This is a genomic window from Streptomyces sp. NPDC003456 (assembly GCF_042878735.1).
Taxonomy (GTDB): domain Bacteria; phylum Actinomycetota; class Actinomycetes; order Streptomycetales; family Streptomycetaceae; genus Streptomyces.
Genome location: NZ_JBIAOK010000008.1, coordinates 306039 through 361352, shown reverse-complemented (window position 1 = coordinate 361352; position 55314 = coordinate 306039). Strand labels below are relative to the sequence as shown.

At 73.7% G+C, this 55314-nt stretch carries 53 protein-coding genes and 1 tRNA gene (1 of these 54 cut by a window edge); 30 read left to right on the top strand and 24 right to left on the bottom strand.

The window, feature by feature from the left end; translation table 11 throughout:
- The 4 genes from ACFYWG_RS31195 to ACFYWG_RS31180 form a co-directional block, all read right to left on the bottom strand.
- Window positions 1-699, bottom strand: partial view of a serine/threonine-protein kinase gene (locus ACFYWG_RS31195; protein WP_385420642.1) — the 5' portion only. 930 nt of this gene lie to the left of the window's left edge; 699 of the gene's 1629 nt are visible here — the first part of the coding sequence; its start codon is at window positions 697-699; the stop codon falls past the left edge of the window.
- Window positions 700-777: 78 nt separating this feature from the next.
- Window positions 778-2418: a nickel transporter gene (locus ACFYWG_RS31190; RefSeq protein ID WP_389204313.1), complete on the bottom strand. Its 1641-nt coding sequence runs from the start codon at window positions 2416-2418 to the stop codon at window positions 778-780.
- On the bottom strand, window positions 2415-4091 hold the full coding sequence (locus ACFYWG_RS31185) for a tetratricopeptide repeat protein (protein WP_389204312.1): 1677 nt from the start codon (window positions 4089-4091) through the stop codon (window positions 2415-2417). The genes ACFYWG_RS31190 and ACFYWG_RS31185 overlap by 4 nt, the downstream gene beginning before the upstream one ends.
- A gap of 99 nt (window positions 4092-4190) precedes the next feature.
- The gene (locus ACFYWG_RS31180) at window positions 4191-5723 is read right to left on the bottom strand and encodes a DUF4331 domain-containing protein (RefSeq protein ID WP_383503621.1); all 1533 of its coding nucleotides are present in this window, start codon (window positions 5721-5723) and stop codon (window positions 4191-4193) included.
- A 239-nt stretch (window positions 5724-5962) separates the two neighbouring features.
- Here ACFYWG_RS31180 and ACFYWG_RS31175 point away from each other — a divergent pair, with 239 nt between their 5' ends.
- The 3 genes from ACFYWG_RS31175 to ACFYWG_RS31165 all read left to right on the top strand — a co-directional run bounded on the left by ACFYWG_RS31175 (window position 5963) and on the right by ACFYWG_RS31165 (window position 7710).
- The gene (locus ACFYWG_RS31175; protein WP_383503622.1) at window positions 5963-6505 is read left to right on the top strand and encodes a sigma-70 family RNA polymerase sigma factor; all 543 of its coding nucleotides are present in this window, start codon (window positions 5963-5965) and stop codon (window positions 6503-6505) included.
- Complete coding sequence (locus ACFYWG_RS31170; RefSeq protein WP_376331323.1) at window positions 6502-7317, top strand: anti-sigma factor domain-containing protein; 816 nt, start codon at window positions 6502-6504, stop codon at window positions 7315-7317. The genes ACFYWG_RS31175 and ACFYWG_RS31170 overlap by 4 nt, the downstream gene beginning before the upstream one ends.
- 126 nt (window positions 7318-7443) lie before the next feature.
- The gene (locus tag ACFYWG_RS31165) at window positions 7444-7710 is read left to right on the top strand and encodes a hypothetical protein (protein WP_383503623.1); all 267 of its coding nucleotides are present in this window, start codon (window positions 7444-7446) and stop codon (window positions 7708-7710) included.
- Between the two features lie 400 nt (window positions 7711-8110).
- On the opposite strand, the gene ACFYWG_RS31160 is transcribed toward ACFYWG_RS31165, so the two are convergent.
- The 3 genes from ACFYWG_RS31160 to hmgA all read right to left on the bottom strand — a co-directional run bounded on the left by ACFYWG_RS31160 (window position 8111) and on the right by hmgA (window position 11474).
- A complete protein-coding gene (locus ACFYWG_RS31160) occupies window positions 8111-9271 on the bottom strand; it encodes a type ISP restriction/modification enzyme (protein WP_389204311.1) in 1161 nt (386 codons plus the stop codon).
- A 73-nt stretch (window positions 9272-9344) separates the two neighbouring features.
- A complete protein-coding gene (locus ACFYWG_RS31155) occupies window positions 9345-10094 on the bottom strand; it encodes a GntR family transcriptional regulator (protein WP_376331328.1) in 750 nt (249 codons plus the stop codon).
- Window positions 10095-10121: 27 nt separating this feature from the next.
- Window positions 10122-11474 (bottom strand): homogentisate 1,2-dioxygenase, encoded by a 1353-nt coding sequence (gene hmgA, locus ACFYWG_RS31150; protein ID WP_383503626.1) that lies wholly within the window; start codon window positions 11472-11474, stop codon window positions 10122-10124.
- 152 nt (window positions 11475-11626) lie between these two features.
- Here hmgA and ACFYWG_RS31145 point away from each other — a divergent pair, with 152 nt between their 5' ends.
- From ACFYWG_RS31145 to ACFYWG_RS31095, 11 genes are all read left to right on the top strand, one after another.
- Window positions 11627-12394: a nuclear transport factor 2 family protein gene (locus ACFYWG_RS31145; RefSeq protein WP_389204310.1), complete on the top strand. Its 768-nt coding sequence runs from the start codon at window positions 11627-11629 to the stop codon at window positions 12392-12394.
- Between the two features lie 7 nt (window positions 12395-12401).
- Entirely contained in the window at window positions 12402-13022 is a 621-nt protein-coding gene (locus tag ACFYWG_RS31140; protein WP_389204346.1) for a TetR family transcriptional regulator, read from the top strand.
- Window positions 13023-13266: 244 nt separating this feature from the next.
- The gene (locus ACFYWG_RS31135) at window positions 13267-15534 is read left to right on the top strand and encodes a molybdopterin oxidoreductase family protein (RefSeq protein ID WP_389204309.1); all 2268 of its coding nucleotides are present in this window, start codon (window positions 13267-13269) and stop codon (window positions 15532-15534) included.
- A 135-nt stretch (window positions 15535-15669) separates the two neighbouring features.
- Window positions 15670-17103, top strand: a complete 1434-nt coding sequence (locus ACFYWG_RS31130) for a CitMHS family transporter (protein ID WP_389204308.1) — start codon at window positions 15670-15672, stop codon at window positions 17101-17103.
- Window positions 17104-17125: 22 nt separating this feature from the next.
- Complete coding sequence (locus tag ACFYWG_RS31125) at window positions 17126-18394, top strand: MFS transporter (protein ID WP_389204345.1); 1269 nt, start codon at window positions 17126-17128, stop codon at window positions 18392-18394.
- Window positions 18395-18493: 99 nt separating this feature from the next.
- Window positions 18494-19081: a hypothetical protein gene (locus ACFYWG_RS31120; RefSeq protein WP_383512007.1), complete on the top strand. Its 588-nt coding sequence runs from the start codon at window positions 18494-18496 to the stop codon at window positions 19079-19081.
- Window positions 19082-19598: 517 nt separating this feature from the next.
- The gene (locus tag ACFYWG_RS31115) at window positions 19599-20540 is read left to right on the top strand and encodes a class F sortase (RefSeq protein WP_389204344.1); all 942 of its coding nucleotides are present in this window, start codon (window positions 19599-19601) and stop codon (window positions 20538-20540) included.
- A 188-nt stretch (window positions 20541-20728) separates the two neighbouring features.
- A complete protein-coding gene (locus ACFYWG_RS31110; RefSeq protein ID WP_389204307.1) occupies window positions 20729-22069 on the top strand; it encodes an ABC transporter ATP-binding protein in 1341 nt (446 codons plus the stop codon).
- A 170-nt stretch (window positions 22070-22239) separates the two neighbouring features.
- Window positions 22240-23628: an aldehyde dehydrogenase family protein gene (locus tag ACFYWG_RS31105; RefSeq protein ID WP_389204306.1), complete on the top strand. Its 1389-nt coding sequence runs from the start codon at window positions 22240-22242 to the stop codon at window positions 23626-23628.
- A 19-nt stretch (window positions 23629-23647) separates the two neighbouring features.
- Window positions 23648-24730, top strand: a complete 1083-nt coding sequence (locus ACFYWG_RS31100; protein WP_383506668.1) for a Zn-dependent alcohol dehydrogenase — start codon at window positions 23648-23650, stop codon at window positions 24728-24730.
- Window positions 24731-24962: 232 nt separating this feature from the next.
- Window positions 24963-26324, top strand: coding sequence for an MFS transporter (locus ACFYWG_RS31095; protein WP_389204305.1), 1362 nt, complete (start codon window positions 24963-24965; stop codon window positions 26322-26324).
- On the opposite strand, the gene ACFYWG_RS31090 is transcribed toward ACFYWG_RS31095, so the two are convergent.
- From ACFYWG_RS31090 to ACFYWG_RS31080, 3 genes are all read right to left on the bottom strand, one after another.
- The gene (locus tag ACFYWG_RS31090; RefSeq protein ID WP_383506674.1) at window positions 26313-27272 is read right to left on the bottom strand and encodes a DMT family transporter; all 960 of its coding nucleotides are present in this window, start codon (window positions 27270-27272) and stop codon (window positions 26313-26315) included. The two genes, ACFYWG_RS31095 and ACFYWG_RS31090, sit on opposite strands and share 12 nt — an antisense overlap.
- Window positions 27273-27353: 81 nt before the next feature.
- Window positions 27354-28064: an ArsR/SmtB family transcription factor gene (locus tag ACFYWG_RS31085; RefSeq protein WP_389204304.1), complete on the bottom strand. Its 711-nt coding sequence runs from the start codon at window positions 28062-28064 to the stop codon at window positions 27354-27356.
- Window positions 28065-28122: 58 nt separating this feature from the next.
- A complete protein-coding gene (locus ACFYWG_RS31080; RefSeq protein ID WP_376334442.1) occupies window positions 28123-28764 on the bottom strand; it encodes a TetR/AcrR family transcriptional regulator in 642 nt (213 codons plus the stop codon).
- Window positions 28765-28841: 77 nt separating this feature from the next.
- Here ACFYWG_RS31080 and ACFYWG_RS31075 point away from each other — a divergent pair, with 77 nt between their 5' ends.
- The 3 genes from ACFYWG_RS31075 to ACFYWG_RS31065 all read left to right on the top strand — a co-directional run bounded on the left by ACFYWG_RS31075 (window position 28842) and on the right by ACFYWG_RS31065 (window position 31042).
- The gene (locus ACFYWG_RS31075) at window positions 28842-29993 is read left to right on the top strand and encodes an acyl-CoA dehydrogenase family protein (RefSeq protein WP_389204303.1); all 1152 of its coding nucleotides are present in this window, start codon (window positions 28842-28844) and stop codon (window positions 29991-29993) included.
- A gap of 61 nt (window positions 29994-30054) precedes the next feature.
- Complete coding sequence (locus tag ACFYWG_RS31070) at window positions 30055-30306, top strand: YiaA/YiaB family inner membrane protein (protein ID WP_376334439.1); 252 nt, start codon at window positions 30055-30057, stop codon at window positions 30304-30306.
- Window positions 30307-30376: 70 nt separating this feature from the next.
- Window positions 30377-31042, top strand: coding sequence for a TetR/AcrR family transcriptional regulator (locus tag ACFYWG_RS31065; protein ID WP_389204302.1), 666 nt, complete (start codon window positions 30377-30379; stop codon window positions 31040-31042).
- On the opposite strand, the gene ACFYWG_RS31060 is transcribed toward ACFYWG_RS31065, so the two are convergent.
- The gene (locus ACFYWG_RS31060; protein ID WP_383506687.1) at window positions 31033-31494 is read right to left on the bottom strand and encodes a MaoC family dehydratase; all 462 of its coding nucleotides are present in this window, start codon (window positions 31492-31494) and stop codon (window positions 31033-31035) included. The two genes, ACFYWG_RS31065 and ACFYWG_RS31060, sit on opposite strands and share 10 nt — an antisense overlap.
- Before the next feature lie 116 nt (window positions 31495-31610).
- Here ACFYWG_RS31060 and soxR point away from each other — a divergent pair, with 116 nt between their 5' ends.
- Window positions 31611-32081, top strand: a complete 471-nt coding sequence (gene soxR / locus ACFYWG_RS31055; RefSeq protein ID WP_383506690.1) for a redox-sensitive transcriptional activator SoxR — start codon at window positions 31611-31613, stop codon at window positions 32079-32081.
- Between the two features lie 40 nt (window positions 32082-32121).
- Here the strand turns inward: soxR and ACFYWG_RS31050 are convergent, their stop codons facing one another.
- The 3 genes from ACFYWG_RS31050 to ACFYWG_RS31040 form a co-directional block, all read right to left on the bottom strand.
- A complete protein-coding gene (locus ACFYWG_RS31050; protein ID WP_389204301.1) occupies window positions 32122-32844 on the bottom strand; it encodes a 3-keto-5-aminohexanoate cleavage protein in 723 nt (240 codons plus the stop codon).
- A 94-nt stretch (window positions 32845-32938) separates the two neighbouring features.
- Window positions 32939-33541: a hypothetical protein gene (locus ACFYWG_RS31045; RefSeq protein ID WP_389204300.1), complete on the bottom strand. Its 603-nt coding sequence runs from the start codon at window positions 33539-33541 to the stop codon at window positions 32939-32941.
- Window positions 33542-34302: 761 nt separating this feature from the next.
- A complete protein-coding gene (locus tag ACFYWG_RS31040; RefSeq protein WP_389204299.1) occupies window positions 34303-35541 on the bottom strand; it encodes an exo-beta-N-acetylmuramidase NamZ domain-containing protein in 1239 nt (412 codons plus the stop codon).
- 299 nt (window positions 35542-35840) lie between these two features.
- Here ACFYWG_RS31040 and ACFYWG_RS31035 point away from each other — a divergent pair, with 299 nt between their 5' ends.
- The 3 genes from ACFYWG_RS31035 to ACFYWG_RS31025 are packed head-to-tail and all read left to right on the top strand — an operon-like array spanning window position 35841 to window position 38897.
- On the top strand, window positions 35841-36614 hold the full coding sequence (locus tag ACFYWG_RS31035; RefSeq protein ID WP_389204298.1) for an SDR family oxidoreductase: 774 nt from the start codon (window positions 35841-35843) through the stop codon (window positions 36612-36614).
- Window positions 36611-38275: a class I adenylate-forming enzyme family protein gene (locus ACFYWG_RS31030; protein ID WP_389204297.1), complete on the top strand. Its 1665-nt coding sequence runs from the start codon at window positions 36611-36613 to the stop codon at window positions 38273-38275. The genes ACFYWG_RS31035 and ACFYWG_RS31030 overlap by 4 nt, the downstream gene beginning before the upstream one ends.
- Window positions 38276-38303: 28 nt before the next feature.
- The gene (locus tag ACFYWG_RS31025) at window positions 38304-38897 is read left to right on the top strand and encodes a TetR/AcrR family transcriptional regulator (RefSeq protein WP_376334422.1); all 594 of its coding nucleotides are present in this window, start codon (window positions 38304-38306) and stop codon (window positions 38895-38897) included.
- 94 nt (window positions 38898-38991) lie between these two features.
- Here ACFYWG_RS31025 and ACFYWG_RS31020 read toward each other — a convergent pair whose 3' ends face one another.
- The gene (locus tag ACFYWG_RS31020; RefSeq protein ID WP_385421841.1) at window positions 38992-40206 is read right to left on the bottom strand and encodes an acyl-CoA dehydrogenase family protein; all 1215 of its coding nucleotides are present in this window, start codon (window positions 40204-40206) and stop codon (window positions 38992-38994) included.
- A gap of 5 nt (window positions 40207-40211) precedes the next feature.
- A complete protein-coding gene (locus tag ACFYWG_RS31015) occupies window positions 40212-41246 on the bottom strand; it encodes a phosphotransferase family protein (protein WP_383506708.1) in 1035 nt (344 codons plus the stop codon).
- A 199-nt stretch (window positions 41247-41445) separates the two neighbouring features.
- Between ACFYWG_RS31015 and ACFYWG_RS31010 the strand changes: the two genes are divergently transcribed.
- Window positions 41446-42390 (top strand): NADP-dependent oxidoreductase, encoded by a 945-nt coding sequence (locus tag ACFYWG_RS31010; RefSeq protein ID WP_376334417.1) that lies wholly within the window; start codon window positions 41446-41448, stop codon window positions 42388-42390.
- A 130-nt stretch (window positions 42391-42520) separates the two neighbouring features.
- Here the strand turns inward: ACFYWG_RS31010 and ACFYWG_RS31005 are convergent, their stop codons facing one another.
- From ACFYWG_RS31005 to ACFYWG_RS30990, 4 genes are all read right to left on the bottom strand, one after another.
- Window positions 42521-42865, bottom strand: coding sequence for a DUF202 domain-containing protein (locus ACFYWG_RS31005; RefSeq protein ID WP_389204296.1), 345 nt, complete (start codon window positions 42863-42865; stop codon window positions 42521-42523).
- Window positions 42853-43245: a YidH family protein gene (locus tag ACFYWG_RS31000; protein ID WP_376334413.1), complete on the bottom strand. Its 393-nt coding sequence runs from the start codon at window positions 43243-43245 to the stop codon at window positions 42853-42855. Before ACFYWG_RS31000 ends, ACFYWG_RS31005 begins: the two co-directional genes overlap by 13 nt.
- 111 nt (window positions 43246-43356) lie before the next feature.
- Window positions 43357-43893 carry an NUDIX hydrolase gene (locus ACFYWG_RS30995; protein ID WP_389204295.1) on the bottom strand — a complete coding sequence of 179 codons (537 nt, stop codon included), beginning with the start codon at window positions 43891-43893 and terminating at the stop codon, window positions 43357-43359.
- A 42-nt stretch (window positions 43894-43935) separates the two neighbouring features.
- Window positions 43936-44844 carry a DMT family transporter gene (locus tag ACFYWG_RS30990; protein ID WP_376334410.1) on the bottom strand — a complete coding sequence of 303 codons (909 nt, stop codon included), beginning with the start codon at window positions 44842-44844 and terminating at the stop codon, window positions 43936-43938.
- Between the two features lie 362 nt (window positions 44845-45206).
- On the opposite strand from ACFYWG_RS30990, the gene ACFYWG_RS30985 reads away from it, so the two are divergent.
- The 4 genes from ACFYWG_RS30985 to ACFYWG_RS30970 all read left to right on the top strand — a co-directional run bounded on the left by ACFYWG_RS30985 (window position 45207) and on the right by ACFYWG_RS30970 (window position 49172).
- Window positions 45207-46157 (top strand): tetratricopeptide repeat protein, encoded by a 951-nt coding sequence (locus ACFYWG_RS30985; protein WP_376334457.1) that lies wholly within the window; start codon window positions 45207-45209, stop codon window positions 46155-46157.
- A 38-nt stretch (window positions 46158-46195) separates the two neighbouring features.
- Entirely contained in the window at window positions 46196-47731 is a 1536-nt protein-coding gene (locus tag ACFYWG_RS30980) for an APC family permease (RefSeq protein ID WP_389204294.1), read from the top strand.
- Window positions 47732-47818: 87 nt separating this feature from the next.
- On the top strand, window positions 47819-48565 hold the full coding sequence (locus tag ACFYWG_RS30975; protein ID WP_383506722.1) for a molybdopterin-dependent oxidoreductase: 747 nt from the start codon (window positions 47819-47821) through the stop codon (window positions 48563-48565).
- Entirely contained in the window at window positions 48549-49172 is a 624-nt protein-coding gene (locus tag ACFYWG_RS30970; RefSeq protein ID WP_389204293.1) for a cytochrome b/b6 domain-containing protein, read from the top strand. Before ACFYWG_RS30975 ends, ACFYWG_RS30970 begins: the two co-directional genes overlap by 17 nt.
- Before the next feature lie 223 nt (window positions 49173-49395).
- Here the strand turns inward: ACFYWG_RS30970 and ACFYWG_RS30965 are convergent, their stop codons facing one another.
- Entirely contained in the window at window positions 49396-50793 is a 1398-nt protein-coding gene (locus ACFYWG_RS30965) for a GntP family permease (RefSeq protein WP_389204292.1), read from the bottom strand.
- Between the two features lie 54 nt (window positions 50794-50847).
- On the bottom strand, window positions 50848-51366 hold the full coding sequence (locus tag ACFYWG_RS30960; protein WP_389204291.1) for a gluconokinase: 519 nt from the start codon (window positions 51364-51366) through the stop codon (window positions 50848-50850).
- Window positions 51367-51503: 137 nt separating this feature from the next.
- On the opposite strand from ACFYWG_RS30960, the gene ACFYWG_RS30955 reads away from it, so the two are divergent.
- Window positions 51504-52205: a FadR/GntR family transcriptional regulator gene (locus ACFYWG_RS30955; protein ID WP_376334817.1), complete on the top strand. Its 702-nt coding sequence runs from the start codon at window positions 51504-51506 to the stop codon at window positions 52203-52205.
- 6 nt (window positions 52206-52211) lie between these two features.
- Here ACFYWG_RS30955 and ACFYWG_RS30950 read toward each other — a convergent pair whose 3' ends face one another.
- Together ACFYWG_RS30950 and ACFYWG_RS30945 are read right to left on the bottom strand one after the other, a co-directional pair.
- Window positions 52212-52586 carry a YchJ family protein gene (locus ACFYWG_RS30950; protein WP_389204290.1) on the bottom strand — a complete coding sequence of 125 codons (375 nt, stop codon included), beginning with the start codon at window positions 52584-52586 and terminating at the stop codon, window positions 52212-52214.
- 63 nt (window positions 52587-52649) lie between these two features.
- A tRNA-Leu gene (locus ACFYWG_RS30945) sits at window positions 52650-52734 on the bottom strand.
- Window positions 52735-52931: 197 nt separating this feature from the next.
- Here ACFYWG_RS30945 and ACFYWG_RS30940 point away from each other — a divergent pair.
- The 3 genes from ACFYWG_RS30940 to ACFYWG_RS30930 all read left to right on the top strand — a co-directional run.
- On the top strand, window positions 52932-54257 hold the full coding sequence (locus tag ACFYWG_RS30940; RefSeq protein ID WP_383510710.1) for a M20/M25/M40 family metallo-hydrolase: 1326 nt from the start codon (window positions 52932-52934) through the stop codon (window positions 54255-54257).
- A gap of 149 nt (window positions 54258-54406) precedes the next feature.
- Window positions 54407-54640 (top strand): chaplin ChpH, encoded by a 234-nt coding sequence (gene chpH, locus ACFYWG_RS30935; RefSeq protein WP_150479926.1) that lies wholly within the window; start codon window positions 54407-54409, stop codon window positions 54638-54640.
- A 131-nt stretch (window positions 54641-54771) separates the two neighbouring features.
- A partial coding sequence (locus tag ACFYWG_RS30930) for a chaplin (RefSeq protein WP_389204289.1) occupies window positions 54772-55314 on the top strand: 543 nt, incomplete at its 3' end.

Here is a 55314-nt window from a genome sequence, read left to right as displayed (position 1 = left end):
CTCGTCCACGATGGCGCGCAGGGTGCTCAGCGGGGTGTCGTGCCGGAACGGGGAGTGGCCCTCGACCGCCGCGTACAGCAGTACACCGAGCGACCACAGGTCCGACTCCGGTCCGGGCGTCCGGCCGAGCGCACGCTCCGGGGCGAGGAACTCGGGGGAGCCGATGACCTCGCCGGTCATGGTCAGCGCGGAACTGCCCTCGACCGTCGCGATGCCGAAGTCGGTGAGCACGACGCGCCCGTCGTTCGCGATCAGCACGTTGGCCGGCTTCACGTCGCGGTGCAGCACCCCCGCCTCGTGGGCGGAGCGCAGCGCGGCCAGCACCTCCGCGCCGATGTGCGCCGCCCGCTGCGGCGGCATGGGGCCCTCGGCGTCCAGCACCTCGGCCAGGGACAGGCCGCGGACCAGCTCCATGACGACCCAGGGCCGGCCCTCGTCCGTCGCTACGTCGTACACCGTGACCACGTTGCGGTCGGCCACCCGGGCCGCCGCCCAGGCCTCCCGCTCCAGCCGGGCGTACAGGCGCTGCACGTCGTCGGCCGCGAGCCCGGCCGGGGCCCGCACCTCCTTGACGGCCACCTCGCGGTGCAGCACCTCGTCACGGGCGCGCCACACCGTCCCCATGCCGCCCTCGCCGAGCGGCGACAGCAGCCGGTAGCGGCCCGCGATCACCCGTTCACGGCCCGGTTCTTCGGACACGGTGCCCCCTTCGCAGCCGGGCGGAATTCCCACGGGGTCTGTCTTCCCCGCCACGCCGGATTCCCTCACGAACGTAACTCAGCCCAGTGCGGATGCCGCCCCCTTGAACACCAGTCCGGCCCCGAGGACGACGACGGCGAAGGCCGAGCCGAGCGGGGCGGTACGGCGGACCAGGGCCGCCACCGGGCCCGCCGTCCACCGCGGGCGCCGTTCCAGCAGCCGGGTCATGCCGCTGCCCGCCTTGACGACGGCGTACCCGGCGGCGGTGAGGGTGAGCGCCAGGCCGACGCCGTAGGCGACCACCAGGAGCAGACCGAACCACGCCTCGCCGAGGGCTGCGGCACCGACCAGCACGACGACGGCGGACGGACTGGGCACGAGGCCTCCGGCGAAGCCCATGAGGATCGTGCCGCGCAGGGTGGGGGCGACGGGGTGGGAGTGGGTGAACCCGCCGTGGGTGTGCACGACACCCTGGGGATGAGGGTGGGGGTGGGTGTGGGCGTCTTGGTGCTCGTGCGCGTGGCCGTGGTCGTGGGGGTCGCCGTGGTCGTGGCGGTGGCTCTGGTCGTGGTGGTGGTCGTCGCCGTCCCCGTGCGGGTGGTCGTGGCCGTGTTCGTGGGCGCCGTGCGCGGGGGCGTGTTCGTGAGTGTGGGTGGGGGTGTGGGTGTGCGGGCGGTTGCGCAGGGCGCGGCGGACCAGGCTCGCGCCCGCCAGTGTCACCAGGAGGCCGCTGGCGACGCCGAGCCAGGCGATCACCGAGGGGGCCGCCGCCGAACCGGCCGTGACCAGCAGGCCGAGGGCGACCACGCCCAGGGTGTGGGTGACCGTCACGGAGGCGGCCATGGGCAGGACGTCCTTCATCCGGGCCCGGCCGCCCCGGGCCGCCGCCGTCGCGGCCATGATGGTCTTGCCGTGGCCCGGAGCGAGCGCGTGCATCGCGCCGAGGACGACGGCGATGCCGAGGGCCAGTGCGGCGAACCCGGCGGTGAGGTCGTGCCGGGCGACCAGCTCGTCCAGGGCACGCGTCCAGCGGTCGGCGCCGCGCGGCAGCACCGAGGCCGCCGGGGCGTCCCGCTCCTGCCCGGCGAGGGCCGGGCCGCCCGGGCGCACGCGCAGGGCGGCGGACGCGGTGTCGGCGGGGGAGGAGAGCAACTCCTCGGGGTAGCGGGTCAGTTCCCGTGACAGCGACTTCTCGGGCACGTCGGACGCGGCAAGGGTCATCCGGTCGCCCCGTGCTGTGATCTCCCGCCAGCCGGGCCCGGAGGAGGAGCCCGCACCCCGGAAGGCCAGGGACACGGTCCTCGCCTCCGACTTCTCGCCCGACGGCAGCGGGGCGGTCAGGTCGCACTCCACGCGGAGCGTGTCCAGCCCCGCCTGCCCCGGCCGCACGCGGGCGTGGCCGCGTACGACGGTGAGGGAGGCGCGGTGCCCGTCCACCGTGACCCTGCTGTCCGCCGCGGCCGCGGCGCAGCGCTCACGCGCCCACATGCGCAGGCCGAGCCGCTCGACGTCCGGTTTCGCCTGGGTCGCCGGGATCTCCGCGAGGTCCTCGACGTGGCGCACCCGGAGCTCACCGGGGGCCGCCACCAGGCCGTCGTAGCGGTTGACGGTGAAGTTGCCCAGCGGGTGGGCGCTCGCCGTGGCGGCGGGCAGCAGGGTGAGCGCGCAGGCGGCCGTGAGGACGGCGGCGCCGGACGCGGACAGCCGGCGCAGGATCACCGGTTCCCCTCCAGATCCTCGAGTGCGGTCCGGGCCTCGCGCGCGCCGAGCGGCGAGAAGCCGGCATTCAGGTCCAGCGCGGCCTTCAAGTGCGTACGGGCCGCCCGCCGGTCGCCGGTGGCGAGCTCGATGACCCCGCGGTGGTGGAGGAAGGCGGCGTTGCGGTAGCCGGTGGCGGTCGCCCGCCGGGCGTACGGCAGGGCTTCCGCGTCACGGCCGTTGACGTGCAGGGCCCAGGCGAGCGCGTCGGCGGTGTGCACGCTGTGCCGGCGGTTCCACTCGGCGCGGGCCGCGCGCAGGGCTTCCTTCTTGTCGCCGTGGTCGGCGGCGGCCATGGCCGTGTCGAGGTCGGCGTTCACCCCGCCCGCGCGGGCCAGGGCCGTCCAGGCGTCGACGAGGGCGTACTGCTCCTCCGCCCTCGCCCGGTCGCCGTCGGCGCCGCGGTCCTCGTAGAGCTCTCCGAGGGCGACGAGCGGGCCGGGCAGCGGGGAGCGGGCCACGGTCTGTTCCAGCCCCTTCACCGCCGCGGCGCGGTCGCCGCTCGCCGCCTGGGCGCGGGCCCGGCCCTCCAGCGCGGGGAGGTAGGCGTCGTCGGCGGCGAGCGCACGGGCGTAGTGGGCCAGGGCGTCATCGTGATCGCCCTGGTTCCAGGCCAGTTGCCCCAGCGCCGTGGCCACGTACGCGACGTCCGAGGGGGAGCGGGCCGAGTCCAGGGCGCGGTGCAGGACCTCGCGCGCCGTGCGCACGTCGCCGCGCAGCTCGTGCACGTAGGCGTACCGGGTGAAGACGGGGACGCCGGGGCGCCGGTCGTCCGCGGTCCGCGCGGCTTCGGCGGCGTCGTCGTAGCGGCCGAGTTCGACGAGGGCGTCGACACGGGTGCACAGGGCGCGTTCGTTGTAGGGGTTGAGCTTCAGGGCCCGGTCGGCGTGCGTGAGGGCGCCGGGGAAGTCGTGCCGGGCGGCGGCCAGCGCGGCACGGCCCGCCAGGGCCTGGTCGTTGGCCGGCCGCAGGGCCAGGGACCGCCGCAGTGCGCGCTCGGCCTGCGGGTAACGGGAGGGGTCGCCCTCGATGCGCGCCTGCTCCACGTAGGCGAGCCCCAGCGTGGCCCAGCTGCCGAAGTCCTTCGGCTGGGCGCGCAGGTGGCGCTGCAAGGACCCGATCGCCGCCCCGAGGTCGCCCCGGGCCAGGTCACCGGGTGACAGCGCCCCGGCCGCGGACACGGCGGCGGTTCCGGTGCGGCCGTCCTGGGCGCCCCCCAGGGCGACGGCCCCGCCGGTCAGCGCCACGGCCAGCAGGGCGGCGCACCCGGCCAGGTGCAGCCCCCGCCAGCGCCGCCCCCCGTCGGCGGCCCGCCGCATCACGGCCACGCGCCGGGCGGCATCGACGCCCTCGCCGCCGGTGCCGGGTGCGGTGCCGGTGCGGGGTGCGGCGCCGGTTCCGGTGCCGGCGATCGACCGCTCGGCGTGAGCGCCCGCTGCCTCGGAACCGCTGGCATCGCCTGGGCCGTTCACGGCACCCGTACCGTCCACCGCGCCCGTGTCGCCGACTGCCTCCGTGCCGTCCACGACGCCCGTGCCGTCGGCCATGCCCGAGGCGTCCACCGCGGCGGTGTCGCCCGCCGCGCCGGTGTCGTCCGGCCGGGGCGGTGTGCTGTCGGTCGCGTGCGCAGGCATGGGCTTTCCTCGGTCTGCTGTGCGGGACGGAAGTCGGCGGCGCGGCCCGCGCCGTGGGGGACGGGGAACGGGCCGCGCCTGTCTGCGGGGCGGAAGGGCTCAGTACGCCCGGTTCCGCATGCGGCGCCACCACATGAGGGCCGCGCCGATCAGGACGATGCCGCCCGCCCCGGCCCCGGCGGACGCGGCGATCAGGCGCGTGTCGTCCGAGCCCTGCGCACCGGCCGGCCGGAGGGCGTCGCCGAGCTGGCTGCGGACGTCGTTGCCCCCGTCCACGCCCTTGGCGAGCGGGCCGCGCGACCCCTCGGTCGGCAGGGCGACGTACGGGAAGGACTTCTCGAACTCCTTGTCGTTCTTGTCCACCGCGTCGCCCAGGTCGTTCTTCGAGCCCACCAGCTCACCCTCGACGACCTGCAGCGCGGCGTCGATCACGTCGTCGGTGAGGCGACGGCCGTTGGGGAAGCCGGCGTTGTCGCCGTCGAGGACACCGAGCCGCTTGGGTTCGGCGGCCGGCTTGATCGAGGTGTTCAGCCGCAGCTGCTCCGAAGGCGTCACGTGCGGCGGCTGGTTCAGGTCCTTGACGCCCTTGAGGAACACGTCGACCAGGTCGTTGCGCGGCTCGGCGGGCGCCGGGATCTTGTAGATCGCCTCGATGAGCTTCGGCAGCTCCGGGTTGGTGACGTTCTTCAGGAACTTCGCGTCGTCGCGCGGCGTGGCCGCGTTGAACCTGTCCTTGTCCTTCAGCGGGTTGACGACCTCGTTCACCAGCGGGTTGCCCAGGCGCGAGACCTGCGTGAAGTAGCCCCGGGCGTTCTTGCGCTGGGTCGTCGACCAGATGCCGACCACCGGCTGGTCGTGCGACTCGGCGATGAGGCTGCTGGGCACCTGCAGGGCTATGGAGTTGACGTTGTAGCCCTTGAGGGTGTCGTTGCCGACCTCGGAGAGGTTCCCGCCGTAGAGCAGGTCGAAGACGCGCAGGTCCAGGAAGAACGGGTCGTCGGCCTGGCCGGCGAACGTCTGCGCGCCACCGGCGAGTTCGTGCACGGCCTGCTTGCGCAGCGTGGCGTAGTCCGGCATCGAGGCCTTGCCCACGTTGGACGGGGCCACGGGCACGTCGTCGGCGACCTTGGTCTTCGACACCGCCTTCAGGTGGCGCAGCTTGATCAGCTCGACGTCGTAGGTCTGCGTGACGTTGAGGTCGGGGTCGTCGAGGCTCTCGACGGGGCCGGTGTTGTACAGGAACGTCTTCTTGTTCTTGGTGTGCGTCTTGAACGTGTAGCGGAAGACCAGGTCCTCCTGCGCGTCCCCGTTCCGGTCGACGCGCAGGTCGTACTGGGCGTCCTCGGCGAAGGTGAAGAAGTTCGGCCCGCCGGCGGGTTCCTCGAACGGGATCCAGTTCGCGACGATGGTCGTCGTGTCCGGCTTGTCCGGGCTGACGAACGCGTACACGTCGGTGTTGTCGTACTGCGGGGTACCCGAGATCAGGGGGGCCTCGCGGTGGCTGGAGGCGGTGGCCGCCTCAGGTGCCAGCGCGGTCACACCGGCGGCCGCGAGCCCGCCGGCGGCCAGCGCGCCGCACACCGCGGTCGCGATGCTCCTGCGTCCCGCACCGTTCCTGGAGATAGCTGTCATGCCGTCCGTCCTCCGTGCCGACTTGCCTGACACACGCCATTCGGAGTGGCCGGCGAAGCGGATTGGTCGAATCTCAACCGTTCTTACGGCCGGTCCCGGATCTTGTTTCAGCTCCGCTTTCCTCTCCTCCGGACCCGCGTTTTCGCGGCCCGGATCCGTAACACCGTCCGGAGGTGTGTGCGTTGCGAATGCCTCGTGTGAGGGGACAGGCCCGGTGCGGCCTCGGAGAGGGGGACCGAGTGGAGGCGGACGAGCTGCTGCTGCTCGTGGCAGGCGGGGACCACAAAGCCTTCGAGGATCTGTACGGGCTGGTGTCCGGCCCGGTGTTCGGACTCGTACGGCGTGTGGTGCGCGACCCCGCCCAGTCGGAGGAGGTGGCTCAAGAGGTGCTGCTGGAGACGTGGCGGTCCGCCGCACGGTTCGACCCGGGCCGGGGCAGTGCGATGTCCTGGATCCTCACCCTCGCCCACCGCCGGGCCGTCGACCGGGTGCGCAGCGCCCGCGCGGCCGGGGAGCGCGAGCAGCGTGAGGCCCTGCGGGCGAACCAGCCCGCCTTCGACCACGTCACCGAGGAGGTCGAGGCCGGACTCGAACGCGAGTGGGTGCGCCGCTGCCTGGACCGGCTCACGGTGCTGCAGCGCCAGTCGGTCACCCTCGCCTACTACGAGGGCTACACCTACCGTGAGGTGGCCGACCAGCTGTCCCTGCCGCTGGGGACCGTCAAGACGCGGATGCGCGACGGGCTGACCCGTATGCGTGAGTGCCTGGGAGGGGTGGCATGAGCCTGTTCCGACGCGAGGACCCGCACTCCCTGGCGGCGCCCTACGCGCTCGACGCCCTGGAACCCGCCGAGCGGGTCCGCTTCGAGAAGCACCTCGCCGGCTGCGACCGGTGCGCCGGCGAGGTGCGCGCCCTGTCCGAGGACGCCGTCCGCCTCGCCTGGTCCACCGCGGTCCCGGCCCCGCCGGCGATGCGGGACCGGGTCATGGCCGCGGTGCGCGCCACCCCGCAGGAGCCGGCACCGCACGGGGCGCGGGAGGCGGCGCGTCCGCACGCCCCGCAGCTGCCGCCGCACGTGTGGGGCGTCCGCCCGCCGCCGCGGCAGCGGACGCGGCGGCGCAAGCCGTTGTTCGTCCCCTTCGCCACGGCCACCGCAGCGGCGGCCCTCGTGGTGGCCTCCCTGTTCGCGGTGCAGGCGCACCGCACCGAGGACGAACTGGCCGCCGAGCGGGACCGGTCACGTGAGATCGCCCACGTTCTCGCCGCTCCGGACGCCCGTGCGAGCAGCGGGCGGGACGCCCGGGGCCGCACGATCGGAGTGATCGCTTCCGCCACGGAGGGGAGTGCGGTCGTCACCCTCGGCGGATACGGCACCCCGGCGGGCGGCCGCGTGCACCAGTTGTGGCTCATGCGCCCGGGCGCGCAACCGCGCTCGCTCGGCCTGTTCGAGGGCGACACGCCCCTGGTCGCGACAGGTTTGGGCACCTCGGCGACGTCACTGGCCGTGACCGTCGAGCCCTCGGGCGGCTCGCCGCAGCCCACCGGTCAGCCCGTCGTCCAACTCGCCCTGAAAAGTGTTGGATTCGGAGAGTAATCGAAGACACATCGTCAACCCCCTTACGGGGAAGGTGAATCCTGTGACCGCGATACACGTGTGCCCGGTCGGGACGATAGGGTTAACCTGCCCGGGCCGGGTGGACTCGTACGGGTGGGGAGTGACATGGAACAGATAACAGTGCGCAGCAGGGCCAGGGTCCCTGCGATCACCTGCGGGAGCAGCGCGACCAGTTCGCGCCTCGACCGCCACCTCTCGGTGCTGGGCGGCCCCGCCGTCCCCCAGCGGGAGACGGTCGAGGCCACCTCGCTGATGCGCGAACTGACCGCGCGTCGGCCGCACGACCGCAGTGGAAGGGGCGCGCGCGTGCGCCGCGTCTCGCTCTTCGCGCCGCTGCGCCGACTGCGCCGCTCCCTTTTCGGCGGCAGGTAGGGTCCCGCGCTCGGGCGGTCACACCGCCCCCGGCGTCCGCTGCGCACTCGTCGTCCGTCATCCCCGCGGCACGCAGCAGGCACCGGGTGTGTTCCCGAGCGCGGCACGCCCCCCGTCGACGCCCTCTCCCCGCCCGGCACGACCGGGGGCCGCACCCGGCCCCCCTGTCCCTTCACGCCCGCTCACGGCTCTCCCGCGCGCCCACGGCACGGTCTCCCCTCGTCACCGATGAGTTGTCGCGTTCCCCCGTCGTCCACTGGAGCGATGCCCCCCGGGGCGCCGGATGCCCCGGCGTACGCGGTGCGGCGGGCGTGGACCACTCCCGGTCAGTACTCCCGCGGGGCGTACGCAGCCGAGGGATCGGTCGAGCGGGACGTCCGGCCCGGCGGAGCAGGGAAGGCTAGAGCAGCGCCAGTTGGCCTTCCGGGCCTTCCTCGGAGCCGTCCAGGACGGACGCGGGGCGGCGGGCCGCCGCCGGTGCGGGGAGCACCCCCGCCTCGGCCAGCTCCGTCGCGGTGACCGGGCCCGGCAGCTCCGGCCCGTCCTCCAGCGGCCGCAGGTCGGCGAGCAGCGCCAGGACCGTGATCAGCTCCAGCAGCTCCGAGGTCCACGCCTGGGGCCAGACGGTGGGGCGGATCGCCGCGAGGGTGCCCGGCGCCGGCTCGGCGACACGCGCCGCGAACCACTGCTCCAGCACCCGGACCCCGCCCGCCTCGAACTCCCACGCCTGCGGCGGCACGGGGGAGATACGTCCCCCGTCCACGAAGAGCGCCTCCTCCTCGCGGTCGTAGCGCAGAGTCAGGGGGCGGGACGGCAGCGGGGCGCGGACGTAGGGGCGGCGGCCGCCGGGCAGCTTGGGACGCTCCCCGTCGCGCCGCATCAGCCACAGCAGCCGGTGCCCGTGCTCCAGGCCCCGCTCCCAGGTGCCCGGGTCCCCGGTGAGCGGGACGGTGAGGTCCGGCCGGACGGCGGCCGCGACCCACGCCAGCACGTCGAGCGGGGAGGGCGCGGCACCGAGGCGGCGGCCCAGGTGCTCCACCAGCCCGGGCGCCAGGTTCGGCTCCCGCCCGCCGGGGCGGCGGAACAGCGGGCGGACCCGGCCCGGGCGCAGCAGGGGAAGCAGCGAGGTGAACAGCAGCGGGGTGCCGGGCGTCCCCGGGGCCTCCACGGCGAACACCTGCCGGTCGTCGGCGACCCGCCACAGCTCCGGGCGGGCGGCGTCGATCAGCCGCTGGTCCGGGATGAGCCACTGCTCGTCGAAGGGCGCGAGCAGCGCCCGCACCGGCTGCGGACACGGGCCGGACGCGCGTGCGAGGCGTTCCGTGCCGGCCGCGGTCCGCCCCGGCAGCCGGCCGACCGCCGTGTGCAGGGTCCGCGAGCGGCTGGGCTCGAACAGCGCCTCCCGGTCGGGCCCCTCGGCCTTCATCAGCGCGTCCCAACGGGCTTTCAGAGAAGCCGCGTCGGGGCCCGCCGGCCACCCCCGGCCGAGCCGCGGCGGTGCGACGGACCACGGCATGAGGTCCGCCAGCGGCGGAGCGTCGTCGTGCGTCACGCCCCGCATCGTACGACGTGTGCCGGCGCGCCAGGGGGGGGCGCGGGGAACCGCCCCGCACGCTCTGCCCGGTCCGCGGTGCTCAGGTCGCGTCCAGGCTCACGGTGAACGAGAACCGGTCACCGCGGTAGTGGATGACGGCCACGTCCAGAGCCCGCCCGTCGGCGTCGTACGTCACGCCGGTGTAGTGCAGGATCGGGCTCAGCAGGGGCACCCGCAGCAGCCGCGCCGTCTCCGGATCGGCCAGCCGCGCCTCCACCGTGTCGGTGATGCGGCTGATGTCCGCGCCCACCACGTCCCGCAGCACCTTCGTCATCGGCCACCGCACCAGGTCGTCCAGGTCGATCCGCGCGGCCAGTTCCGGACGCACGTGGTTGCGGGCGTGGTTGGTCGGCTCCCCGGTCTTCTCGTCGCTGCGCAGCCGGTGGTACGCCGACACCTCCGCCAGGTCCGGGAAGAACTCCGCCAGTTCGCCCGGGACCGGGACCGTGCCGTGCTCCAGCAGTTCGGTCGTCATCCCGGACTGCTGGGCCACGATCGCGTCCACCGAGCCGAGCAGCCGCACCGGGGAACCCCGGCGCGCGTCCGGCTCGATGAACGTGCCCCGGCGGCGGTGCCGGGAGATCAGCCCCTCGTCCTCCAGTTCCTTCAGCGCCTGCCGCATGGTCAGCACGCTCACGCCGTAGTGCCCGGCCAGCTGCTCCTCGGTGGGCAGGCGCAGCGGGTCCTGGGGCGAGCGGCCGAGGATCGAGGCGCGCAGCGACTGCGACACCTGGTACCAGAGCGGCAGCTTGCGGTTCAGGACGATCGAGTCCGGGGCGAAGGAGGTCACGGGGCCATCCGTACCGTCAGGAAATGATCAGTGCAAGGGGCGGAAGTGCCGCTCGAGGCCCTGCCACACGTCGTCGTAGCGCTGCTGGAGGTGCTCGGCCCTCGCCGCGTGCGGGGTGAGGGTGAGCGGCCAGCGCGTCTCGAACATGAACGCCAGGCCGTCGTCGATCTTCTGCGGCTTCAGCTCGGCGGCGCTCGCCCGGTCGAAGGTCTCCCGGTCCGGGCCGTGCGCCGACATCATGTTGTGCAGCGAGCCGCCGCCCGGCACGAAGCCCTCCGCCTTGGCGTCGTAGGCGCCCTCGATCAGGCCCATGTACTCGCTCATCACGTTCCGGTGGAAGTACGGCGGCCGGAAGGTGTCCTCGCCGACGAGCCAGCGCGGTGCGAACACCACGAAGTCGACCCCCGCCAGGCCCGGGGTGTCCGACGGGGACGTCAGCACGGTGAAGATCGACGGGTCCGGGTGGTCGTAGGTGATGGTGCCGAGCACATTGAAACGGCGCAGGTCGTAGACGTAGGGCACATGGTTGCCGTGCCAGGCGACGACGTCGAGGGGGGAGTGGTCGTAGGTGGCCGTCCACAGGTTGCCGCAGAACTTGTTCACCACCTCCACCGGGCCCTCGACGTCCTCGTACGCCGCCACGGGGGCGCGGAAGTCCCGGGGGTTGGCCAGGCCGTTGGCACCGATCGGGCCGAGGTCGGGCAGGCGGAACGGAGCGCCGTAGTTCTCGCACACATAACCGCGGGCGGAATCGTCCAGCAGCTCCACACGGAAGCGGACACCACGCGGGATGAGCGCCACATGTCCCGGCTCCACATGCAGCAGGCCGAACTCCGTGCGCAGCAGCAGCCCGCCGCGCTCCGGCACGATCAGCAGCTCGCCGTCGGCGTCGCTGAACACCCGGTCCATGGAGGTGTCGGCGGCGTACAGGTGGACCGCGATGCCGGTGCGCTGGGCGGCGTCGCCGTTGCCGCCCAGGGTCCACAGGCCGGCCAGGAAGTCGGTCCCGGGCGCGGGGTCGGGCAGCGGGTTCCACCGCAGGCGGTTGGGGTCCGGCACGGTCTGGGTGAAGGGGGCGGTCCGGAGGGAGCCGTTGTGCGTGCGGGTGAACGCCGGGTGTGCCGCCGAGGGGCGGATCCGGTACAGCCAGGAGCGCCGGTTGTGGGCCCGTGGCTCGGTGAAGGCCGTGCCGCTGAGCTGCTCCGCGTACAGCCCCAAGGGCGCCCGCTGGGGCGAGTTGCGGCCCTCGGGCAGTGCGCCCGGGACGGCCTCCGAGCTGTGCTCGTTGCCGAAGCCGGAGAGGTAGGTCAGTCCTTCGGCGGTCTTCCGCGCTTCCCCGCGCTCTCCTGCGCTCGCGCGGGTGGTGCCCCCATCGCCCATGTGTGCTGCTCCCTTGGATCCGATTCCTATGGAGCACCGTAGGATTGCGATTTCCCCGGCGCAAGAGGGACGCGGCCCTCCTCTTCACGGATGACCGGAACCCGACTTCAGGACGATCCGCCGCTCCGGACGTGTGTTCTACGCTCCCGGGCATGTCGTGGACACGTGGACCTCTCGCCGTGCTCGCGGTCTGTGTCCTCGTCCCGGCGGGACTCGCGGGCTGCGACTCCGGCGGTGACGCCGGGGAGCCGAAGGGCTCGCCCGCACCGGTGGGCCGGCTGCTGGACGACCGGGACCAGCAGGGGCGGGCCTACCGCGAGGTGGAGCCGGAGGGCGCGCCCGGCGTCGGCGTGCAGGTGCAGCCCGCGGCGGGCGCCTGGGACGTCCGGCTGACCGTCCGCAACTTCCGCTTCTCGCCGGCCGGCGCCGCGCCCCGGGCGGTCGCGGGCCGCGGCCTCGCGCACCTCTATGTCGACGGCCGGCTGGTCGCCCGGCTGCGCACCCCGCAGTACCGCCTCGCCGCCGGCCTCGTGCCCCGCGGCACGCACCACGTCACGGCCCGCCTCCACGCCGACGACGGCACTGTGTGGGCGGTCGACGGCGAGCCGGTGGAGAGCACGGCCGACATCACGGCGTCCCGGCCGGAACCGGGCGAACCGTCCACGGGCACGGGCACGGGCACGGGCACGGGCAGCCGCAGGGGCGCCGACGGCGGCACCGGCACCGGTAGTGGTAGTGGTAGCGGCAGTGGCCGGGCGCCCCAGGGCGCGGCCGACCGCCGGGCCGCCCCGGGCCAGGGCGAGGGCTCCCGCCCCAGCGAGGCGCAGGCCCCGCCCCCTGCGGACCGGACCGGCGTGCCGGCGCTCCGGGCAGTGGCCCGGCCACCGGGCAGGGGTCTGGTTCACCCGGCCGGGTGGTAGGGGCATGATGAAACCCGTGCCCCCCACGACACCTCTCCGTCGTGCGCCCGTGCAGCGGCGCAGCGCGGAACGCCTGACGCGGATCCTCGACGCCTGCGCCGACCTCCTCGACGAGGTCGGCTACGACGCCCTGAGCACCCGGGCCGTCGCGCAGCGCGCCGGCGTGCCCATCGGCTCGGTCTACCGCTTCTTCGGCAACAAGCGCCAGATGGCCGACGCGCTGGCGCAGCGCAACCTCGAGCGCTACACCGTGCGCGTCGCCCAGCGGCTGGAAGGCGCCGGCGCCGAGGGCGGGTGGCGCGGGGCCGTGGACGCCGTCCTCGACGAGTACCTGGAGATGAAGCGGACCGCCCCAGGCTTCTCCCTCGTCGACTTCGGCAACCAGATACCGGTCGGCGCCCGCCAGACCGAACCGAACCACCGCGTCGCCGACCGCCTCACCGAGCTGCTGGCCGGCCGCCTCGGCCGCGAGCCGGACGAGGACCTGCGCCGGGTGTTCCTCGTCGCCGTCGAGACCGCCGACACCCTGGTGCACCTGGCCTTCCGGCTCGCGCCGGAGGGCGATCCGAAGGTCATCGAGGAGGCCCGGCAGATGCTGCGGGCCTACCTCGCGCGCGTGCTCGACTGACTGCTCCCCCCGGTACGGTCGACTGCCTCCCTCGGCACGGCCGACTGCCCTCGGCTACGGCCGGCTGCCTCCCTCGGCACGGGTGACGACCGCCCCCGGCTACCGCTGACTGCCTCCCCCGGTCCGGCATCCGCCCGTTCCCCCGTCCGTGACGGATGCCGGGAAGGGGCTCCCCTCCATGCATACCGGTCGGTATGCTCGGCCGTGTCCGTGCGTCACCGAAGCCGCCGCCCCGGGAGGACCCGTGTCCCGCACCGCCCTGCGTATCTGCCCCTTGTGCGAGGCCACCTGCGGCCTGACCCTCACCATCGAGGGGACGCGCGTCACCGGTGCCCGCGGCGACCGCGACGACGTGTTCAGCCGGGGGTTCATCTGCCCCAAGGGGGCCTCCTTCGGCGCCGTCGACTCCGACCCCGATCGGCTGAGCACGCCGCTGGTCCGCCGCGACGGCGTACTGCGCGAGGCCACCTGGGAGGAGGCCTTCGACGCCGTCGCCGCCGGGATCCGCCCGATCGTCGAGCGGCACGGCGGGAACGCGGTCGGCGTCGTCCTCGGCAACCCCAACGTGCACACCATGGCCGGTGCCCTCTACCCGCCGGTGCTGCTCGCCGGACTGGGCACCCGCAGCGTGTTCACGGCCTCCACCGTCGACCAGATGCCCAAGCACGTCTCCAGCGGGCTCCTCTTCGGCGACGCCAACGCGATCCCCGTGCCCGACCTGGACCGCACCGACCACCTGCTCCTCATCGGCGCCAACCCGCTGGAGTCCAACGGCAGTCTGTGCACCGCCCCCGACTTCCCCGGCAGGCTCAAGGCCCTCAAGGCCCGCGGCGGCACCCTCGTCGTGATCGACCCGCGGCGCACCCGCACCGCGAGGCTCGCCGACCGGCACGTCGCCGTCCGGCCCGGCACCGACGCCCTGCTGCTCGCGGCGATGGCCCGGGTGCTCTTCGACGAGGGCCTCGTCACGCCCACCCCGCACGTCGAGGGCGTCGAGGAAGTGTCCGAAGCCCTGCGGGACTTCACCCCCGAGGCCGTCGCCGGGGCCTGCGACGTCGACGCCGGGCTCATCCGCACCCTCGCCCGCGACCTCGCCGCCGCCCCCACCGCGGCCGTCTACGGCCGCATCGGCAGCTGCACCGTCCCGCACGGCACGCTCGCCAGCTGGCTCGTCGACGTCCTCAACGTCCTCACCGGCAACCTCGACCGGCCCGGCGGCGCGCTCTTCCCGCAGGCGGCCACCGATCGGACCCCGCGCCCGGCCGGACCCGGCCGCGGCTTCGCCCTCGGACGCTGGCACTCCCGCGTCAGCCGCCACCCCGAGGCCAAGGCCGAGCTGCCGCTGTCCGCCCTGGCGGAGGAGATCGACACCGCCACCGAGGAGGGCGAACCGGTGCGCGCGCTGATCGCCGTGGCCACCAACCCGGTGCTGTCCGCGCCCGACGGGGACCGGCTCGACAAGGCCCTCGACTCACTCGACTTCATGGTCAGCGTCGACCCGTACCTCAACGAGACCTCACGCCACGCCCACGTGGTGCTGCCCCCGCCCCCGCCCTCCCGCAGCCCGCACCACGACTTCGCCTTCAACACCCTCGCCGTGCGCAACCAGGTCCGCTACACCCGCCCCGCGATCGAGCTGGAGCCGGGCCGCATGGCCGAGACGGAGATCCTGGCCCGGCTGACCCTCGCCGTGACGGGCATGCACGGGGCCGACCCGGGGGCCGTCGACGACATGGTCATCGGCCAGACCCTCGGCAAGGCGGTCACCGAAGCCCACTCGCCCGTGCACGGCCGTGACCCGCGCGAGCTGGCCGCCCTGCTCACCGGCGCCGACGGCCCCGAACGGCGCCTGGACATGATGCTGCGCCTCGGCCCCTACGGCGACGGCTTCGGCGCGGACCCGGACGGACTGACCCTGGAGAAGCTGCTCGCACACCCGCACGGCATCGACCTCGGCCCGCTGCGGCCGCGCCTGCCGCAGCCGCTGAAGACCAGGAGCGGCAAGGTGGAGCTGCTGCCCGGCCCGATCGCCGCCGACCTGCCCCGCCTGCGCGCGGCCCTGGCCGACCGGCCCGAGAGACTCGTCCTGGTCGGCCGCCGGCACCTGCGCTCCAACAACAGCTGGATGCACAACGTGCCCGCACTGACCGGTGGTTCGAACCGCTGCACCCTGCACATCCACCCCGAGGACGCCGAGCGGCTCGGCGTCGCGGACGGGGCGCCGGTGCGGGTCAAGGGGGCCGGGGGAGAGGTCACCGCCCCGGCCGAGGTCACCGACACGGTCCGCCGGGGAGTGGTGAGCCTGCCGCACGGCTGGGGCCACAACCGCCCCGGGACCCGCCTCGGCCACGCCGAGAAGGACCCCGGCGTCAACGTCAACCAGCTCCTCGACGGGCGCCTCCTCGACCCGCTGTCGGGCAACGCGGTCCTCAACGGCGTCCCGGTCGAGGTGGCTCCCGAGACCGGGCCCGGCCCCGCGCCCTCGGCCCACGAGCTCACCGCGCTGACCTGAGCAAAGCTGTGACCAGCAGTTTTGCGCTTATTGCTCGCACGTCGACGTCTTGCTGACGCTGCTCGACGGCACCTAACGTCGCGGACACCGCCGGCCCTGGTGGGATGTTCAAGGGCGAACGTTAGGTATCCACACATGCTGACCATCCTCGGCTTCGCCATGATCGCGACCTTCCTGGTCCTGATCATGATGAAGAAGATGTCGCCGATCGCGGCGCTCGTGCTGATCCCCGCGCTGTTCTGCGTGTTCGTCGGCAAGGGCGCCCACCTCGGCGACTACGTCATCGACGGCGTGACCAGCCTCGCCCCCACCGCGGCGATGCTCATGTTCGCGATCGTCTACTTCGGCGTGATGATCGACGTCGGGCTCTTCGACCCGATCGTGCGCGGCATCCTCAAGTTCTGCAAAGCCGACCCCATGCGGATCGTCGTCGGCACCGCCGTGCTCGCCGCGATCGTGTCACTGGACGGCGACGGCTCCACCACCTTCATGATCACCGTCTCGGCGATGTACCCGCTCTACAAGCGCCTGAAGATGAGCCTGGTCGTGCTGACCGGCGTCGCCGCCATGGCCAACGGCGTGATGAACACCCTGCCGTGGGGCGGCCCGACCGCCCGCGCCGCGACCGCGCTCAAGCTCGATGCCAGCGACATCTTCGTCCCGATGATCCCGGCGCTCGCGGTGGGCCTGCTCTTCGTCCTCGCCCTCTCCTACGTCCTCGGCGTGCGCGAGCGCAGCCGGTTGGGCGTGCTGACGCTGGACCGGGTCCTGGAGGAGGAGAAGGCGACCGAGACGGTCCTGGTCGGCGCCGGCGGCTCCGGCGACGGCACGGTCTCCCTGCGCAAGACCGGCCCGGCCGGCGCCGGTACGGGCACGGACGCCTCCGAGCCCGTCGGCGGCGCCCGAAGCCCCGCCGACGACGGCGGCTTCCAGGGCCTCGACCCGCACCGCTCCACCCTGCGCCCGAAGCTCTACTGGTTCAACGCCCTGCTCACCGTGGCCCTGCTGACCGCCATGATCACGGAACTGCTGCCGATCCCGGTGCTGTTCCTGCTGGGCGCCGCGCTCGCCCTGTCGGTGAACTTCCCCAACATCCCCGACCAGAAGGCCCGGCTCGCCGCGCACGCCGACAACGTCCTCAACGTCTCCGGCATGGTCTTCGCCGCCGCCGTCTTCACCGGCGTGCTGCAGGGCACCGGCATGGTCGACCACATGGCCAGGTGGATGGTCGACGTCGTCCCGGCCGGCATGGGCCCGCACATGGCCCTCGTCACGGGCATCCTGAGCCTGCCGCTCACCTACTTCATGTCCAACGACGGCTTCTACTTCGGTGTCCTGCCCGTCCTCGCCGAGGCCGGTGCCGCGCACGGCGTCTCCCCGCTGGAGATGGCCCGCGCCTCCCTGGTCGGCCAGCCCCTGCACATGTCCAGCCCGCTCGTCCCCGCCGTGTACGTCCTGGTCGGCATGGCCAAGGTGGAGTTCGGCGACCACACCAGGTTCGTCGTGAAGTGGGCCGCCCTCACGTGTCTGGCCATCCTCGGGGCGGGCATGCTCTTCGGGATCGTCTGAAGCCCGCATGGAGGACGTCGTCGTGAGGCCCGGTGGGAACCGCGGCTGGCTGCTCCGCCTCGTCATCGCCTTCGGCTTCGCGCAGGGGGCGGTGTCGATGGCCCGGCCCGCCGTCTCCTACCGGGCCCTGGCGCTCGGCGCGGACGAGCGGGCCGTCGGCGTGATCGCCGGCGTGTACGCGCTGCTGCCCCTGTTCGCCGCCGTGCCCCTGGGCCGCCGCACCGACCACGGCCGCTGCGCGCCGCTGCTGCCCCTCGGCGTGGTGCTGATCTCCGGCGGCTGCGTGCTCAGCGGCGTCGCCGGCTCGCTGGGGACGATGGCCCTGTGGAGCGGGGTGATGGGCCTCGGGCACCTCTGCTTCGTCATCGGCGCGCAGTCCCTGGTCGCCCGCCAGTCCGCCCCGCACGAACAGGACCGTAACTTCGGCCACTTCACCATCGGGGCCGCGCTGGGCCAGCTCGTGGGGCCCATCGCCGCGGGTGCCCTGATCGGCGGCGACGGCCCCCGCGAACTGGCCGGCACCAGCGCCCTCGCCCTGCTCGCGGCGGGCGCGACCGGGGCCGTCGCGTTCACCTCGCTGTGGCGCATCGAGCACCGCCGGACGGCCGCGGCGTCGCGCGGCGGCCCGGGGGAGCGCGTCCCGGTCGGGCGCATCCTGCGCAGCCGGGGTGTCCCGGCGGGCATCCTGATCAGCCTCGCGGTGCTGTCGGCGACCGACATCCTCACCGCCTACCTGCCGGTCGTCGGTGAGCACCGGGGCATCGCACCCGCCGTGATCGGCGTCCTGCTCAGCCTGCGCGCCGCGGCCACCATCGCCTGCCGCCTGGTGCTGACGCCGCTGCTGCGGCTGCTGGGCCGGACCGCACTGCTCACCGTCACGTGTGCGCTGGCGGCTCTGCTCTGCGCGGGCATCGCCCTGCCGGTGCCGGTGTGGGCGCTCGGTCTGCTGCTGGTCGCGCTCGGCTTCTGCCTCGGCGTCGGGCAGCCGCTGTCCATGACGACGGTCGTCCAAGCCGCCCCCGACGGCGCCCGCTCGACCGCTCTGGCGCTGCGGCTGACGGGCAACCGGCTCGGGCAGGTCGCCGCCCCGGCGGCGGCCGGGCTCGTCGCCGGTGTCGCGGGCGTGGCGGCGCCGTTCGTGATGCTCGGGGTGCTGTTGCTGCTGTCCTCGGGGGTCGCCGTGCGGTCGCCGAAGGAGCCGCGGGGCGAGGCCGACGGCGAGGTCGGCGGCAGCGGGGAGCGCGGAAGCCGCCGGCGCGGGGTGCCGCTGCGCCGTCAGAGCGATATCTGACGCGTCGCAGGGCGGGGCTGCGCGCGGATCGGCGGTGAGGTGACACAGAGTCAGGGTGACGGTGTTTGTATGAAAATCATCTGACTTGGAGGCATCTTCATGCCCGTCGTACCCCTCGCGCGCCGTGCCGGCACCCGGTCCGCCGTCCTCGCCGCCCTCACCCTCGCAGGGATCACCCTGAGCGGGGTGCCCGCCGTCGCCGCTCCGATCCCGGGGGACGTCGGAGACGTCAAGATCCACGCCACCACGACGGCCGCGGACAACCAGCGCAACGACCCGAAGGTCTGCGACTTCTACCTCGCCGTGTTCGACTTCGACGCGGGCGAGAGGATCAACTGGACCATCCAGACCGAGCCGGAGGTCCCCGGCGGGGCGACCCGCACCGGCACGGTCACCGCCGACCCGACCGGACGCGCCCGTACTCAGGCCGTCGACCTGCCCAACGGGCAGTACAGGCTCACCTGGCTGACCGACCAGGCCAACGGGGCCGGCAAGTTCAAGATCTTCAAGGTCGACTGCCCGACCTCCAAGCCCACGACGCCGGTCGGCGGCCCGCCGGCGGGCGGTGGCGGCATCGCCCGCGGCGAGGCCTTCACCCCGGTCGCGGGCGCGGCGGCGGTCGGCGTGGCCGCCGTCGCCGGGACGGTCTGGTTCCGGCTCCGTCGCCGCCCCGATGGCGCCGCGTAGGACCGGCACCGCGGATCGCACCCCCCGGGCGGAACGGGGTACGGGCCGGCCCGGACCGGTGTCCGGCCCGGCCCCGGCGGGGCGGCGTGCCGCCGCCCCGGTACCGCAGGGGCACCACGCAACCGGCTCCCGCCGTGCCGCCCCCGCCCCGGGACCCCGCCGGGGGGCCGGCCACCGCTCCGCGGCTCCGGCGGCCCGTCGCCGGGGCGCCGGTGGCGGCGGTACCGGTGCACGGCGTGCCGACGCGTACCCGGGCGACGTCCCTGCCGGACGCCGCGCACCCGCCGGCCGTCCCGACGGCCCGGCGGGGGCACGGCAGGCCGGGTCCGGCCGTGCCGCCGGCCATCGTTCCCGCACCCCCCGGTCCGGTGGGACGCGGCAGCCGCCTGGTTCCGGATACGGCTCCGGGTGGTACGCGGGGCCTGCCGCCCCCGCAGGCCGCCCGCCGCGTGCGTGGCGGCCGTGGTACCGGACCCGGGCGTTCCGGCTGGCGCGGACCGTCCTGGTGGGCGTGTCCATGCTGGTCATGGGCGTCTCCTGGGACCGCGACGGCCGAGGGGGCGACGCGGTCACGGCCCTCCCGCCCGGCTCCGCCCGGGCCGCCGCCGGAGTGCCGGCCGGCTCCGAACCCGGGGCGGCCACGCCGGCGTCCGGTTCCGCGGCCGGCGCGGACGCGCCGCCGCACGGCTCCGGGACCGGCACCGTCGCCGTGCCCGGGCCGGCGGACCGTACCGCCCCGGCCCGCCCCTCCGCCGCCTCACCCACCCCCGCGCCCGGCGCCCGGACGGCCGCGCCAGCGCGCACCCGGCCGGCCGCCGCCCCGTCGCGCGCACCCGGCACCCGGACCGCGGCGTCCCCGGGCCGCGAGCCCGCCGCGCCCGGGTCCCGGGCGGACGACCCCGCGGCGCGCCCCCCGCGGCCCTCAGCCGCCCGCTCCGGCCGGGCGCGCCCCGCGGCTCCCGCCGCCCGCACGCCCCGGCCCCGCCCCACGCTGCGCCCCCTGCCCCACTCCCGCGCCGCGCGGCTGGTCGTGCCCTACCTGCGGATCGACGCCCCGGTCATGTCCCTGGGCCTCGACCGCGACAACCGGCTGACCGCCCCACCGGACGACGACCCGGACCTCGTCGGCTGGTACGACCAGGGCGCCGCACCGGGCGGGCAGGGCACGGCCGTGGCCGTCGGGCACCTGGACACCGACAGCGGCCCGGCCGTCTTCGCCGGACTGCCCGAACTGAAGAAGGGCCGGACCGTCGAGGTCCGCCGGGCCGACGGCCGCACCGCCGTCTACACCGTGGACAAGGTCAGGTCCTACGAGAAGGCGCACTTCCCGAGCCAGGAGGTGTACGGCACGCGCGGCCGCCCCGAGCTGCGGCTCATCACCTGCGGGGGCACGTACGACCGGAGGAAGGGCTACTCCGGCAACGTCGTGGTCTTCGCCCACCTCACCGCCGTCCGCTGACCCGCGGGCGGCCCGCCGGACCGGGCCGCCCGCCTTCTCACCAGATGGACGGCGGCACCCGATCCCGCCCGGTGTCTTCCCCCCGCCGCACACATTCCGTTAACTTCCGTGACCCACAGCCCCGCACGACCCGTACGGGGCTTCCGACCGCGGAGCACCAGCGCCCTGTGACCCCTCGGGGGCCCCTCATGACACGCGCCATCTCCCTGCACGACGTCAGCAAGACCTACACGCGGGGCGCCCGCGTGGTCGACCGGCTGTCGCTGGACATCGCCCCGGGCGAGTTCCTCGTGCTGCTCGGCCCCTCCGGCTGCGGCAAGTCGACCGTCCTCAGAATGATCGCCGGCCTGGAGGAGATCGACGAGGGCATGCTGCTGCTCGACGGCGAGTACGCCAACGATCTGCCGCCCTCGGGCCGGGACATGGCGATGGTCTTCCAGAACTTCGCGCTGTACCCGAACATGACCAGCCGGGACAACATCGGCTTCCCGCTGCGCATCGAGGCCCCCGGCGCGGACCACCGCCCCCGTGTGGACGCCACCGCCCGCCTGCTCGGCATCGAGGACCTGCTGGACCGCCTGCCCGGGCAGCTGTCCGGCGGGGAGCGCCAGCGGGTCGCCATGGGCCGGGCCATCTCCCGCCACCCGTCGGCCTTCCTCATGGACGAGCCGCTGTCCAACCTCGACGCCAAGCTCCGCACCCACCTGCGCGCCGAGATCTTCCGGCTGACCCAGGAACTCGGTGTCACCACCGTGTACGTCACCCACGACCAGTCCGAGGCGATGTCGCTCGGCGACCGGGTCGCGGTGCTGCGCGGCGGGGTCCTCCAGCAGGTCGGCACCCCCCGGCAGGTGTACGCCCTGCCGAACAACGTCTTCGTCGCCGCGTTCATCGGCACCCCGCGCATCAACCTGCTGCGCGGCCTGGTGCGTGCCCCGCTGGACGGGGCCATGACCATCAGCCTGGGCAAGCAGTTCCTGCGCCTGCCCGAACCGCTGTCCCTGGACCATCAGTTGCTCCGCGTGCAGCAGGGCCGCGAGGTCATCGTCGGCCTGCGCTCGGAGGCGGTGCGGATCGCCAAGCACAGCGCCGCCCGGCCCGGCGAGGTCCCGCTGACCGGGCTGGTCGAGCACGTGGAGTTCCAGGGGCACGAGATCCTGGTGCACTTCGACACCGGCTCCAGCCCCGCCGTCGTGCCCGAGCTGGAGGCCCCGCGTCCGCGCCCCGGCCGCCAGCCGCGGCGGCGCCGCCGCGAGACGTCGGTCCTGAACCGGCTGCGGGAGCGGGCCCTGGCCGGACGCGCCGGGCCGGTGGCCACCCTGGACGAGCCCCAGGAGCTCGGAGCCGGACACGGGTCCGCCGAACCGCGCCTGCCCGGCGACCTGATCGTGCGGACCACACCGGACCTCGCCCTGCGCCACGGCATGCAGGTGCCGCTCCTCGTCGACCTGGCGCACCTGTTCGTCTTCGACCAGCACGGCGACCGCATCTGCCCCCGTCCGGAGCGCCTGCCCGACCTGGAGGAGTGAGCGGCGGCACACCCCGGTGGGGCCCCGGCCGTGCTGTGATGAGGCGGACCCGGGACGCAGGGCGCCGGGACGTCGGGCGCGGGGCGTCTGGCGCGGGGCGTCTGGCGCCAGAAAACTATCGCCGCTAGTTTATGTTCCGGACGACGACGCCCCGCCCCGGAGGAAGCGCGATGAAGGCATACGACGGCATGTACATCGGGGGTGCCTGGCGCCCGGCCGCCGGCCAGGACGTGATCGAGGTCGTGAACCCCGTCGACGAGCAGGTCATCGGCACGGTCCCGGCCGGCACCGCCGAGGACGTCGACGCCGCCGTACGGGCCGCCCGCGCCGCCCTACCGGCCTGGGCCGCCACCCCGCCCGCCGAGCGGGCGGCGCGGCTGTCCGCACTGCGGGACGTGCTCGCGGCCCGGGCCGGCGAGATCGCCGAGACCATCACGGCCGAACTCGGCTCGCCGCTGAAGTTCTCCCAGGCCGTCCACGCGGCCGTGCCGGTCGCGGTCGCGGGCTCCTACGCGGAGCTGGCGGCGACGTACTCCTTCGAGGAGAGGACCGGCAACTCCGTCGTGCACCACGAGCCGATCGGCGTCGTGGCCGCGATCACCCCCTGGAACTACCCGCTGCACCAGATCGTCGCCAAGGTCGCCCCGGCCCTGGCGGCCGGCTGCACCGTCGTGGTGAAGCCCGCCGAGGACACCCCGCTGGTCGCCCGCCTCTTCGCCGACGCCGTGCACGAGGCCGGCGTCCCCGCGGGCGTGTTCAACCTGGTCACGGGCCTCGGCCCGGTCGCCGGCCAGGCCCTGGCCGAGCACCCCGGCGTGGACCTGGTCTCCTTCACCGGCTCCACCGCCGTCGGCCGCCGCATCGCCGCCGTCGCCGCCGGGCAGGTCAAGAAGGTCGCCCTCGAACTCGGCGGCAAGTCCGCCAACGTCATCCTGCCCAGTGCCGACCTCGCCAAGGCCGTCAACGTCGGCGTCGCCAACGTCATGTCGAACTCCGGCCAGACGTGCAGCGCCTGGACCCGGATGCTGGTCCACCGCGACCGGTACGACGAGGCGGTGGCGCTCGCCGCCACCGCCGCCGCCAAGTACGGCGACCGCATCGGCCCGGTGGTCAACGCCACGCAGCGCGACCGGGTGCGCGGCTACATCGAGAAGGGCGTCGCCGAGGGCGCCCGGCTGGTCGCCGGCGGCCCCGAAAGCCCGCGTGGGACGGGCTACTTCGTCAGCCCGACCGTCTTCGCCGACGTCACCGAGGACATGACCGTCGCGCAGGAGGAGATCTTCGGCCCGGTTCTGTCCGTCCTCGCCTACGAGGACGAGGAGGACGCCCTGCGCATCGCCAACGGCACGGTCTACGGCCTGGCCGGCGCCGTCTGGGCCGGGGACGAGGCCGAGGCGGTGGCCTTCGCCCGCCGGATAGAGACCGGCCAGGTCGACATCAACGGCGGCCGCTTCAACCCCCTCGCCCCCTTCGGCGGCTACAAGCAGTCCGGCGTGGGCCGTGAACTCGGCGTCCACGGCCTGGCCGAGTACCTCCAGACCAAGTCCCTCCAGTTCTAGTCAGGGGAGTCCGTTCGTCATGGCTGTCCGCGCCGCCGTCCTGCCCGCCGTCGGCTCCCCGCTGGAGATCACCGGCATCGAGCTGCCCGACCCCGGACCCGGCCAGGTCCGCGTCCGGCTCGCCGCCGCCGGGGTCTGCCACTCCGACCTGTCCCTGTCCAACGGCACCATGCGCCTGCCCGTCCCGGCCGTCCTCGGGCACGAGGGCGCCGGCACGGTCGTCGCCGTCGGGGAGGGCGTCACCCACGTCGCACCCGGCGACGGGGCGGTCCTCAACTGGGCACCGTCCTGCGGCTCCTGCCACGCCTGCTCGCTCGGCGAGGTCTGGCTGTGCGCCGACGCCCTGAGCGGCGCCTCCCGCGTCCACGCCCGCACGGCCGAGGGCACCGACCTCCACCCCGGCCTGAACGTCGCCGCGTTCGCCGAGGAGACGGTCGTCCCCGCCGGCTGTGTGCTGCCCGCCCCGGACGGCGTTCCGCTCACCGACGCCGCCCTCCTCGGCTGCGCGGTCCTCACCGGCTACGGCGCCGTCCACCACTCGGCGCGGGTCCGCGACGGTGAGACGGTCGCGGTGTTCGGGGCCGGGGGAGTGGGGCTCGCCGCGATCCAGGCGGCCCGCATCGCGGGCGCCTCGACGATCGTCGCCGTGGACGTCTCCCCGGCGAAGGAGGACCTGGCCCGCGCGGCCGGCGCCACCGACTACGTCGTCGCCTCCGACACCACCGCCCGGGAGATCCGCGGCCTGACCGGCAAACAGGGCGTCGACGTGGCCGTGGAGTGCGCCGGACGCGCGGTCACCATCCGCACGGCCTGGGAATCCACCCGCCGCGGCGGCCGCACCACCGTCGTCGGCATCGGCGGCAAGGACCAGCAGGTCACCTTCAACGCCCTGGAGATCTTCCACTGGGGCCGCACCCTGTCCGGCTGCGTCTACGGCAACTCCGACCCCGCCCGGGACCTGCCCGTGCTGGCCGGACACGTCCGGGCGGGCCGCCTGGACCTCTCCGCCCTGGTGACGGAGCGCATCTCCCTCGACGGCATCCCGGCGGCCTTCGAGAACATGCTCGCGGGCAAGGGCGGCCGCGCCCTGGTCGTCTTCTAGCCCCGCACGCCCGCACGCCCGCACGCCCGCACGCCCGCACGCCCGCACGGCCGCACGCCCCGGTCTCCCCGCGAGACCGGGGCCCTCGCCGTGCCCGCACCCCCTCGACTGCCACGTACAGGCGAAAACTCCTGCCGCACGACCCGTTGACGCACATACCGTCCGGTCAGTACGTTCCCGGAACCCGCGCCACCCCCCGTTCCGTTTCCGCACCCCCCGGAGCGTGCACCACATGGACACGGCCCCTTCCGCTCGAACCGTCACCACCGCACCCGCCGCCGGCAACCGCCGCCGGGTGGCCGCCGCGGCCGCGCTCGCCTCGGCCGTCGAGTGGTACGACTACTTCGTCTTCGGCATCGCCGCGGCCCTCGTGCTCGGCGATCTCTACTTCCCCGCCGGCAGCTCCACCGCCGGCGTCCTCGCCTCGTTCGCCACCTTCGCCGTGGGCTTCCTCGCCCGGCCGCTCGGCGGCATCATGGCCGGCCACCTCGGCGACCGGCGCGGCCGCAAGCCGATGCTCGTCCTCGCGCTCACCCTCATGGGCGTGTCCACCACCGCCATCGGCCTGCTGCCCACGTACGACACCATCGGTGTCGCCGCCCCGGTCCTGCTGGTGCTGCTCCGCGTCGCCCAGGGCGTCGCCGTCGGCGCCCAGTGGGGCGGCGCCATGCTCCTGGCCACCGAGTACGCCCCGGAGGGCAAGCGCGGGGTCTACGGCAGCGTCGTCCAGCTCGGCGTCCCCATCGGCGTGGTCACCGCCAACACCGTCTTCCTGCTGGCCGGCGCCCTCACCACCGACTCGGCGTTCACCGCCTGGGGCTGGCGGGTGCCGTTCCTGATCGGCCTGCTGGTGCTCGTCCTCGCCTGGTACATCCACACCCGCGTCGAGGAGACCCCGGCGTTCCGTCAGGCCGAGAAGGCGCTCGCCGAGAAGGAGAGGAGCGAGCAGAACTCACCCCTGCGCACGATCCTGCGCGGCCATCTCGGCACCGTCCTGCTGGCCGGCGGCTCCTTCGCCGTGAACACCGCGACATTCTACATCCTCATCACCGGCGTCCTCGACTACACCACCCGCGAACTGGACATGGACAAGGGCCCGGTCCTGACCGTCTCGCTCTGCGTCAGCCTCACCCAGCTCGTGCTGATCCCGGCCGCCGCCGCGCTCTCGGACCGCATCGGCCGCATCCGCATCTACGCCCTCGGCGCGGCCGGCATCGCCCTGTGGGCCGTCCCGCTGTTCCTGCTGATCGACACCGGCTCGCTGCTGTGGCTCGCGGTCGGCACCTTCGTCGCCAGCTGCTTCCTGAGCATCATGTACGGGCCCCAGGCGGCGCTGTTCGCCGAGCTGTTCACGCCCGAGATGCGCTACACCGGCGCCTCCCTCGGCTACCAGATCGCGGCCGTCGCGGGCGGCGGTCTCGCGCCCTTCGTCATGGTGCTGCTGCTGGAGGCGACCGGAACCTCGATGGCCGTGTCGGGCTACATCATCGCCCTCTCGGTGATCGCCCTGCTGTCCATCAAGGTCCTCGCCGGCCGGGCCCGTTCCGGCGAGCCGGAGACCGCGGCCGGAAATGGGGAGTCCTCAGCGGGCTGAGCCCCGGGTCGGCTCGGGCGACGGCTCCACGGCCGCCCCCGGATCCTTCGCCCGGGCCGACCGCGACCGGGACACCGCCACGCCCGCCAGGCACAGCACCCCGCCGGCCAGCGTGAGCAGCCCCGGCACCTCGCCGAGGAACAGCCAGGACATCAGCACCACCAGCGCCGGCGCCGCGTAGGTCGTCGCGCCCATCCGGCTCGCGGTCGTCCGGGACAGCGCGTACGCCCACGTGGTGAACGCCAGGGCGGTCGGGAAGACGCCCAGGTACACCATGTTGAGCGTGGCGGACGCGGGCGCGCGGGCGGCCTCCTGCACGAGCTGCCCCGCGAACGGCAGGCACACCACCGCGCCGACCAGGCAGCCGAACGTCGTCACCTGCAGCGGGCTCGCCGTGCCCAGGGCCGGCTTCTGGGCCACGACACCACCGGCGTACGCGATCGCCGCGAGCAGGCACAGCACCACGCCCAGCACCGAGGAGCCGCCGTCGCCGGACATCGACAGCCCCACGGTCACCGCGCCGGCGAACGACACCGCCATGCCCGCCAGCAGCCGCGGCGGCATCGGGTCGCCGAGCAGCCGGGAGCCCAGCAGCGCGATCAGGATCGGCCCGGTGTTCACCACCAGGGCGGCCGTCCCCGCGTCGACCTGCTGCTCGCCCCAGTTGAGGGCGACCATGTAGAAGCCGAACCACAGCACCCCCGATATCGCGATCCCGCGCCAGGCGGAGCGCGGCGGCCACGTCTCCCGCCGCAGCAGGCAGATCACGCCCAGCGTCAGCGCACCGGCCAGCAGCCGCCCCAGTGCCAGGGCGCCCGGCGAGTAGGCCCCGCCCGCGCTGCGGATCGAGACGAAGGCCGACGCCCACAGCACGACGGTGACCGCGGCCGCCCCGGCGGCCAGGAGTTCGGCCCTGCGGGCGGGACGGGGAGGGGAGTCGTTCATCATGCTCCTGAGGCTAGAAGGGGGACGGGCCGGAAGGCTCGCGGGTTTCGGACGGGGCGGCCAGGGGCACGTCCGCCGGGCCGCCTAGCACAGGTCGGCGGGCTCGACGCCCAGCAGGGCGGACAGGGCCCGCTCACCGGCCGCCGTCACCTTCACGGCCCGCTCGGAGCCGATGCGCACGCACCACCCGCCGTCCAGGGCGTGCCGGCACAGGGCCGCGCCCGTCACGCCCGCCAGGTGGGGCCGGCGTTCGGTCCAGTCGAGGCAGGCCCGGGCCAGCGGGCGGCGGCCGTGCGGGGCGAGACCGATCCCGGCCGACGCGAACCAGGCCAGTCCCGCCTCGGTGAGCGCGAACCCGGTGTCCTGCCGCAGCAGCCCGCGCCGCGTCAGGGCGTCGGTGACGGCGATGCCGAGCCGGCCGGCGAGGTGGTCGTAGCAGGTGCGGCCGCGGGCCATGGCGGAACCGGCGCTCGACTCCCGCAGTCCGCGCGGCCGGGCGGCGGGGCCCGGGGGCACCTGTCCGGCCAGGTCCTCCACCAGCTGGGCGGTGCGCGCGTCGGCCAGCCGGACATAGCGGTGGCGGCCCTGGCGTTCCTCGGCGAGCAGCCCGCCCGCCACCAGCCGGCCCAGGTGCTCGCTCAGCGTCGACGGGGCAACCCCCGCGTGCCGGGCCAGCTCGCCCGCGGTCCAGGCCCGGCCGTCGAGCAGCGCCAGCAGGCACGCCGCCCGCGTCTCGTCGGCGAACAGCGCGGCGAGCCGTGCCAGCGCCGCGGCGCGGTGGTCCCTCGTCGTCATGCCCCCAGCATCGCCCGGGGACCGTTCGGCCGGCGCCGAAGTGTCGGCCGGGGGCGTCCTACGCGCTGCGCCGGAGCCGCTCGTACTGCCCGGCCAGGCCGTCCAGCAGGGCGGTCAGGCCGGTCTCGAAGGCCCGCTCGTCGATCTTCTCCTGCTGCTCGGCGAGGCGGTGGGCCTGCTGCAGGTGCGGGTAGTCGGCCGGGTCGTAGGCGCTGGCGTCGTCGACGAAGCCGCCGGCGAAGGAGCCGAGCGCGGAGCCCATGACGAAGTACCGCATCAGGGCGCCGATGGAGGTGGCCTGCGCCGGGGGCCAGCCCGCCTCGACCATCGCGCCGTAGACGGCGTCCGCCAGGCGGAGCCCGGCCGGGCGGCGGCCGGGGCCGCGGGCCAGCACCGGGACGATGTTGGGGTGGTCGCGCAGGGCGGCCCGGTAGGAGACGGCCCAGTCGTGCAGGGCGGCCCGCCAGTCGCGGCCGTCCTGGAACATCGACAGGTCGACCTGGCCGCTCACGGAGTCGGCGACCGCCTCCAGGATCTCGTCCTTGGTGCGGAAGTGGTTGTAGAGCGAGGGGCCGCTGACCCCCAGTTCGGCGGCGAGCCGCCGGGTGGAGACGGCCGCGAGGCCCTCCGCGTCCACGAGCGCCCGGGCCGTCTCGACGATCCGGTCGGTGCTGAGCAGGGGCTTGCGCGGTCGGGCCATGGCGCACATAGTAGGGCTGCCGATGGAAACTAGCAGTGCTAATTTAAATGTATGGTTTTCAAGTGGGGTGACGCGTGGTGAACCTGGGGCTCAGCGAGGAGCAGAGCGCGGTACGGCAGCTCGCGCGGGACTTCGTGGAGCGGGAGATCGCCCCGCACGCGGTCGCCTGGGACCGTGCCGAGGAGGTCGACCGGTCGATCGTCAAGAAGCTGGGCGAGGTCGGGTTCCTCGGCCTGACGGTCGGCGAGGAGTACGGCGGCAGCGGCGGTGACCACCTCGCCTACTGCCTGGTCACCGAGGAACTGGGCCGGGGCGACTCGTCCGTGCGCGGCATCGTCTCCGTCTCGCTGGGGCTGGTCGCCAAGACCGTCGCCGCCTGGGGCAGCGAGGAGCAGAAGCGGCGCTGGCTGCCCGGGCTGACCTCCGGGGAGTCGGTCGGCTGCTTCGGCCTGACCGAGCCCGGCACCGGCTCCGACGCGGGCAGCCTGCGGACCCGGGCCGTGCGCGACGGCGGCGACTACGTCCTCAACGGCACCAAGATGTTCATCACCAACGGCACCTGGGCCGACGTGGTGCTGCTCTTCGCCCGCTCCACCGACGCCCCCGGCCACAAGGGCGTCTCCGCCTTCCTCGTCCCGGCGGACAGCCCGGGGCTGACCCGGCGCACGATCCACGGCAAGCTCGGGCTGCGCGGCCAGGCCACCGCCGAGCTCGTCCTGGAGGACGTGCGCGTGCCGGCCTCCGCGCTGCTGGGGGAGGAGGGCAAGGGGTTCTCCGTCGCCATGTCCGCCCTCGCCAAGGGCCGGATGTCGGTGGCCGCCGGGTGCGTCGGCATAGCCCAGGCCGCCCTGGACGCCGCCGTGCGGTACGCCGGTGAGCGCGAGCAGTTCGGCAAGTCCATCGCCCGCCACCAGCTCGTCCAGGAGCTGATCAGCGACATCGCGGTGGACGTCGACGCCGCCCGGCTGCTGACCTGGCGGGTCGCCGACCTGGTCGACCGGGGGCAGCCGTTCGCCGTGGAATCCTCCAAGGCCAAACTGTTCGCCTCCGAGGCCGCCGTCCGCGCCGCGAACAACGCCCTGCAGGTCTTCGGCGGGTACGGCTACATCGACGAGTACCCGGTGGGCAAACTGCTGCGCGACGCCCGCGTCATGACCCTCTACGAGGGTACGAGCCAGATCCAGAAGCTGGTCATCGGGCGGGCCCTGACGGGGGTCTCCGCGTTCTGAGTAGCGCACCTGAGTACGCCGGCGGATGCGGCGCGCGCCAGGGCTCGCGCACGCTGTCCGCATGAGTGAGACACCGGGCAAGCAGCAGAACACGGCCGCCTTCTACGGGCAGGCCGTCGCCTCCTTCGCCGTCGCCATGGCGGCCACCGCCGTCGGCATCTACCAGCTGAGCGCCGACGCCTGGGTGCGCGGCTTCCTCGCCATCGCCGTCCTGTACCTCGTCACCTCCTCCTTCACCCTGGCCAAGGTCATCCGCGACCGGCAGGAGGGAGCGCCGCCCGCGCCCTCCTACGCGCCCTATGAGAAGCGCTGAGCGGCCGCACTAAGCGCCCGCTCACCTTCGGCGGTATGGTGGTGCCCCTGTCGGTGGAGAGGGGCGAGTGATGAGTACGGCGGAGGAGACGGCCGGCGGCGAGGCGCAGGCGTGGGGCGAGGTCACGCCCGACGCGGCGCGGCGGCTGCTGATCGCCGCGGTGGAGGCCTTCGCCGAGCGGGGGTACCACGCGACGACCACCCGTGACATCGCGGGCCGGGCCGGGATGAGCCCCGCGGCGCTCTACATCCACTACAAGACCAAGGAAGAACTGCTGCACCGCATCAGCAGGATCGGCCACGAGAAGGCCCTGGAGATCCTGCGCACCGCCTCCCGGCGCGAGGGCGGCCCGACCGAGCGGCTCGCCGACGCGGTCAGCTCCTTCGTGCGCTGGCACGCGGGCGGCCGGACCACCGCGCGGGTCGTGCAGTACGAACTGGACTCGCTCGGGCCCGACGCCCGCGCCGAGATCCTCGCCCTGCGGCGGCTGGTCGACGCGGAGATCCGCGGCATCATCGAAGAGGGCGCGCGCTCCGGCGAGTTCGACGTCGTCGACGTGCACGGGACGACGCTGGCCGTGCTGTCGCTGTGCATCGACGTGGCCCGCTGGTTCAACGTCGGCGGGCCGCGGACGCCCGAGGAGGTCGGCGAGCTGTACGCCGACCTCGTGCTGCGGATGGTGGGCGCGGCCGGCTCCGCCGGGGCGGCGGGCTCCGGGGCGGGCTCTCAGACGTAGTAGCGCGAGACCGACTCGGCGACGCAGACGGGCTTGTCGCCGCCCTCGCGTTCCACGGTGAACGCGACGGACACCTGCACGCCGCCGGGGACGTCCTCCACGCCGGTGATCGTGGCGGTGGCGCGCAGCCGGGAGCCGACGGGCACGGGGGCGGGGAAACGGACCTTGTTCGTCCCGTAGTTGACGCCCATCTTCACGCCCTCGACGGCGATCAGCTGCGGGCCGAAGAGGGGCAGCAGCGACAGGGTCAGGTAGCCGTGCGCGATGGTGGTGCCGAAGGGGCCCGCGGCGGCCTTCTCGGGGTCGACGTGGATCCACTGGTGGTCGCCGGTCGCCTCGGCGAACAGGTCGATCCGCTTCTGGTCGATGTCGAGCCAGTCGGTGTGGCCCAGTTGTTCGCCCACCGCCGACTTCAGCTCGTCGACGGACGTGAAGATCCTCGGCTCTGCCATGTCGTCCAGGCCTCTCGTGTACGGGGTCCGCGGTCGCTCGGCAGCATATGCCTAAGCGACTGCTTAGCATGGTCGGCCGGGGAGGCCGTGTCAACGGACTGGGTAGGGTTCGAGGGGTGCCTCAGATTTCAGGGAAGATCCATGAGCTCACCGTCGGCCAGCTCTCGGCGCGCAGCGGGGCCGCGGTGTCCGCACTGCACTTCTACGAGTCCAAGGGCCTGATCAGCAGTCGCCGGACGGCGGGCAACCAGCGCCGGTACACGCGGGACACGCTGCGCCGGGTCGCGTTCATCCGCGCCGCCCAGCGGGTCGGCATCCCGCTGGCGACGATCCGGGAGGCGCTGGCCCAGCTCCCCGAGGAGCGCACGCCGACGCGTGAGGACTGGGCACACCTGTCCGAGGCGTGGCGCTCGGAGCTGGACGAGCGCATCAAGCAGCTGAACCGCCTGCGGGACCACTTGACGGACTGCATCGGCTGCGGCTGCCTGTCCCTGGACACCTGTGTCCTGTCCAACCCGGGCGACGTGTTCGGCGAACGCCGGGCGGGCTCCCGCCTGATGGTCGAGCGGAAGCCGGGCGACGCCTAGGTGTATTGATCACGAGCGTTGTTAACGCGGGGGCGCCGGCTCAGGGCGTGGACCGCGCATACTGCGACAGCCCCGCCGTCACCAACTCCGCGTTGGACGCGGCCGGTCGGCCGTCCGGCAGGCGCAGGGTGTCCTCCAGGCCGATCCGGGTCGCCAGGCCCAGCCGGCCCGCGAGCCGCAGCACCGGCCACGCGCCCCCGTCCTCCCCGTGCAGCAGGACGGGACGGCCGTGCGCGGTGCCGAGGGCGGACAGCAGGGCCCGGGCCGAGGCCCGGGCCGCGGACGGATCCGGATCCGTCACCTCGGCCAGCACGCGCAGCACCTTCGGGCCGAGCGGTGAGGCGGCGAAACGCCGGGCCGCGTCCGTGCCCGACCAGATGCCGGCCTCCACGCCCACCCCGCGTGCGATCAGCAGCGCGGCGATCTCCTCGGCCCCCGGCTCGTGCCAGTTCACCGAGGCGTGGTCGGGCAGCACGGTCCAGCCGCGGATCCGCTCGAGCCGGGCCTGCGGATCCGGCTCCGCCCACGCCCCCGTGGTCACCCCCACCGGCACCGCCACCCGCGCCCGGATCACCGGCAGCGTCCGCTCCAGCACCCCGGGGGACAGCGAGTCGCGCCCGCAGGGCGTCTTGGGATGGACGTGGACGTCGGTGGCCCCGGCCGCCACGGCGTCGGCGGCCGACGCGGCCATCGCCTCGGGCGTCAGCGGCACCGCCGCACCGTCGGCCGCGGTCCGGGCCCCGTTCAGACACACCTGCACCATGCACCCGATGGTGCCAGTCACCACCGACAGGCGGCCCCGCCGGCGACAGTGGGGGTGCGGCATCCCCGGCGCACCCCCCGCGCACCCGCATCCGTCAGGCCGACACCAGCAGCCTCGCCCGCTCGGCGTCCGCCAGGGCCTCGGGCGTGAGCACGGGACGCGGCACCAGGATCCCGCAGTCCGCGCAGACCGGGCCCGAGGAGGGCTCGTGGTCCAGGCCGTACCTCCACGAGAGGTGCCGCCCGTCGCAGACCGGGCACCGCTCGCCCGGCTCCCGCTCCAGCGCGGCGATCAGCCGGCGCAGCACCTCGGCCAGCGGTTCATGGGGATGGACCGCCGGATCGTCGCACCACGCCACACCGAAACCGCCCCAGGTCATCCGGTGCCAGTCGTCCACACTGCCGGGCCTGCGCAGCCCGTCGTGCTTCTCCTTCCTGCGGCGCTTCGCGAACTCGACCTCGTAGGCCAGCCAGACCGCCCGCGCCTCCTCCAGTTCCTCCAGCGCGGCCACGAGCCGCACCGGGTCGGGGGAGCGGTCCTCGGGCCCGAAGCCCGCCCGGGAGCACAGATGGTCCCAGGTGGCCCTGTGCCCGTAAGGGGCGAACCTCTCAAGGCACTTGCGCAGCGAGTAGCGCCGCAAGGCCAGATCGCACCGCGGGTCGCGGACCTGTCTCGCCAGACTCCGGAAACCGGCCATCGTCCTGCACCTCCGTCACACCTGCACCTGTAGATCGGTCACTTCGGCGTCGTCGTACGGACGTCGCCGAATAGACGTATCGACAACCGAATCGGCTCCATCCGATCTCACATGCCCTCCATCAGCGGTCCGAAGGGGTCGCCGGTCGCCTGCCGTGGTCCGTGCGTCTGCTGTGCCGCCACCGGGACGTGACGCTTGTTCATCTGCTGCTGAGGCGAGACCGGCGGTAGCATCCGGCCCACCCCGCGGGAGGAGCCCCCGTGCCACGGCGTGTCCCACGCGCCGCTCCCGACAGAACGAGAACTCCCGGCGGAATCCACGGGTTCCTGAAGACGGCATCCGTATGCGCCCTGATCGCAGGTCTTTTGTCGCCGTTTGCCCCGGCGGCGGCATCGGAAACAGAAACCACCCCGGTCACGGCAGCTGTGAACGACCACTGGGGTGCGCGGTGTTCGGGCATCCCTCCGGCACTGCGAACCCGGTGCCGTGGCGCGTGGTGCCGGTGACGGCCGGACGCGGACAACTGACCTCCTTCGCGGGCGGTGCCTCCTCCGACCCCGACGCCCACCTCGACGGCATCGACGCCCCTCGACCCGGCCGCTGGCGGGCGCCGGTTCACGGGTGAATACGTACGGACCGGGCACAGAGACTCGATCACGCGGGGAGAATCGAGCATGTCGAAGTCACCAGCCCGGTCGCACCGGCGGCGACGGGTGCGCGGCCGGCGGCGGGACCCGGCCCCCGGGCCCGCCGCCCCGGGCTCAGCGGTACAGCAGGTACGAGCGCCGCACCCTGCGGAAGGCGGCCAGGTCCGCCTGCCAGCCCGCCACCACCTCGTCGGTTCCGGCGCCCGCGTCGATCATCGTGCGCACACGCGTGGACCCGGTCAGCTTGTCGATCCAGTTGTCGGAGCGCCAGGCGAACCCGCTCCAGACCCGCTTGGCGGTCACCAGCAGGCCGATGCCGGTGCGCACGGGGTCGAAGGCCGCCCGGTCGTGCACATGGACCTGCACCCCGCCGACCGTCCTGCCCTGGAACTTGGAGAAGGTGGGCTGGAACCAGGCCTCCCTGAACCGGACGCCGGGCAGGCCGAGTTCGTTCGCCGCCCCGGCCCAGTGCCGGTCCACGCCCTCCGCGCCCAGCAGCTCGAACGGCCGGGTCGTGCCGCGGCCCTCCGACAGGTTGGTGCCCTCGAACAGGCACGTCCCCGAGTACACCAGGGCCGTGTCCGGCGTCGGCATGTTCGGGCTCGGCGGCACCCAGGGCAGCCCGGAGGCGTCGTAGAAGTCGGAGCGGTCCCAGCCCGACATGGTGACGGTCTCCAGCGGCACGGGCTCGGTGAGGAACTCGCCGTTGAACAGCCGCGCCAGCTCGGCGACGGTCATGCCGTGCGCCTGGGCGATGGGCTGCCGCCCGATGAAGGTGGCGAACTCCTTGTGCAGCACGGGCCCCAGGGCCGCCCGGCCGGTGACCGGGTTGGGCCGGTCCAGGACGACGAACCGCTTGCCGGCGAGCCCGGCCGCCTCCATGCAGTCGTACAGCGTCCAGATGTAGGTGTAGAAGCGGGCGCCGACGTCCTGGATGTCGAAGACGACCGTGTCGACCCCGGAGGCGGTGAAGACGTCCGCGAGCGGGCGCCCGCTCTTGAGGTACGTGTCGTAGACGGGCAGTCCGGTGGCCGGGTCGTCGTACCGGCCCTCGGAGCCGCCCGCCTGGGCGGTGCCGCGGAAGCCGTGCTCGGGGCCGAAGACGGCGGTGAGCCGGACGCGGTCGTCCGCGTGCATGACGTCGACGATGTGGCGGGCGTCGCGGGTGACGCCGGTCGGGTTGGTGACGACGCCGACCTTCTGGCCGTCGAGCAGGGCGTAACCGTCCCGCGCCAGGCGCTCGAAACCGGTGCGCAGGGGGCGGTGGGGCCGTGCCGCGGCCGCGGGGGGCGCGGCGGCGACGGCCGCTGCCGCCGTGGCCGCGGTGATGACGGCTCGTCTGGAAGGGCGCATGCGGGACCTCCTGGGGTGGGGACGGTCGGCAGGGGCACGGTATGTGCTCCGCCGGGCCGTGGGGAGCCCGCGGACCGGAACGGCCCGTCGCGCCGCAGGCGGAAACGGCGAGGGGCGCCGCGCGCGGGAACGGCGAGGGGCGCCGCGCGCGGGAACGGCGAGGGGCGCCGCGCGCGGGGGGTCGCGGGCTTCGGCGGAGACCTCCCCGGAGGTCCGCACCGACCGGCAGGAGACCCCTTCCCAGCTACATACCGACCGGTTAGTCTGATGCCATTGCCGATCCGCGACTGAGGAGACCGATGGTGGGAGCCTTTCAAGGGGCCGGGGTTGTTGTCACGGGAGCGGGCGGCGGCATCGGCGCCGCGCTCGCCCGGCGCTTCGCCGCCGAGGGGGCCCGGGTCGTCGTCAACGACCTGGACGCCGAGCGGGCCAAGCGCGTCGCGGAGGAGATCGGCGGGACCGCCGTGCCCGGCGACGCCTCGGCGATCGTGACCGACGCCCGGGACGCCCTCGACGGGACCGTGGACGTCTACTGCGCCAACGCCGGGGTCGCCTTCGAGGGCGGCAGCGCGGACGGGCCGCTGGACGAGACCGCCTGGGCCGCCTCCTGGGACGTGAACGTCATGGCCCACGTCCGGGCCGCCCACGCCCTGCTCCCGGACTGGCTGGAGCGCGGCAGCGGGCGGTTCGTCTCCACCGTCTCCGCCGCCGGACTGCTCACCATGATCGGCGCCGCGCCCTACGCCGTCACCAAGCACGGGGCGCTCGCCTTCGCCGAGTGGCTGGCGCTGACCTACCGGCACCGGGGCGTGAAGGTGCACGCGATCTGCCCGCAGGGCGTGCGCACCGACATGCTGGCCGCCACCGGCAGCGCCGGCGACCTGGTGCTCCAGCCGACGGCGATCGAACCGGAGGCCGTGGCGGAGGCCCTGATGCGGGGCGTCGAGGACGACCGCTTCCTGATCCTGCCGCACCCCGAGGTCGCCGGGTACTACCAGGCCCGGGCAGGTGAACCCGACCGGTGGCTGTCCGGCATGAACCGCCTCCAGCAGCAGTGGGAGGCGACCCGGTGACCGAGTCGCGTTACGCCGCCAAGCCCTGGCTCGCCCTGCTCAGCGAGGACCAGAAAGGAGCGATCGAGCCCGCCGACTCCCTGGTGCACGCGCTGCGCCGGGCCGCCGCCGGGACACCGGAGCGCGACTTCCTGGCCTACTTCGACGGGCGCCTGAGCTACCGGCACGCCGACGAGCTCACCGACTCCGTCGCCGGCCACCTCGCGGCGCGCGGGCTGGAGCGCGGCGACCGGGTCGCGGTGCTGCTGCAGAACTCCCCGCTCTTCGTCCTCGCCGTGCTCGGCGCGTGGAAGGCCGGCGCGGTCGTCGTGCCCGTCAACCCGATGTACAAGTCGGGCGAGGTCGCGCACGTGCTGCGCGACGGCGAGGTGGCCGCGCTGATCTGCTCCGACCGCGCCTGGGAGGGGTACCTGCGCGAGACCGCGGCGGACTCGCCGGTGCGCGTCGTGCTCACCGGGAGCGAGCTGGACTTCCAGACCCGCGGAGACGCGCGCGTGCTCACCTTCGAGCGCCTGCCGCAGGCCCCCGACGCCGACGACCTGGCGACCGCGGCCCGGGCCGGCCGCAAGGCGCCCGGCGACCGCGACCCCGGCCCCTCGGACGTCGCGCTGATCAGCTACACCTCGGGCACCAGCGGCACCCCCAAGGGCGCCACCAACACCCACGGCAACATCATGTACAACGCCGAGCGGCAGCGGACCGGCCTCGGACTGCCGAAGGCGCCGGTCTACTTCGCGCTGGCGCCGCTGTTCCACATCACGGGCATGGTCTGCCAGCTGGGCGCCTGCCTGAACAGCGGCGGCACGCTCGTGCTGGCCTACCGCTTCGAGGCGGGTGTCGTCCTCGACGCCTTCGCCGAGCACCGGCCGCACTACACCGTCGGCCCGTCCACCGCCTTCATGGCCCTGGCCGCCCACCCCGGCGCCACCCGGGACCACTTCTCCTCCTTCCGGGTGATCTCCTCCGGCGGGGCGCCGCTGCCGCCCGCCCTGGTGGAGAAGTTCCGGGCCGGCTTCGGCCCGTACATCCGCAACGGCTACGGACTGACCGAGTGCACCGCGCCCTGCGCCTCCGTGCCGCCGGGCCTGGAGGCGCCCGTCGACCCGGTCTCCGGGACCCTGGCCGTGGGCCTGCCCGGCCCCGACACGGTGGTCCGGATCGTCGACGAGCAGGGTGAGGAGGTGCTCTTCGGCGAGCAGGGCGAGATCGTCGTCGGCGGCCCCCAGGTCGTGCCCGGCTACTGGCGCCGCCCCGACGCGAGTGCCGAGACCTTCCCCGGCGGCGAACTGCGCACCGGCGACATCGGCTTCATGGACGAGCAGGGCTGGCTGTACGTCGTCGACCGCAAGAAGGACATGATCAACGCCTCCGGGTTCAAGGTCTGGCCGCGCGAGGTCGAGGACGTGCTCCACACCCACCCCGCCGTCCGCGAGGCGGCGGTCGTCGGCGTGCCCGACGGGTACCGCGGGGAGACCGTCAAGGCGTACGTCAGCCTCCGCCCGGACGCCGCGGCGGACCCGGACGCGCTCGCCGCCTACTGCAAGGAGAGACTGGCCGCCTACAAGTATCCGCGCCAGGTGGAGATCCTGCCGGACTTGCCGAAGACGGCCAGTGGGAAGATCCTCCGGCGGGAACTGCGTTCCCGTGCGCAAGGCAACTGACAGCAGAACGGAAAGGCAGGTGGCGGCAGTGCCCAGGACCACGGACTCGGACGGCACTCCCGTCCCTCAGCGGCTCCTGGCCGCCGCCACCCGGCTCTTCGCGGAGCAGGGCTACGACCGCACCTCGGTGCAGGAGATCGTCGAGGCGGCCGGTGTCACCAAGGGAGCGCTCTACCACTACTTCGGCTCCAAGGACGACCTGCTGCACGAGGTGTACGCGCGCGTGCTGCGCATCCAGCAGGAGCGGCTGGACGCCGTGGCGGGCGCCGACGAGCCGGTCGAGAAGCGGCTGCGGGCCGCGGCGGCGGACGTCGTCGTGACGACCATCGACAACCTCGACGACGCGATGATCTTCTGGCGGTCGATGCACCACCTGAGCCCCGAGAAGAACAAGCAGGTGCGGGCGGAGCGCCGCCGGTACCACGAGCGCTTCCGCGCGCTCGTCGAGGAAGGGCAGGAGGCGGGCGTCTTCTCGACGGCGACCCCCGCGGACCTGGTCGTGGACTACCACTTCGGCTCGGTGCACCACCTGTCGACCTGGTACCGCCCGGACGGCCCGCTCAGTCCGCAGGAGGTGGCCGACCACCTCGCCGACCTCCTCGTCCGCGCCCTGCGCCCGTAGGCTCCCGGGCCGGCGGGGCGGAGTCCCGGCGGCCCGGGGAGGAACGGGACGGGCAGAGGCGGCGGGGGTGAGGCGCCCCCGCCGCCACCCGGCACTACAGGTACTTCTTCAGCTCCCGGCGTGCCAGCGACCGCTGGTGCACCTCGTCCGGCCCGTCCGCGATCATCAGCGTCCGCGCCCCCGCGTACAGCTCCGCCAGCGGGAAGTCCTGGCTCACCCCGCCCGCCCCGTGCAGCTGGATCGCCTTGTCGAGGATCTCCACCACCGCGCGTGGCGTGGCGATCTTGATGGCCTGGATCTCGGTGTGCGCCCCGCGGTTGCCCACGGTGTCCATCAGCCAGGCCGTCTTCAGCACCAGCAGCCGCAGCTGCTCCACCGTCACCCGCGCGTCGGCGATCCAGTTGTGCACGACGCCCTGCTGCGCCAGCGCCTTGCCGAAGGCGGTGCGGGACACGGCCCGCCGGCACATCAGCTCGATGGCCCGCTCGGCCATGCCGATCAGCCGCATGCAGTGGTGGATGCGGCCGGGCCCGAGCCGGGCCTGGGCGATGGCGAAGCCGCCGCCCTCCTCGCCGACGAGGTGGGACACCGGCACGCGTGCCTCGTCGAAGATCACCTCGGCGTGGCCGCCGTGGTAGTGGTCCTCGTACCCGAACACCTGCATCGCGCGCTCGATCCGCACGCCGGGGGTGTCGCGCGGCACCAGCACCATGGACTGCTGGCGGCGGATGTCGGCCCCGTCGGGGTCCGTCTTGCCCATGACGATGAAGATCTTGCAGTCGGGGTGCATCGCCCCGGAGATGTACCACTTGCGGCCGGTGATGACGTACTCGTCGCCGTCCCGCCGGATGTGCGTCGTGATGTTCGTGGCGTCCGAGGAGGCCACGTCCGGCTCGGTCATCGCGAACGCCGAGCGGATCTCACCGGCGAGCAGCGGCTCCAGCCACTGCTTGCGCTGCTGCTCGTCGCCGAACTGGGTGAGCACCTCCATGTTGCCGGTGTCGGGAGCGGCGCAGTTCGTCACGGTCGGCGCCAGCTGCGGCGAGCGGCCCATGATCTCGGCGAGCGGCGCGTACTGCAGGTTGGTGAGCCCGGCGCCGTACTCGGAGTCCGGCAGGAACAGGTTCCACAGGCCCTGCCTGCGGGCCTCGGCCTTGAGCTCCTCCACCACCGGCACCGTCTCCCACGGCGAGGCGAGCCGCTCGCGCTGCTCGTGCGCGACCGATTCGGCCGGGTAGACGTACTCGTCCATGAAGGCGAGGAGCCTGCCCCGCAGGTCCTCGGTGCGCGCGTCGAAAGCGAAGTCCATGCGGATCAGCCCTCCTGAAGGCCTTCGTGAAGCGTCGTCAGTCCGTGGCGGACGAAGACGGGGACGAGGTCGCCGATGCGGTCGAAGCCGCGGCCGACCGTCTGGCCCAGCGTGTAGCGGTAGTGGATGCCCTCGAGGATCACGGCGAGCTTGAACCAGGCGAAGGCCGTGTACCAGGAGACGGCGGACACGTCGCGCCCCGAGCGCGCGGCGTACCGCTCGATGAGTTCGGACGGCGCCGGGTGCCCGGGGGCCTCGGCGGTGGTGGACACGGGCGACTCGGGCATGCCGAGCGGCATGCTGTACATCACCAGCAGGCCCAGGTCGGTCAGCGGGTCGCCCAGCGTCGACATCTCCCAGTCGAGGATCGCCCGGATCGAGTCGTCCTCACCGATCAGCACGTTGTCCAGGCGGTAGTCGCCGTGCACGACGGCCGGTGCGGGGGAGTCGGGCAGCTCGCGGCCGAGAGCGGCGTGCAGTTCGTCGATGCCGTCCAGGTCGCGGTTGCGGGAGGCGTCCAGCTGCTTGCCCCAGCGCCGCAGCTGCCGGTCCAGGAACCCCTCGGGCCGGCCGAAGTCGCCGAGCCCCACCGCCTGCGGGTCGACCGCGTGCAGCTCGACCAGGGTGTCGACCAGGTTCAGCACCGCTCCCCGGGTCCGCTCCGCGCCGAGCGGGGCGAGCTGGTCGGCGGTGCGGTAGGGCGTGCCCTCGACGAACTCCATGACGTAGAAGGGCGCACCGAGCACCTCCTCGTCCTCGCACAGCAGCACCGGCCGGGGCACCGGGACGGCGGTGGGGTGCAGCGCGCTGATCACCCGGTGCTCGCGCTTCATGTCGTGCGCGGTGGCCAGGACGTGGCCGAGCGGGGGCCGCCGGACGACCCACCGGGAGGCGCCGTCGGACACGGCGTAGGTGAGGTTCGACCGCCCGCCCTCGATGAGCCGGCCCGACAGCGGTCCGTCCACCAGGCCTGGCCGCTCGCGGTCGAGCAGGGCGCGCAACCGGTCGAGATCGAGGCCGGGCGGGTGATCGGGGCTCATACGTGGCTCCTACGGGCAGGCGGACTGTTCCCGCACCATGATGCCGACCGGTCGGTATGTCGTCCAGAGGGGGGCGCGAACGTGATCGGAGCCACGATAGGCCGACCACCGCCCGCGCGGGCCGCCCGGGGAGGTCCCGCCCGCTTCGTTCAGGCCATCCGGCTTGCGAGCCGCCCGGCCGGAACGGAAGGTCGGACCCATGAAGGCGATCAGCTACTCACGGTACGGCGGACCCGACGCGCTCGCGTTCGGGGAGGTCCGCGACCCGAAGGTCGGCCCCGACGCGGTGCTGGTGAAGGTGCGGGCGGCGGCCGTGAACCCCGTCGACTGGAAGGCCCGCGAGGGCTACCTCGACGCCGTCCTCGCCCCGGTCTTCCCCGTGGTGCCCGGCTGGGACGTCTCGGGCGTCGTCGTACGCCCCGGCCCGTCCGTGCCGGAGTTCGACGTCGGTGACGAGGTCATCGGGTACGTGCGTGAGGACTTCCTCTCCCGGGGCACCTTCGCCGAGTACGTGGCCGCGCCCGTGCGCACCCTGGCGCGCAAGCCCCGCAACCTGACCTGGGAGGAGGCGGCCGGGCTGCCCCTGGCCGGGCTCACCGCCTACCAGGTGCTGCGCAAGGTGCTGGAGGTCAAGCGGGGCGAGACCGTCCTGGTGCACGCCGCGGCCGGTGGCGTCGGCTCCCTCGCGGTGCAGCTCGGCATCCACCTCGGCGCGCGTGTGATCGGGACGGCGAGCGAGCGCAACCACGACTTCGTCCGCGGGCTCGGCGGCGAACCGGTGACGTACGGCGAGGGCCTGCAGGAGCGGGTGCGTGGGCTGGCGCCGGAAGGGGTGGACGCGGCGTTCGACACCGTCGGCGGGGAGGCGATGAAGGTCTCGGCGAACCTGCTGGCCCCCGAGGGCCGCCTGGTCTCGATCGCCGACAACGACGTCGTCACCTACGGCGGCCGCTACTACTTCGTCCGCCCCGACCCGGGCGATCTGCTGCACCTGTCCGAGCTGGCGGAGCAGGGCGTGGTGCGTGTGCACGTGGACGAGACGTTCCCGCTGGAGCGGGCCGCCGACGCGCACCGCCGCAGCCAGGAGGGGCGTACCCGCGGCAAGATCGTGGTGACGGTGGGGTGGGAGGGCGACGGGGAGTGAGCCGACCGACTCCCACCGCCCCACGGCCCGCCGGGGCGTCCGCCGCACCGCCCGCCGGTCCGCCGACTCGCCGTGAGGCGCTGAGCCCGCTGTCCGGTCCAAGCCCCGGGAGCGGGGCCTGGACCTTGGCCTAGAGGACCAGGGCGGCTCCGCAGACCGCCATCGCCACGGTGCACAGCGCCGCCGCGGCGGCGTGCCGCGGTGCGAGCGCCACCCGGCCCGGACCGGCCGCGAGGGCGCGGATCCTGCGGTGGGCGACGGCTAGGAGGACCAGCCAGAGCGCGCAGCACAGCGCGGCGGCGACGATCCCGGGCGCCGACGCGCCCCCGCGCAGCACGGTCCTGGCGGCGAGCACGGCGGCCACCGTGCCGGACAGCGTCGTGCGCCGCCACGCCAGCCGGGTCCGCTCGGGCTGCAGCCCCGGATCACGGCCGGGGGTCCCGCCCCGCCCGGCCGGGGCGCTCACCCCTCCCATCCCACGAGCACCACGACGACCATGGCGACGGCCACGACCGCGACGACGAGGCTCAGCAGCGCGGGGAACCGGGAGACGGGCAGGTCCTCGCCCCGGCGCATGGCCCGCTCGCAGCGCACCCAGTGGTTGACGGCCCGCAGCGCGCACAGCACACCCGCGGCGAGCAGCGCGAGCGCGAGCCCGACCCGCCATCCCCAGCGCAGGTCCGGCAGGAACTGGTCCACGGCGAAACCCCCGCCGATCAGCGCGAGCGCGGTGCGCAGCCAGGCGAGGAAGGTGCGCTCGTTGGCCAGCGAGAAGCGGTAGTCGGGCGTCTCCCCGTCCTCCCGGACCTCCTCGGGCGCGAACCAGAACCGGACGTTCCGCACAAACTCGATCACACGCGCGACCCTACCCGCGCCCCACCCACGGGGCCCCAGGCCGGGCCCCGGCGCAGCGCACCTGCCGCATCCGGTCCTCCGCGCCGGGTGGCCCCGCGGACGGGTCCCTGCTCAGCCCCGCGCCGCATCCGGCCGCCCCGGCGAGCGGAACCGCTTGAGCCGGGCGTAGGCGGCCAGGCCGTCCGGGACCCAGGTCCAGTCGCCCAGGCGGCGCTCGACCTCGGTCTCCGGGAGGAAGTCGTGCCAGGCCACCTCCTCGGCCTGGGGGCGGACGGGCAGGTCGCAGGTCACCTCGTACAACGCCGACCACCAGGTGCGGCCGGCGCCGTCGTCGTAGAGGAACTTGAACAGGTACCGGGGGGCCGGCAGGCCGCTCACGCCCAGTTCCTCCTCGGCCTCGCGCAGGGCCGCCGTGTCGTAGGACTCGCCGGCGCCGACCACGCCGCCGACGAACATGTCGTACAGGGAGGGGAAGACCAGTTTCTGCGGGGTGCGCCGGTGTACGAAGATCCGCCCGGCGGCGTCCCGGGCCTGGACGAACACGCAGCGGTGCCGCAGCCCCCGGGCGTAGACCTCCCCGCGCGGGGACCGTCCGACCACCCGGTCCCGCTCGTCCACGACGTCGAGGATCTCGTCAGCAGCGCTCATGCCCTCATCCAAGCAGGCCGGGGGCGCCCGGTGACCGGTGCCTCAGGGCGACGCCGGGCTGACCGCGGCCGACCCCACCCGGGCCCGTTCGCCCACCGCGCCGGTCGGCATCGCGGGGTGCAGCCCCAGCAGCACGATCCCGGCGACCACGGCCAGCAGGCCGCCCGTCTCCCAGCCCAGCGCCGCCGCGTCCGTACGCAGCCGGTCGCCGAGGAAACCGACGCCGCAGATGATGCCGGCGAGGGGCTGGGCCGCCGTCAGCGCGGGCAGCGACTTGCGCAGGGACGCCGTCTCGAAGGCGCTCTGCACGAGCAGCAGCCCGGTCACCCCGAGCGCGATGACCGCGTACGGCTGCCAGCCCGTCATCAGCCCGGCGAAGCCGGCCTCGGAGAACCTCTGCCCGCTCACCCGGGTCAGCGCGTCCTGCACCCCGTACAGCAGCCCGGCCGCGAGCGCGAGCAGCACCGGGCCGGAGCCCATCCGGGACCGCTTTCCGCGGGCCGTGAGCAGCAGGGCGAGCCCGATCATGACCCCGATGATCAGCCACTGCCGCAGGGGGTCGGCCGTCGCGGTGCCGCCCTCGGGACGGCCCGCCACGATGAACGCCGTCACGCCGCCCGCCAGCAGCAGCAGGCCCGACCAGCCCTGGCGGCCCAGCGGCTGGCGGGTCTGCCGGCGCGACAGCGCGAGCGCGAACAGCAGGTTCGTGGCCAGCAGCGGCTCCACCAGGGACAGCTCGCCCTGTCCGAGCGCCGCCGCCCCCAGGCCCATGCCGGCCACCATCAGCGCGATCCCGCCGAGCCAGCGCGGCACCTTCACGAGGTCGACGAGCAGGCGGAAGGAGAGGAAGTCGCCCAGCGGGGCCCGCTGGGCCGCGTTCTGCTGCAGGACGAAGCCGAAGCCCAGGCAGCAGGCGGCGCCGAGAGCGAGCGCCAGAACCAGAACCGACACGCGGTGCACCTCGATCGTCAGGTCGGGTCACGATGGCGTGGGCCGACTGCACCGGCCGGCTGCGCCCGGCACGCCCACACGTCCCCGCCATCGTCGGGGGCGCTCGCCGGTCGCGCTATGACCTGCACCACAAAGGGCGAAACGGATAAAAGGGATCATGGACTCTGTGGCCTCCTGCGCCACTGCGGTCACAATGACCTCACGAATCACATCAGTTGACGCGTGTAACGCACCATCGGCCCTTGACGCCAACCCTTGGCGGAGGGTTTGCTGTCCGTGATCGATTCATGGCAGTGCGCGTCCACGCGCCCGACCGACCGCCGTGAGCCGGAACACAAGAAGAGCGCGTGAGGAAGTTCGCGGTGTCCCCACCCCCGCCTCCCCTCGGCCGCGGCCGCAAGCGCTCGGCGCAGGTCTTCGACGAGGCCCTCGACGACGCCGAGCTCGTGACCGCGCGTGCCGCACTGGCACAGGGCCGCTGGCAGAACACCCGGTCCCTGCTGGCGCACACCGGCGACGACTGGGACCGCCGCGGCCACCGGATCACCGTCCTCGCCCGCGAGTCCTCCACCACCGCCTGGGCCCGCGAATGGCTCCTCGCCGAGCCGGAGTCCGCCGACGCCTCGGTGCTGCTGGCGATCGCCGAGGTCCGCCGCGTGCTGCACGGCAAGGGCAAGCCGGCCCGTGCCCGCGAGGCCTGCGAGAGCGCCGCGGCCCTCGCTCCCGCGGACCCGACCCCCTGGCTCGGCGTCCTCATGCTGGAGTGCGCGGTCGGCACCGACCAGGACGCGGTGCGCACCTTCGAGCAGGTCCGCGCCCGCTACCCCGACCACCACCACGCGCACCACCTGATGGTCGCCCGGCTGGCCGAACGCCGCATCGACATGGGCCCCGACCCGCTGCACGAGGTCTACGACTTCGCCAACTGGGCCGCCGAACAGGCGCCCGCCGACTCCCCCCTGGCGATCCTGCCCGTCATCGCGCACGCCGAGCGCTACCGCGCCCTGGCCGCCGCCGGGCACGAACCCGCCGACCCGGTCGCCTCGGGCCACTGGACCGGCCGCCGCGCCCGGCAGGTGATGAAGGCCGCCTTCGACTGGTGGCTGGAGTGGGAGCTGGAGGGCCACCCGCGCCGGCTGATCGACCTGAACTTCCTCGCCCACGCCAAGTACTGCGAGGGGCGGGGCGCCGAGGCCGCCGCCCTGTTCCACCGCATCGGCCGCCACGCCACCCCGGCGCCCTGGTCGTACCCCGACCGCGACCCGCACACCGCCTTCGCCGCCGCCCGCGCAGGTGCGCTCGGCACGGCGTGACACCCCCCCCCGTATCCCACAGTGAGGACGCGCTCCCGATGACCACGGACAGTTCGAGAACGAACGCCGCCGCCCCCGGAGGCATCAGTACGTTCAAGGGGCAGGAGCGCGCCCTGCGCGCCGACCGGCTCGGCACCGGCGGCCTGCTGCTCTCCGTCCTCGCCGCGACCGCCCCCCTCATGGTCGTCGCGGGTGTCATGCCCACCACATACGCGGTGATGGGCATCGTCGGCCAGCCGCTGCTCTTCGTCCTCCTCGGCGTCGTCCTGATCCTGTTCAGCGTGGGCTACGCCGAGATGAGCCGGCATGTCCACAACGCGGGCGCCTTCTACGCCTACATCTCCCGCGGCCTCGGCGGCACCGCGGGCGCCGGCGCGGCCCTCGTCGCGCTGGTCGCCTACAACGCCCTCCAGGTCGGCATCTACGGCATCTTCGGCTTCGAGGTCTCCGGGCTGCTCGCCACCTACGCCGACCTGGAGGTCGCCTGGTGGATACCGGCCCTGCTGGCGGTCCTCGCGGTCGGCCTGCTCGGCTGGCTGAAGATCGACGTCAACGCCCGCGTGCTCGGCGTGCTGCTGGTCATCGAGGTCCTGCTGGTCGTGGTCTTCGACGTCGCCGCGATCACCGACCCGGGCGGAGAGGGCCTGTCGCTGCACGCCTTCGACCCCGGCACCCTGACCGGCGCCGGCGTCGGCACCGCGCTGTGCTTCTGCATCGCCGCCTTCCTCGGCTTCGAGCAGGCCCCGGTCTACGCCGAGGAGACCAGCCGCCCGCACGTCCTCGTCCCGCGGGTGATGTTCCTGGCCGTCGGCGGGGTCGCCGTGTTCTTCGCACTGAGCAGCTGGGCCCTCACCGTCGCCACCGGCCCCTCGGCCGTCGTCGGCACCGCCCGCGAGCAGAGCGCCGGCCTGCTGTTCTTCCTCACCGAGTCGCGCCTCGGCGGCACCTTCACCGACGTCCTGCACATCCTCTTCGTCACCGGCATGTTCGCCGCGCTGCTCAGCTTCCACAACGTCGTCGCCCGCTACGCGTTCGCCATGGGCCGCGAAGGCCTGCTGCCCGCCGCGTTCGGCCGCACCAGCGGCAGCAGCGGCGCGCCCGGCACCGGCTCGCTGCTCCAGACCGCCGTCGCGGCGGTGGTCGTCATCGCCTTCGCCGTCGGCGACGACAAGCCGGTCGGCGACCCGACCGCACCCGTCCTCCAGCTGTTCACCTGGTGCGGCAACATCGGCGCCCTCGGCGTGATCCTGCTGATGGCGGCGGCCTCCCTGTCGGTCGTGGTGTTCTTCGTCCGCCGCGGCGCCGCCGCCGCCCAGTCCTGGCGGCTGGTCACCTCCGCCCTCGCCGGCATCGCCCTGCTCGTCATCGCCGGCTACACGGTGAAGGACTTCGAGGTGCTGGTCGGCGCCGGCCCGGACTCCTCGCTGAGCTGGGTGCTGCCCGGCATCATCGGCCTCGCCCTGGCCGCCGGCCTGGTCCTCGGCCTGGTGCTGCGCGCCCGCGCCCCCGAGAAGCACGCCCGTATCGGGCTCGGCAACGAGGCCTTCCAGCTGGACAAGGCGGCCTCCTCCTGACCCCGCCCGCGCGGCGGCCGCTTACGGAAGTCTGACGAACACCCGCGCGCCCTGTCCCGAGCGGGCCGCGGGTGTTCGAATGAAGGGGTGAACGAGCACGTACCCGAGGGCGTGGACGAAGAACCCCCCGAGCGGGGCGCCCCGATCGGCCGCCGCGTCTTCCTCGGCACCCTCGCCCTGGGCGCCGCCGGCGTCGTCGCCGCGCCCCCGCTGCAACGCGCCCTGGAGGGCTTCCTGGGCAGCGCCGCCGACAAGGACCCCACCGGCCTGACCGGCCTGCTGCCCAACGGCGGCGGCTTCCGCTACTACTCGGTCGCCTCCTCGGTCCCGCGCCGGAATGCCGCCACCTACCGCCTCACCGTCGACGGCCTGGTCGACCGCCCCACGGCCTACACCCTGGGCGACCTCAGAGCCCTCCCGCAGACCCGCATGGTCCGCGACGTCCAGTGCGTCACCGGCTGGCGCGTCCCCGACACCCCCTTCGAGGGCGTACGCCTCTCCCGCATCCTGGACGCGGCCGGCGTGCGCCCCACGGCCCGGGCCGTCCGCTTCACCTGCTTCGACGGCACCTACACCGAGAGCCTCACCCTCGACCAGGCCCGCCGCGCCGACGTCCTGGTCGCCCTGCGCATGCAGGACAAGGACCTCGGCCACTCCCACGGCGGCCCGGTCCGCCTCTACGTGGCGCCCATGTACTTCTACAAGTCCGCCAAGTGGCTCTCCGGCATCACCGTCACCGACGCGGTCCGGCCCGGCTACTGGGAGGAGCGCGGCTACGACGTCGACGCCTGGGTGGGCCGCTCGAACGGACGGGACGATGAACCCACCGGCTGACACGGCCCCCGCCCCGACCGACGTGCGCCGCTTCACCCCGCTGCAGCGCTGGATCCACCGCACCACGGCCGCGCTGATGGGCGTCTGCGTCGTCACGGCGGCCTGCCTCTACGTCCCCCAGCTCGCCGAACTCGTCGGCCGCCGCGCCCTGGTCGTCACGCTGCACCAGTGGGCGGGCCTGGCCCTGCCCGTGCCGGTGCTGGCCGGCCTGGCCTCCCGCGTCTTCCGCGCCGACCTCGGCCGCCTGAACCGCTTCGGCCCGCACGACCGCGTCTGGCTGCGCGCAGTCCTGCGCCGCGACGGACGCCCCGAGGCCCGGCCCGCGGGCAAGTTCAACGCCGGGCAGAAGATCTACGCGTCCTGGATCGCCGGGGCCACACTCGTGATGCTCGGCACCGGCCTGATGATGTGGTTCACCCACCTGACCCCGCTGCTGTGGCGCACCAGCGCCACCTTCGTCCACGACTGGCTGGCGCTCACCATCGGCATCGTCCTGGCCGGCCACATCGGCATGGCCCTGGCCGACCCGGAGTCCCGCCGCGGCCTGCGCACCGGCAGAGTGAGCCGGCACTGGGCGGAGCGGGAGCACTCCTTGTGGCGCCCGTAGGCGGAGGCCCCCCAGAGGGCGGGGACCGAGCGACGACCCACGACGCCCGCGCGGACGCGCGACGGCCGGACCGTCCCACGGCCACAGCTCCCCGACGCGCCCGACGGCCACGGCTCATCGCCCCGGCGTGAACGCCGAACGGCCCACCCCTCCCCGCCCCGGCGGCCCGGGAGGCCGCCGTCGATGCCGGGGAAGAAGGTGAGCCGTCCTCGTCGAGGTACCGCTAGATCACCAGGGACAACAGCAGCACCAGCCCGCCGGCGACCACCGAGATGATCGTCTCCATCACGGACCAGGTCTTGATGTTCTGGCCGACGGTCAGCCCGAAGTACTCCTTCACCATCCAGAACCCGGCGTCGTTGACGTGGCTGAAGAACAGCGAACCGGCGCCGATGGCCAGGACCAGCAGGGCGGCGTGCGTGGTCGACATGTCGGCCGCCAGCGGGGCGACCAGACCGGCCGCGGAGACCGTGGCCACCGTCGCCGAGCCGGTCGCGAGCCGGATCACCACCGCGATCAGCCAGGCCAGCAGCAGCGCCGGGATGGACCAGTCCTCGGAGATGTCCAGGACCATCTGCCCCACGCCCGTGTCGATCAGCGTCTGCTTGAAGCCGCCGCCCGCGCCGACGATCAGCAGGATGCCCGCGATCGGCATGAGGCTCTTCTCCACGAGCGGGGAGATCCGCTCCTTGGAGAACCCGGCGGGCCGCAGCAGCGTGAAGATGCCGACCAGCACCGAGGCGAGCAGGGCGATCATCGGCGCGCCGACGACGTCGAAGACACGCTGCACCGGCTGTTCGGGATCGTCCACGACGATGTCGACCAGCGCCTTGGCGAGCATGAGGATCACCGGCAGCAGCACGGTGAAGAGGGTGGCCCCGAAGCCGGGACGCTTCTCCAGCTCCTCGGAGGCGCGCTGCGGGATCATCTTCTCCGGGGCGGGCACGTCGACCCAGCGGGCCGCGTACTTGGAGAACACCGGACCCGCGATGATCACCGTCGGGATCGCGACGAGGACACCGAGCGCCAGGGTCACGCCCAGGTCGGCCCCGACGGCGTCGATCGCGACCAGCGGACCGGGGTGCGGCGGCACCAGGCCGTGCATCACGGACAGGCCGGCGAGGGCCGGGATGCCGATGCGCATCAGCGAGTAGTTGCCGCGCTTGGCCACCATCAGCACCACCGGGATCAGCAGCACGATGCCGACCTCGAAGAACAGCGGCAGCCCGATCACCGAGGCGATCAGCACCATCGCCCACGGCATCGACCGCCCGCCCGCCTTGGCCAGGATGGTGTCGACGATCTCGTCGGCGCCGCCCGAGTCGGCGAGCATCTTGCCGAGGATCGCGCCGAGCGCGATCAGCACGCCCACGCCGGCGACCGTGGAGCCCAGACCGGCGCTGAAACTGGTGAGGACCTTGTCCAGGGGCGCCCCGGCTGTCGCGCCGAGAGCCAGCGACCCGATGGTCAGCGCCAGGAAGGCGTGCAGCTTGAACTTGGTGATGAGCAGGACGATGACGGCGATGCCCGCCAGGACGGCGATGCCCAGCTGGGCGTGGCCGGCCGAGGTGATCGGCTCGGGTGCGTCCGCTGCCAGCATCTCGACGCTGAGTCTGGTCACGGTGGGGAGGTCCCTTTGCGTTGGGGGAGTCGGGGGGAGGGGAGCCGGCAGGGGTTACTGGATGGGCTCGGGGAGGGAGTCGAGGGCGGCGGCCGCCCGCTCGGTGATCTCCTCCGGGCTGCCCGAGACGTCCACCCCGGCCCCCGCCTCGTCCGCCTGAAGGGGCTGGAGCGTGGCGAACTGGGAGTCGAGCAGCGCCGTGGGCATGAAGTGCCCCTTCCGGTGCGACATCCGGTCCTCGATCAGCGCGCGGTCGCCCGTGAGGTGCACGAAGACCACGCCGGGTGCGGCGGCCCGCAACCGGTCGCGGTACGACCGCTTCAGCGCCGAGCAGCTGACCACCCCGCCGAGCCCGGCCCGCCCCCGCGCCCAGTCGCCGATGGCGTCCAGCCAGGGCCCGCGGTCCGCGTCGGTGAGCGGCGTACCGGCCGACATCTTCGCGATGTTGGCCGGCGGGTGGAAGTCGTCGCCCTCGGCGTACGGGACGCCGAGCCGGGCCGCGAGGAGGGGGCCGATGGTCGTCTTGCCGGTACCGGCGACGCCCATGACCACGACGACGTGGGGGGTGTTCATCGCTGCCTCACTGTCTGCTGTCTTCGTCGACACGTGATGTCGACGCAACTGAAACCCATTAGGTACGACTAATTCAAGAGTCCGTGACGAATAAGTCTGACTTTTTGGCTCGGTGATCTACCCCGTACGCTGAGTGCATGACCACACCGGGCCGGGGGCTGCACGGCCGTGTCCTGGACACCCTCGGCCCCGAGATCACGGGAGGCGCGTACCCGCCGGGCAGTGTCCTGCGCACCGACGAACTCGCCCAGCGTTTCGACGTGTCGCGCTCCGTGATGCGCGAGGCGGTCCGCGTCCTGGAGTCCATGCACCTGGTCGAGTCCCGCCGCCGCGTCGGCGTCACGGTCCGCGCCCGGTCCGAGTGGAACGTGTACGACCCGCAGGTGATCCGCTGGCGTCTGGCCGGCGCCGACCGGCCGCACCAGCTGCGCTCGCTCACGGTGCTGCGCTCGGCGATCGAGCCGGTCGCGGCGGGCCTCGCCGCCCGGCACGCCACGCCGGAGCAGTGCGCCGAACTCACCGAGCGGGCCCTCGGCATGGTCGCCCACTCACGCGGTCACAAGCTGGAGGGCTACCTCCTGCACGACGTCGCCTTCCACCGCGTCATCCTGGAGGCCTCGGGCAACGAGATGTTCGCCCGCCTCGGCGACGTCGTCGCCGAGGTGCTGGCCGGCCGCACCCACCACGACGTGATGTTCGAGGACCCCGACCCGGCCGCCGTCACCCTGCACGTCCGGGTCGCCGAGGCGGTCCGCGCGCGCGACGCCGCCCGCGCCGAGGAACTGACCCGCGAGATCACCGTCGGCGCCCTCCAGGAGCTGGACATCCTGGCGCCGTGACGCCTGCTACGGCAGGAAGTCCCCGTCGACGTACACCCAGGCCCCGTCGACCCGCTCGAAGCGGCTCCGCTCGTGCAGCGAGCCGCCCCGGTAGGACGCCCGGAACTCCACGGTCCCGGCGGTGTGGAACGCCGAGCCGCCGTCCGTGCCCAGGATCTCCAGCCCGGTCCAGCGCGTCCCCGGGTCGAGCTCCAGCGTCCCGGGCCGCGTCCGCGGGTGCCAGGTCCGCAGCAGGTATGCGGCGTCGCCGTGCACGAAGGCGCTGTACCGCGACCGCATCAGGGCCTCCGCAGTGGGCGCCGCGGCGGCCCCGGAGTGATACCGGCCGCAGCAGGCCGCATAGTCCTGGGGGAGTCCGCAGGGGCAGGAACGCCTGCTCATGGCACCTCTCTCGCACGAACGACCGAAGGCCGTGACCTCGCGGTCACGGCCTTCGGCTTCACGTGTCCGAGGGGGGACTTGAACCCCCACGCCCGATAAAGGGCACTAGCACCTCAAGCTAGCGCGTCTGCCATTCCGCCACCCGGACAAGGTGTCTGTCGCGTGGGTCTTCCCCGCGGCGACGACGTAAACATTACCAGGCTTTTTTGGGTGGCCCGATCACCCCCGGCCCGGGCACCGGGCCGGCGTGAACGACGTGTGACGGGCCGGGACGGCTCTTGGGGAGCGGGCCCGACAGAGAGAGGATGAAGGGGACCCACCAGCAGTGACACCGGGAGGAAGCACGTGAGCGAGACGGACACGGCCAGGAACGTCACCGGCGAGGACGAGGTCGTGGACCTCTGCCGCGAGCTGATCCAGATCGACACCAGCAACTACGGCGACCACTCGGGTCCGGGCGAGCGCAAGGCGGCCGAGTACGTCGCCGAGAAGCTCGCCGAGGTCGGGCTCGAACCGCGGATCTTCGAGTCCCACCCGGGCCGCGCCTCCACCGTGGCCCGCATCGAGGGCGAGGACCCGTCCCGGCCCGCGCTGCTCATCCACGGCCACACCGACGTAGTCCCGGCCAACGCGGACGACTGGACCCACCACCCCTTCTCCGGGGAGGTCGCCGACGGCTGCGTGTGGGGCCGCGGGGCGGTCGACATGAAGGACATGGACGCGATGACCCTCGCGGTCGTCCGCGACCGGCTCCGCAGCGGGCGCAAGCCGCCCCGCGACATCGTCCTCGCGTTCCTCGCCGACGAGGAGGCCGGCGGCACCTACGGGGCCCGGTACCTCGTGGACCACCACCGGGACCTCTTCGACGGGGTCACCGAGGCGATCAGCGAGGTCGGCGGCTTCTCCTTCACCGTGAGCGAGGAGCGGCGGCTGTACCTGATCCAGACGGCCGAGAAGGGCATGCACTGGATGAAGCTCACCGTGGCCGGCACGGCGGGCCACGGGTCGATGATCCACCGGGACAACGCGATCACCGAGCTGTCGGAGGCCGTCGCGCGGCTCGGACGGCACACCTTCCCCGTGCGGGTCACCAAGACCACCCGCGCCTTCCTCGACGAACTCGGCGACGCGCTCGGCACCGAGCTCGACCCGGAGGACATGGAGTCCACCCTCGCCAGGCTCGGCGGCATCGCCAAGCTGATCGGCGCGACCCTCAGCAACACGGCCAACCCCACCCAGCTCGGGGCCGGCTACAAGGTCAACGTCATCCCGGGCGAGGCCACCGCCCATGTCGACGGCCGCTTCCTGCCCGGCTTCGAGGACGAGTTCCTCGCCGACCTCGACCGCATCCTCGGCCCGAAGGTGCGGCGTGAGGACGTGCACGCCGACAAGGCCGTCGAGACCACCTTCGACGGGGCGCTGGTGGAGGCCATGCAGTCCTCGCTGCTCGCCGAGGACCCGACCGCCAAGGCCATCCCCTACATGCTCTCCGGTGGCACGGACGCCAAGTCCTTCGACGACCTGGGCATCCGGGGCTTCGGCTTCGCCCCGCTGAAGCTGCCGCCGGAGCTGGACTTCGCGGGCATGTTCCACGGCGTGGACGAGCGGGTGCCGGTCGACGGCCTGAAGTTCGGCGTGCGGGTCCTCGACCGGTTCATCGACGCGTCCTGAAAAAGGCCGCCGGATTCCCGATATTCGGTCGGGCGTGCGAAATCGACTGGGAAGAGTGAATGCGACGATCAGCTCGTAGCCTCATTACTCCACCCTCGTTACAGGTAATGCGATCGCACGATGGATCGCTTTGCCAACTAGGAGGAATAATGATCAAGAAGGTCGTCGCTGCTGCGGCTGCCACCGGTGGCCTGGTTCTCGCGAGTGCGGGTCTCGCCGTCGCCGACTCGGGTGCTCAGGGTGCCGCCGTGCACTCCCCGGGCGTCCTGTCCGGCAACGTCGTGCAGGTGCCCGTTCACGTCCCGGTGAACGTCTGCGGCAACACGGTCTCCGTGATCGGTCTGCTGAACCCCGCCTTCGGCAACACCTGCGTCAACAAGTGACGCTTTCCCCTCCGTAGAGGGAGTCCACAAGCCATCGGTCCCGGAGCGCGCGCCATGCGCTCCGGGACCGAACGCTTCCGCAGGTGAATTCGAGAAGAATTCGATAAAGGGTCGAAGGCAGGTATTCAGCAATGCGACAGGTCACCCGCAAGGGTCTGATGACCGTGGCGGCCGCGACCGGTGTGATCGCCGCCGCGGGCGGCTCCGCGCACGCCGCCGCGGGCGCCCAGGGCTCCACCTCGGGCTCACCGGGCGTGCTGTCCGGGAACTCGGTGCAGGTGCCGGTGCACGCGCCGGTCAACGTCTGCGGGAACACGGTCGATGTCATCGGCGTGCTCAACCCGTCCTCGGGCAACTCCTGCGGCAACGGGGGCGGTGGTTCGTCGTCGGGGGGATACGGCGACTCACACGGCCACGGCGGTGCGCACGCGGGCGGGCACGCCTCCGACTCGCCCGGCGTCGGCTCGGGCAACCACGTGCAGGTGCCCGTCCACGCGCCGGTGAACATGTGCGGCAACAGCGTCGACGTCATCGGCGTGCTCAACCCGTCCGCGGGCAACTCCTGCGGCAACGGGGGTGGTGGTTCGTCGTCGGGGGGATACGGCGACTCACACGGCCACGGCGGTGCGCACGCGGGCGGGCACGCCTCCGACTCGCCCGGCGTCGGCTCGGGC

What these genes read in the sequence shown, in the direction of transcription:
- ACFYWG_RS31185 (WP_389204312.1), bottom strand. Translation starts at nt 4,091, where the DNA reads ATGCCTGCGCACGCGACCGACAGCACACCGCCCCGGCCGGACGACACC.
- ACFYWG_RS31180 (WP_383503621.1), bottom strand. Translation starts at nt 5,723, where the DNA reads ATGACAGCTATCTCCAGGAACGGTGCGGGACGCAGGAGCATCGCGACC.
- ACFYWG_RS31170 (WP_376331323.1), top strand. Translation starts at nt 6,502, where the DNA reads ATGAGCCTGTTCCGACGCGAGGACCCGCACTCCCTGGCGGCGCCCTAC.
- ACFYWG_RS31165 (WP_383503623.1), top strand. Translation starts at nt 7,444, where the DNA reads ATGGAACAGATAACAGTGCGCAGCAGGGCCAGGGTCCCTGCGATCACC.
- ACFYWG_RS31160 (WP_389204311.1), bottom strand. Translation starts at nt 9,271, where the DNA reads ATGCGGGGCGTGACGCACGACGACGCTCCGCCGCTGGCGGACCTCATG.
- hmgA (WP_383503626.1), bottom strand. Translation starts at nt 11,474, where the DNA reads ATGGGCGATGGGGGCACCACCCGCGCGAGCGCAGGAGAGCGCGGGGAA.
- ACFYWG_RS31145 (WP_389204310.1), top strand. Translation starts at nt 11,627, where the DNA reads ATGTCGTGGACACGTGGACCTCTCGCCGTGCTCGCGGTCTGTGTCCTC.
- ACFYWG_RS31140 (WP_389204346.1), top strand. Translation starts at nt 12,402, where the DNA reads ATGAAACCCGTGCCCCCCACGACACCTCTCCGTCGTGCGCCCGTGCAG.
- ACFYWG_RS31130 (WP_389204308.1), top strand. Translation starts at nt 15,670, where the DNA reads ATGCTGACCATCCTCGGCTTCGCCATGATCGCGACCTTCCTGGTCCTG.
- ACFYWG_RS31120 (WP_383512007.1), top strand. Translation starts at nt 18,494, where the DNA reads ATGCCCGTCGTACCCCTCGCGCGCCGTGCCGGCACCCGGTCCGCCGTC.
- ACFYWG_RS31115 (WP_389204344.1), top strand. Translation starts at nt 19,599, where the DNA reads ATGCTGGTCATGGGCGTCTCCTGGGACCGCGACGGCCGAGGGGGCGAC.
- ACFYWG_RS31110 (WP_389204307.1), top strand. Translation starts at nt 20,729, where the DNA reads ATGACACGCGCCATCTCCCTGCACGACGTCAGCAAGACCTACACGCGG.
- ACFYWG_RS31105 (WP_389204306.1), top strand. Translation starts at nt 22,240, where the DNA reads ATGAAGGCATACGACGGCATGTACATCGGGGGTGCCTGGCGCCCGGCC.
- ACFYWG_RS31100 (WP_383506668.1), top strand. Translation starts at nt 23,648, where the DNA reads ATGGCTGTCCGCGCCGCCGTCCTGCCCGCCGTCGGCTCCCCGCTGGAG.
- ACFYWG_RS31095 (WP_389204305.1), top strand. Translation starts at nt 24,963, where the DNA reads ATGGACACGGCCCCTTCCGCTCGAACCGTCACCACCGCACCCGCCGCC.
- ACFYWG_RS31090 (WP_383506674.1), bottom strand. Translation starts at nt 27,272, where the DNA reads ATGATGAACGACTCCCCTCCCCGTCCCGCCCGCAGGGCCGAACTCCTG.
- ACFYWG_RS31085 (WP_389204304.1), bottom strand. Translation starts at nt 28,064, where the DNA reads ATGACGACGAGGGACCACCGCGCCGCGGCGCTGGCACGGCTCGCCGCG.
- ACFYWG_RS31080 (WP_376334442.1), bottom strand. Translation starts at nt 28,764, where the DNA reads ATGGCCCGACCGCGCAAGCCCCTGCTCAGCACCGACCGGATCGTCGAG.
- ACFYWG_RS31070 (WP_376334439.1), top strand. Translation starts at nt 30,055, where the DNA reads ATGAGTGAGACACCGGGCAAGCAGCAGAACACGGCCGCCTTCTACGGG.
- ACFYWG_RS31065 (WP_389204302.1), top strand. Translation starts at nt 30,377, where the DNA reads ATGAGTACGGCGGAGGAGACGGCCGGCGGCGAGGCGCAGGCGTGGGGC.
- ACFYWG_RS31060 (WP_383506687.1), bottom strand. Translation starts at nt 31,494, where the DNA reads ATGGCAGAGCCGAGGATCTTCACGTCCGTCGACGAGCTGAAGTCGGCG.
- ACFYWG_RS31050 (WP_389204301.1), bottom strand. Translation starts at nt 32,844, where the DNA reads ATGGTGCAGGTGTGTCTGAACGGGGCCCGGACCGCGGCCGACGGTGCG.
- ACFYWG_RS31045 (WP_389204300.1), bottom strand. Translation starts at nt 33,541, where the DNA reads ATGGCCGGTTTCCGGAGTCTGGCGAGACAGGTCCGCGACCCGCGGTGC.
- ACFYWG_RS31040 (WP_389204299.1), bottom strand. Translation starts at nt 35,541, where the DNA reads ATGCGCCCTTCCAGACGAGCCGTCATCACCGCGGCCACGGCGGCAGCG.
- ACFYWG_RS31035 (WP_389204298.1), top strand. Translation starts at nt 35,841, where the DNA reads ATGGTGGGAGCCTTTCAAGGGGCCGGGGTTGTTGTCACGGGAGCGGGC.
- ACFYWG_RS31020 (WP_385421841.1), bottom strand. Translation starts at nt 40,206, where the DNA reads ATGGACTTCGCTTTCGACGCGCGCACCGAGGACCTGCGGGGCAGGCTC.
- ACFYWG_RS31015 (WP_383506708.1), bottom strand. Translation starts at nt 41,246, where the DNA reads ATGAGCCCCGATCACCCGCCCGGCCTCGATCTCGACCGGTTGCGCGCC.
- ACFYWG_RS31010 (WP_376334417.1), top strand. Translation starts at nt 41,446, where the DNA reads ATGAAGGCGATCAGCTACTCACGGTACGGCGGACCCGACGCGCTCGCG.
- ACFYWG_RS31005 (WP_389204296.1), bottom strand. Translation starts at nt 42,865, where the DNA reads ATGGGAGGGGTGAGCGCCCCGGCCGGGCGGGGCGGGACCCCCGGCCGT.
- ACFYWG_RS30995 (WP_389204295.1), bottom strand. Translation starts at nt 43,893, where the DNA reads ATGAGCGCTGCTGACGAGATCCTCGACGTCGTGGACGAGCGGGACCGG.
- ACFYWG_RS30980 (WP_389204294.1), top strand. Translation starts at nt 46,196, where the DNA reads ATGACCACGGACAGTTCGAGAACGAACGCCGCCGCCCCCGGAGGCATC.
- ACFYWG_RS30970 (WP_389204293.1), top strand. Translation starts at nt 48,549, where the DNA reads ATGAACCCACCGGCTGACACGGCCCCCGCCCCGACCGACGTGCGCCGC.
- ACFYWG_RS30960 (WP_389204291.1), bottom strand. Translation starts at nt 51,366, where the DNA reads ATGAACACCCCCCACGTCGTCGTGGTCATGGGCGTCGCCGGTACCGGC.
- ACFYWG_RS30955 (WP_376334817.1), top strand. Translation starts at nt 51,504, where the DNA reads ATGACCACACCGGGCCGGGGGCTGCACGGCCGTGTCCTGGACACCCTC.
- ACFYWG_RS30950 (WP_389204290.1), bottom strand. Translation starts at nt 52,586, where the DNA reads ATGAGCAGGCGTTCCTGCCCCTGCGGACTCCCCCAGGACTATGCGGCC.
- chpH (WP_150479926.1), top strand. Translation starts at nt 54,407, where the DNA reads ATGATCAAGAAGGTCGTCGCTGCTGCGGCTGCCACCGGTGGCCTGGTT.